Here is a 57,671-nt window from a genome sequence, read left to right as displayed (position 1 = left end):
CGGCGAGCTGCCCGTCAGGCGGGTGTGCGCCGCGACGAACTACGGAAACAGCGGTGGGACCCGTGTCGAGTCATACCTCCGATAAAGGAGACACGGTCGTGTTGCTTCGAAAACTCTCCGTCCCCTGGATAGGGGCGATGATGGCTGCCATGATGGTGGCTGCCGTCGGGGTGTCCGTCGTCATGACTGTCACCTCCGCGGCGGCCGCCACCACCGCGGGCTGCGGCAAGGCTCCAGGGCTGAACAGCGGCACCCACACCATCCAGAGCAGCGGCAAGAGCCGCAGCTTCATCCTTCGACTACCGGACAGCTACAACAACAACTATCCCCACCGGCTGGCCTTCGGGTTCCACTGGTGGGGCGGCACCGCCAACGACGTCGCGTCCGGCGGAAGCGACGGATACGCCTGGGCGTACTACGGCATGCTCTCGCAGTCGAACAACACCACGATCTTCGTCGCCCCGCAGGGCATCGGCAACGGCTGGGCCAATTCCAACGGTGAGGATGTCACCTTCACCGACGACATGATCCGCGTGATCGAGAACGCGCTGTGTGTCGACACGACACAACGGTTCTCCGTCGGGTTCAGCTACGGCGGGGCGATGAGCTACTCGCTGGCGTGCTCCCGGCCCACCATGTTCCGTGCGGTCGCCGCAATCGCGGCACCTGGACCGATCAGCGGATGCAGCGGCGGCACCCAGCCCGTGGCGTACATGGGGATCCACGGTATCAACGACAACATCCAAAGCGGACGGTCGTTGCGGGACAGGTTCGTCAGGAACAACGGCTGTGCCGCGCAGAACGCCCCCGAACCCGCGGCCGGCAGCCGGACCCACATCACCACCACCTACTCGTGCCGGGCCGGGTACCCGGTGGTCTGGGCCGCGTTCGACGGCGGCCACCAGCAAGGTCCGGTCGACGGGTGTGCCGGCTGTGAGAGCGGCGCGAGGAGCTGGGTCAAGCCGGAGGTGTGGCGGTTCTTCAGCCAGTTCGGGTCCACTCCGCCGCCGAGCAGCCCACCACCATCGAGCCCGCCGCCCGGCCAGCAGAACGTGATGATCGCCAGTGGCCAGGTCGGCCGTTGCGTCGACGTTCCCAACTCCAGCACCAGCAACGGCACCCGGGTACAGCTGTGGGACTGCCACGGTGGCACCAACCAGCGCTGGACCCACACCGCCAACCGCACACTGACCGTCTACGGCAACAAGTGCCTGGACGCCAGCGGCGCGGGCAGCGGCAACGGTACCGCTGTGATCATCTACGACTGCCACGGCGGAGCGAACCAGCAGTGGAACCTGAACTCCAACGGAACCATCACGGCGGTCCAGTCGGGACTGTGTCTTGACGCCGTCGGTGCCGGCACGACGAACGGGACACAACTTCACCTCTGGGCCTGCCACGGCGGCGCCAACCAGCAGTGGAGCCTGCGGAACTGACAGTATGCAACTGCTGAGAACCACCCGCCCGGGAATCGGTTTCCCGATGCGGCTGCGACGGGGCGATGGTCGTGCTCGCCTTGGCTGGCGGGAACACGGTGCCGGCCATCGCCCGCCTGTGCAGGCCGACGAGGACACGGTCCGGCTGGTCATCCACCGGTGCAACGAGATGGGGATGACCAGCCTCGACCCTCAGGGGGCGGGCGGCCGTTCACCCGCTGGAGCGTCCGCAAGCTCGCCGACCCCCTGAGCTCGCATGCTGTCCGCCGGGTCGACCCGCAGCGCGATGCCCAACTCGCCCGGATCGAGTACGTCAACGCCCACTTCCCAGTCAGCCAGGAACCCACCGCCAAATCACAGGCGCGCCCAGGTGCTCGCCGAACCGGACTCGCGGCGGCCGCTCAGCCATCAGCCCAGGCGCGCTGTCACCCGTCACCCGCATCAACATGCTGCTGGCCACTACACCTAGCGCCGCAGGCGGGTCGGCTCGCCCGGTCCGCTGCGGCGCACCACCCAGGCCTCGGTGATGTGGGTGAACATCGTCTCGGCGGCACCGGCTGGGTCGTGGGCGGCGATCCGCTCGTAGATGCGCCGGTGGCCGTGGTTGGACGCCACGCACAAGGCGCGCTCGGTGCGGCCCACGTAGCGGGCCGTGTTGATGACCTGGCTTTCCAGGGCGCGTACGACGGCGCGGGCGATGCGGTTTCCCGACGCCTGCATGACGGTGTCGTGGAACATCCGGTCGTGGTTGTGGTAGGAATCGGGGTCGTCGACGAGCTCGTCCATCTGGTCGACCAGTGCGCGCAGCCGTTCGACGGTCTCGTCGTCGGCCAGCCGGGCGGCGAGGTTCGCCATGTCGGACTCCAGCACGCGGCGGGTGACGACCAGGTCGTCGAGAATGGCGAGGCTCTCGTCCTCGGCGATGGTGGCGCCGAGGACGAGTTCGTCGAGCATGTTCCACATCGCCGGCGGGGTGACCATTGTGCCGGTGCCTTGGCGGACCTGCACCAGCCCCTTCTCCTGAAGGATCTTCACCGCCTCGCGCACGACGGTGCGGCTGACCGAGAAGGTCTGGCAGAGCACCGGCTCGGGTGGTAGCGGCGAACCCGACGGATGGATCCCGCGGACGATCCGCTGCACCAGTTCGGCCGTGACCGCGGTGGCGAGGTTGGCCGGTCGCCGAGTCCAGGCAGGGGGCCCGGCGACGCCCGTGGCCCACTTCGCTGCTGCCGTCATATCACCCTCCGAGACCCGTGGGCACATCACGAGCGCTCATCACTATACGCCAATGCGTTGACGTCATACGTCATACGAGTTACGTTCCCGTGTGATCCTCCGCCAACGGCCGGTCCCGGCCACCTCCGGAGAGGAAACAGCTATGAAGCAATGGGCACGGTGGTCGGTGGTCGTGGTTGCCGGGCTGGCCTTGGTCGGCTGTGGTAGTGCCTCAGAATCGGACTCCTCGTCCGGTGGTTCGGACGGCAAACTCGTCGTCTGGGACTGGAAGTCGGGTGACCCCTCTGCGGCCTCATACATTGAGAGGGCGAAGGCCGACTTCGCCAAAAAGCATCCGGGCGTGACGGTCGAGTTCGTCGCGCAGCCCTTCGAGCAGTACTACACCCTGCTCGGTGCCGCCATTCAGGCCGGCAAGGGACCGGACGTCATGCTCTTCAACGGCGGCGGACAGATCCGCGACCGGGTGGATTCGCTGGTGCCACTGGATGAATACGTCGGCGATGACAAGCAACGGCTGGCGGGGTGGGAGGCATTCACCAAGGACGGCAAAACCTACGCCGCCCCGGTGACCCTGCAGGGTCACCCGATCTACTACAACAAGTCGCTCTACCAGAAGGCTGGGCTGGACCCGGAGCGGCCGGCCGCCAACTGGAACGAGTTTGTCGCGAACTGTCAGGCCATCACCAGGGCCACCGGAGCGAAGTGCTTCGCGCAGGGCAACAAGGAAGGCATCGGCATCCAGTTCTTCCTTTCCGGCCTGGCCTCGGGCGTCCTCTCGCCGCAGGAGTACGACGACTGGATAGCCGGCAAGCGCAACTGGACTTCGCCGGGCGTCAAGCGGGTCTTCTCGCTGTGGAAAGAGGTCAACGACCAGGGCCTGAACAACGACGGGGCCAACTCGACGGCGATGTTCAACGACGCGTTCGCGGTGTTCCAGTCCGGCAAGGCCTCGCACGTGATCGGCCTGATGTCGGACATCGGGCACTGGAAGGACTTCGCCGAGTTCCTCGACGCCCGCAACGTCGGCGTCATGACGTCACCGGTCGTGACGGCCGGCACCACCCCGAGCCTTCCCTACGATGGCGGTATCGGCTACGCGGTCGCGAAATGGACCAAGGACCCGAAGGTCGCCGCCGACCTGGTGCGGTCGTTGACCTCGACCGACGCGCTGAAGGTGTTCTACGCCGAGGCGGGGGCGATCGCCTCGGACACCACGATCGACGTGTCCAGCGCCGGCCCGGCCGTCGCGACGATCGTGTCGGAGATCAAGGACGGTAAGCCGGCCCTGCACGTGGCCCTGTCATCCAAGACGCTGGACCTGATGGGACGGCTGTCGCAGCAGCTGCTGAGCGGATCGGTCACGGTGGACAAGGCGGTAGACGAGCTGGCCAAATCCGACCAGGCGGGTTGATCCGTGTCGCTTCGGAGCTCGTCGCCGCCGGCTCGCCCGGCTGACGCCGCGGGGGCCGACGGGCCACCCACCGGACACAGAGGGGCTCGTCGCGCGGCTGCGGCTCGCTCACGCCGTCCGTCCGGCGGCCGACGCACCGAACGTCTGGCACCCTATGTCCTGGTCGCTCCCGCCGTCCTGATCATCGTCGTACTGCGGCTGTGGCCGCTGCTGCTGGGCGTCAACTTCTCCTTCACCGGCGACGGTGAGCGCAACGGCACCACGGTCGGCCTCGACAACTACCGCGACCTGCTCGAGGATCCGCTGTTTCGCGGCGCACTGCGCAATGTGGGACTGCTGGTACTGCTGCTGCCGATCGCCGTCGCCATCCCGGGCCTGCTGGCCACGTTCATCTACCTCCGCGTACCGGGGCATCGGTTCTTCCGCGGCGTGTACTTCTTCCCGGCCGTACTCTCGCCGGTGATCGTCGGCGCGATCTTCAACCTGCTGCTGGCCTTCGATGGTCCGTTGAACGCCGTCCTCGGCGGTATCGGCATCGGACCGGTCGACTGGCTGGGCGACCCACGCGTGGCCATGGTCACGGTCGTGGCCGTGCACATCTGGGCGACCTTCGGCATGGCTCTGGTGGTGTTCCTGGCCGGTTTCGCCACCCTGGACGGCGCGCTGCTGGACGCCGCCCGGGTCGACGGGGCCTCGCTTGCGCAGACCATCCGGCACGTCATCATTCCCGGCCTGTCCCGGACCATCCAGTTCGTCTTCGTGACCACGATGATCGGGATGCTGACGTCGATGTTCGGTCTGCTCTACATCATGACCAGCGGCGGCCCGGAGGGGTCGACCTACCTGCCGGAGTACTACATCTGGATCCAGCAGGGCCAGATGAACCGCCCCGCACTGGCCTCGGCCGCCTCGACGGTCCTGTTCCTGATCATGCTCGTTGTCGGCCTGTTGCAGCTCAGCCTGCTGCGCCGGAGCGGAAGGACGGAGTGATGTCGCGGATCCGGTGGGGCAGGTGGCTGCTGGCCGTGCCGATGGCGGCGCTGGCCCTGGCAACGATGTATCCGCTGGTCTTCACCGCCAATGTGGCGATGAAGACCCGCCGCGAGTACATCCTCGACCGGTTCTCGCTGGCCAGCGCACTGCGGTGGGAGAACATCGCCGCGGCGTGGCACAGCGTGGGCATGGCCCGCTACCTCCTGAACTCGGTCGCCGTGGTGACCTGCTCCGTAGCGTTGCTGCTGCTGATCGGGTCGATGGCCGGATTCGCGCTGAGCCAGCTGCGCTTCCGCGGCTCCTCGACACTGTTTCTGGTCTGCCTCGTGGCGCTGTTCATCCCGTTCCAGGTGATCATGGTGCCGCTGGTGAGGATCATGGCCGAGGGCGGCCTGACGGACACCTATCCCGGACTCGTCCTTGCCTATGTCGCTCAGTTCCTGCCCTTCACGGTCTTCCTGATGACCAGCTACTACCGGGGCGTGCCGACCGAGATCGTGGACGCCGCGCGGATCGACGGAAACACACCGTACGGCGTCTACCGGCGGATCATGCTGCCGATGGGTGCCCCCGCGCTGCTGTCGGTGGGCATTCTCGACGCGTTGTTTTGCTGGAACGACGTGCTCATCTCCCTGCTGCTGATGCCGTCGGCCGATCATCGCACGCTGATGGTCGGCGTCACGTCGCTGCGCGGCCAGTACTCCGACGACATTCCCACCTTCGCAGCAGGTGTCCTCATCGCCGCGGTACCGGTGCTGGTCACGTACCTGTTCCTGCAGCGCCAGATTGCCGACGGGATGACGGCCGGCTCGACGAAAGGCTGACATGCGGATCACCGGATACCGGACCTTGATGACGGTGCAGAAGTGGGGTCGCGCGGTGGGCGACGCCAACGGCGTCTACCCCGACGGCGTCATGCCGGTGCCGATCATCATGGTGGAGACGGACGAGGGAATCACCGGAGTCGGCCTGGGAGCGCACGTGGAAGCCGATGCCGTCTTCGCCGCCATCGACGGCGAGGATCCCCGGGCGGTGACCGCGCTCTACGATCGCATGCTGCGTCAGACCTTCAAGGCCGGCCACGCCGGCGTCGTGTTCGGCACGATCGGCGCGTTCGACACCGCACTGTGGGACATCAAGGCACAGGTCGCCGGCGAGCCGCTGTGGAGGCTTCTCGGCGGCCGGGACCGGACCGTCCACGCCTACGCCTCCGGCCTGGACTTCGCCCTGACCGACGACGAGCTCGTCGCCACGTATGAGGCATACGGACGACGCGGGCTGCGTGCCGCGAAACTGAAGGGCGGCCTGGACATCGAGCGCGACCGGCACCGGTTGATGCTCGTGCGCGACGTGCTGACCGAGGCGGCGCGCGGGGTGCGGCCGGGGCTGATGCTGGACGCGAACGAGTCCTGGAGCCGCAAACAGGCGGTCCGCCATATCAGCGAGATCGAACGCACGCTGGACCTGACGTGGATCGAGGAGCCGGTCCGGCGCTGGGACGCCGACGGCCTCGCCGCGGTCAGCCGCGGCGTTCGCACGTCGGTCGCCAGCGGTGAGAACCTGACCGGGCTGGAGCAGTTCCGCCCGCTGGTCGCCGCCGGCAGCCTCGACATCGTCCAGACCGCCGCAGTCTGGGGAGTCACCCATTTCCTGCGCGTGTCCGCGCTGGCCCAGGCCCACGACCTGCCGGTCAGCCCGGTCGGCAACACGCCTGTCGCTCTGCTGCACGCGGCGACCTCGGTGCCCAACCACATCGCCAGCGAGCTGCAGGACCTTGAGCCGCCCGTCGGGCTGGACGTGGACGTGGACGTCGAAGACGGCGCTTTCATCCTGGGCGACTCGCCGGGCCTGGGAATCCGGGTGGACGAGGTCGCGATCACCGCCGCCGGTGGAGAAAGGAAATTCGTGCCCCGTGGGCCACAGGTACGACCGGAACAGGCCGGCCGGCGGCTGCTCGCGGTCACCGATCGTGGCGGGGCCACGCTCCTGCCGCCATCCGTCGATGGCCGCCCGGTCCTGGTCGCCGCCGAGACGCCGTGGGTCGACCGACGCTGACCTCCGCCGAGCTCGCCGCCGGGACCAGGCCAAGCCCCACAGGAAGGAAAGTCGCCGTGGCATCGCCCGCGACCGGAGTGTTCGGTCCTTGCGCAGGCTCCACGCACGCGCAGGCGTCAGAGGCGGTCGGACCAGCCGAAGCCCGGCCGGAGGCGTAGACCGGTCATGGCACAGGCTGCCGGCGCCGACGAGACGAGCTTGGTCACCGCCGCCCAGGCCGGCGACGGGCGTGCCCTCGACGAACTCTTCACGGCCTACCTGCCGGTGGTGTACACGATTGTCGGCAGGGCGATCGATAGCCGTCCGGACGTCGACGACGTCGTGCAGGACACCATGCTGCGTGTCCTTCGGGCGCTGCGCACCCTGCGCACTCCGGACAGCTTCGAGCCGTGGCTCATGGCGATCACCATGCGCCAGGTCAGCACCTACCTGCGGCGACGACAGGCGACCGCCGGACGGACCACCGATCTTGGCGAGGTGATCGACGCGGCGGACGCCGACACCGAGGGCCTGACCATGCTGCGCCTGGAACTGTCCGATCAGCGGCGGCAGGTGGTGCGGGCCAGCCGGTGGCTCGATCGTGACGACCGGCTGCTGCTGTCGCTGTGGTGGCTGGAGGCCGCAGGGCAGCTGACCAGGACCGAACTGGCGGCGGAACTGGGAACGAGCGTGGCCCACGCCGGGGTGCGAGTCCAGCGGATGCGCAACCGACTGGAGTTGAGCAGATCGCTCGTGGCGGCACTGGAGGCCTCGCCCATCTGTACCGGGTTGACCGCGGTGCTGGAGGGTTGGGACGGGGTACCTGGTCCGCTGTGGCGCAAGCGCGTCGTACGGCACACACGATCCTGTCAGCGCTGCCTCCGCGCCGCCGACCGGCTTCTCGCGCCGGAGAGCCTGCTGGTCGACCTCGCGCTTCCTCCCGCTTCGATGTCGCGCCGCCGTGGTGCTCGGCAAGGGCAGGCTCGTCGCAAGAGCGACGGTGACCGGCCCAGTGGCGGCCCTGGCCACCGCGCCCGCGTCCGGGTGGCGCAGGTAGGCGTCAAGGCTGAACTCCTCGGCCGACTCGCCCAGGTGATCGGGGCCTGCCCCGCGCAGCGGCGATCGGGCACGGTCCTCGTGGGCGCTCCGGTCACGGCGACGGCGGGGTACTCTGCCGCACTCCGTCGCATCGAGACCCGTCCGGAGCCCTTGCCCGGCACCGGCACCTGTGGGGTGTGACCGAGGCGATCAGCCCACGCTGGGGTCCAGCGCTGGTTCTCGCCGAAGCCGTGCGCAGCCGGCCTCTCGTCCAGAGTCTCGGGCCAGACGCCACACCGTGCCGTGACCTCCGGCACCGACACGCCCTGGGCGAACCATCCAACCGCTTTCCGCCCCGCGGAACGGGGCGACCATTGGCCACCGGGACCGATAACAGAAACCGATATGCCTTTTCCTGCCATCGTGACGACAATTCGGTGTCGACAAGGTGTTATTGATGGCGTACCTGGCAGGTCCGGGGTTCGGTCACCTGCGCCAGGGACGAGTCCAGGGGTTTGCCGGTGATGCGCCTCTTGAATAGTTGGAAACAATCTGGCAATATGATATCCGTCAATGTATGACGGATATTAATTTCCGTCCGCCGGAGCTAGGTGCAAGCGAGTCAGTGATGTCGATGCCGGTGCGGCGAGGTGGCCGGACTTCGAAAGGTTCTGACAATGAACGATCTCGTCCATTCGGCGAGTCCGCCCGAGCGGCGGTGCACAAGAGCAACACTGTCCCTGTTGCTGGTCGGCCTGCTTGGAGCCGGCATGTCGTTGATCTCCGCTGGTTCCGCCACCGCCGGCACCACGCTGGGCGCAGCGGCGGCGGAGAAGGGGCGGTACTTCGGCGCCGCCGTCGGGACGTACAAGTTCAATGACAACACGTACATGACGGTCCTCAACCGCGAGTTCAACAGCGTTGTCGCCGAGAACGAGATGAAGTGGGACGCGACCGAGCCGCAGCGGGGAGTGTTCAACTACAGCGGCGGCGACCGCATCGTCGGTCACGCCCGGTCCCGGGGCATGTCGGTGCGCGGCCATACCTTGCTGTGGCACACCCAGCAGCCCACATGGGCGCAGCGACTGTCCGGCACCGACCTGCGCAACGCCGCCATCAACCACGTCACCCAGGTGGCCACCCACTACCGGGGGCAGATCCACTCCTGGGACGTGGTCAACGAGGCGTTTGCCGACGGCGGCAGCGGCGGCCGGCGTGACTCGAACCTGCAACGCACCGGAAACGACTGGATCGAAGTGGCGTTCCGCGCCGCCCGCGCCGCCGACCCGGGCGCGAAGCTGTGCTACAACGACTACAACACCGACGGTATCAACGCGAAGTCGACCGGCATCTACAACATGGTCCGCGACTTCAAGGCCCGCGGTGTGCCGATCGACTGCGTCGGCTTCCAGTCCCACCTGGGCACCTCGATCCCCGGCGACTATCAGGCCAACCTCCAGCGCTTCGCGGACCTGGGCGTGGATGTGCAGATCACCGAGTTGGACGTCACTCAGGGAGCCAACCAGGCCAGCATCTACGCCACCGTCACGCGCGCCTGCCTGGCGGTCGCACGCTGCACCGGCATCACCGTGTGGGGCGTGCGGGACTGTGACTCGTGGCGTGGCGGCGAGAACGCGTTGCTGTTCGACTGCGCCGGCAACAAGAAGCCCGCCTACACCGCGGTCCTCGACACACTGAACGGCGCACCGAACCCCAATCCGACCACCCCGACGCCGGGGCCGAACGGTAACCGGCTGCGCGGTGAGGCCTCCGGCCGCTGTCTGGACATCAGCGGGGCTTCCTCGGCCAACGGCGCACAGGCACAGATCTGGGACTGCCACACCGGCGCGAACCAGCAGTTCACCCAGAACGCAGCCGCCCTGCAAACCATGGGCAAATGCCTGGACGTCGCATCCAACGCCCCCGCCGGCACCCGGGTGCAGATCTGGGACTGCCACGGCGGCGCCAACCAGCAGTGGACCCTCAACAGCAACGGCACGATCAGCAACACCCAAACCGGCCTGTGCCTGGACGTCAACAGCGGCGGCACCGCCAACGGCACCGCGGTCATCGTCTGGAACTGCCACGGCGGCACCAACCAACGCTGGACACGAGTCTGAGGCTCGCTTCCACACCAGCTCCGCCTGCTGGTCGCAGAGTCGGGAGCGCGGCTTCCAGGCCGCACGGCGGCGGCGACATGACGCCAACATGTTCGTCGCCCGCGACCTGGAAGGGCCGGCGTGGAGGGGGCAACCTCCGCGCCGGCCCGGCCCGTGACCGCAGCCACCAGCGCCCATCCTCTGCCTGCGTGCTGAGCGCTCCGACCGCTGCCCGACGGAGCGCATCAGCGCCGGGCCCGAGCCTGACAGTCCGCCCCCGCCGCACTGTTCGGAAGGATTCCGATGTCTGAAGTGACACGGAGGCAGCTTTTCACCGCCGGAGCCGCCGGGGCGGGAGCAGCCCTGCTCCCCGCGGGTTGGACCGCCGTAGCCCGCGCTGGCTCGGTGCCGCCGCCGCAGGTGCTCGCCGCCAACGACATGGCGCTCTGGTACGACGAACCGGCCGGCGCGGACTGGTTGCGGGCGCTGCCGATCGGCAACGGACGCCTCGGCGCGATGGTGTTCGGAAACATCGACACAGAACGACTTCAGCTCAACGAGGACACCATCTGGGCCGGCCGTCCCTACGACTCCGCCAACACCCGCGGCGCGGCCGCGCTGCCGGAGATCCGGCGGCTGGTCTTCGCTGACCAGTGGGGCCAGGCGCAGACGTTGATCGACCAGGCCATGCTCGGTCGGCCGGCCGGGCAGTTGGCCTATCAGCCGGTCGGAAACCTGCGGCTCGCCTTCGGTAGCGCCAATGGGGCGTCGCAGTACATCCGGACGCTCGATCTCACCACCGCGATCGTCACCACCACGTACGTGCACAACGGTGTGCGGTACCAGCGTGAGGTGTTCGCGTGTGCTCCGGATCAGGTGATCGTCGTGCGTCTCACCGCCGACCGGGCCAACTCGATCACGTTCAACGCCACCTTCGACAGCCCTCAGCGAACCACCGTGTCCAGTCCGGACGCGGCGACGATCGGCCTCGACGGAGTCTCCGGAAACATGGAAGGCATCAACGGGTCGGTCCGGTTTCTCGCCCTCGCCAACGCCGTCGCCACCGGCGGCACGGTCAGCAGCTCCGGCGGCACCCTGCGGGTTGCCGGAGCCACCAGCGTCACCCTGCTGGTCTCGATCGGCTCCAGCTACGTCAACTACCGCATCGTCAACGGCGACTACCAGGGCATCGCGCGCACCCGCCTCAGCGCGGCCCGCAGCCTCGGCTACGAGCAGCTGCGCAGCAGGCACCTGGCCGACTACCAGGCGCTGTTCAACCGCGTCTCGATCAACCTGGGCCGCACCGCGGCGGCCGACCAGCCGACCGACGTGCGGATCGCCCAACACGCGAGCGCCAACGACCCGCAGTTCTCCGCGCTGCTGTTCCAGTTCGGCCGATACCTGCTGATCTCCTCGTCGCGTCCCGGCACCCAGCCGGCCAACCTACAGGGCATCTGGAACGAGTCGATGGCTCCGCCCTGGGACTCGAAATACACGATCAACGCCAACCTGCCGATGAACTACTGGCCCGCCGACACGACGAACCTCTCGGAGTGCTTCCTGCCGGTCTTCGACATGATCAGGGAGCTGGCCGTGACGGGTGCCCGCACCGCCCAGGCCCAGTACGGCGCCGGCGGGTGGGTCACCCACCACAACACCGACGGGTGGCGGGGCTCCTCGGTCGTGGACGGGGCGCTGTGGGGCATGTGGCAGACCGGCGGCGCCTGGCTGGCCACCCTGGTCTGGGACCACTTCCTGTTCAGCGGGGACATCGAGTTTCTTCGCGCCAACTACCCGGCGATGAAGGGTGCTGCCCAGTTCTTCCTGGACACCCTGGTCACGCATCCGACGCTTGGATACCTGGTCACCAACCCGTCGAACTCGCCGGAGCTGCCCCACCACTCCGGCGTCAGCGTCTGTGCCGGCCCCACCATGGACAACCAGATCCTGCGCGACCTGTTCGAGGGCGTGGCTCGGGCCAGCGAGACGCTCGGCGTGGACATCCCCTTGCGGCCCCAGCTCCGGGCGGCCAGGGACCGGCTGCCACCGATGCGCGTCGGTTCCCGCGGCAACATCCAGGAGTGGCTGGCCGACTGGATCGAGACCGAGCGCAACCACCGGCACATCTCCCATCTGTACGGGCTGCATCCCAGCAACCAGATCACCAGGCGCGGCACCCCGCAGCTGTACGAGGCCGCGCGGCGAACCCTGGAGTTGCGCGGCGACGACGGGACGGGCTGGTCACTCGCCTGGAAAATCAACTACTGGGCGCGGATGGAGGACGGCGCGCGTGCGTACAAACTCATCCGCGACCTGGTCCGGACCGACCGGCTGGCGCCGAACATGTTCGACCTGCATCCGCCGTTCCAGATCGATGGCAACTTCGGCGCCACCGCCGGCATCGCCGAGATGCTCCTGCACAGCCACAACGGCGAGCTGCACCTGCTGCCGGCGCTACCGTCGGTCTGGCCGACCGGGCAGGTGGCGGGTCTGCGGGGGCGCGGTGGATACACCGCCGGCATGTCGTGGACCGGTGGCCAGGCCGACGAGTTCCTCGTCCGGGCCGCCCGCGACGGCACCGTCAAGCTGCGCGCCCGACTGTTCACCGGAAGCTACACAATCGTCGACGTCATCGACGGCAGCACACCCGCCACGACCCGGCCCGAGACCGACGTCGTCCAGCTCGCCGTCCGGGCCGGTCACACCTACCGTGTCGCGCGGCCAGGGGTGACGCCGTCGCCGACGCTGAGCGCCACCCCGACCGTGAGCCCGACCGCCTCGCCCTCGCCGACGGTGAGCCCGAGCAGTACACCGCCGCCGTCCGGGGCGCGTGCGGCGTACGCGGTGACGAGTTCCTGGCCGGGCGGCTTCCAGGCCGAGGTGACGGTGACCGCCGGCGACTCGCCAATCCGGGGGTGGACCGTTTCCTGGACCTTTCCCAATGGACAGGTCATCAACCAGATGTGGGGCGGCTCCTACACGCAGAGCGGGGCGAACGTGACGGTGACCAACGCCGCCTACAACGGCGCGCTGCCGGCTGGCGGTTCCGCGAGCTTCGGTTTCATCGCCACCGTGACCGGAGCCAACAACCCACCGAACGAACTGGACTGCACGACGACCTGAGCCGCATGGTGGCCGGCTCGATCACCCTGGTCCGAGCCGGCCACCAGACGCCGGTACCGTGCTGCCGCAGATCGTCAGGACTGGGCGAACGCGGCGTCGAACGCCGCAGCCGGCGGCTCGAACGCCAACTGCCGGACGAAGCGCAGTGCTTCCGGAGCGCCGATCAGCCGGTCCATGCCGGCATCCTCCCACTCGATCGAGATCGGCCCGTCGTACCCGATCGCGTTGAGCGCCCGGAAGCAGTCTTCCCACGGCACATCGCCGTGCCCGGTCGACACGAAATCCCAGCCGCGCCGCAGATCGGCCCACGGCAGATGCGACGACAGCCGTCCCCGCCGGCCGTCACCGGTGCGGACCTTCGCGTCCTTGCAGTCGACGTGATAGATACGGTCGGCGAAGTCCAGGATGAAGGCGGCTGGGTCGAGTTCCTGCCACACGAAGTGGGACGGATCCCAGTTGAGCCCGAAGGCCGGCCGCCGTCCGACCGCCTCCAGCGTGCGCACGGTGGTGTAGTAGTCGTAGGCGATCTCGCTCGGATGGACTTCGTGCGCGAAGCGCACACCCACCTCGTCGAAGACGTCGAGGATCGGGTTCCAACGGTCGGCGAAGTCACGGTACCCGGCGTCGATCATCGTCGGCGGTGCCGGCGGGAACATCGCCACGGTGTGCCAGATCGACGAGCCGGTGAACCCCACGACGGTACGGACGCCGAGCTTGGCCGCCGCCCGCGCGGTGTCCTTCATCTCCTCGGCAGCCGCCTGCCGGACCTGCTCGGGGTCACCGGAGCCCCAGATACGCGCCGGCAGGATCGCCTTGTGCCGTTCGTCGATCGGGTGGTCGCACACCGCCTGCCCGGCCAGGTGGTTGGAGATCGTCCAGACGCCGAGGTTGTACTTGGCGAGTGTCTCGCGCTTGCGGTCGACGTACGAGTCGTCGGCCAGCGCACGGTCGACCTCGAAGTGGTCGCCCCAGCAGGCGATCTCCAGACCGTCGTATCCCCAGTCGGCTGCCAGCCGGCACACCTCCTCGAACGGCAGATCGGCCCACTGCCCGGTGAACAGGGTGATCGGTCGCGCCATCGGTACTCCTTGTCATTCCTTCTCGACGTGGGTCCATGCGCCCTCCGCGGCGGCGCTGCGCTCGACCGCGTCGAGCACGAGTTGAACACCGAGGCCGTCGCTGAACGAGGGCTGCGGATCGGTGCCGGTCGCGATCGCCTCGAGCAGGTCGCGGGCCTGGTGGGTGAACGAGTGCTCGTATCCGATGAGGTGGCCGGGCGGCCACCAGGCCGCCATGTACGGGTGCTGCGGCTCGGTGACCAGGATCCGGGTGAAGCCCTGTTCCTCGGCCGGTCGGCTGGCGTCGTAGAACTCCAGTTCGGACAGGCGTTCCAGGTCGAACGCGAGCGACCCGGCCGAGCCGTTGATCTCGATCCGCATGCCGTTCTTGCGACCGGTGGCGAACCGGGTCGCCTCGTACGTGGCGATCGCGCCGCCGGACAGCCGCGCCAGGAACAGGGCGGCGTCGTCGACGGTCACCGGACCGGTGGTCGCGCCGGAGGCCGCCGCGGACAGGCCACTCGACGCAGCGGGTAGTGGGCGTTCCTTGACGAACGTCTCGGTGAGCCCGGACACCCCGGTGATCCGCTGCCCGGTCACGTACTGAGTGATGTCGATGATGTGCGCGCCGATGTCGCCCAGCGCACCCGAGCCGGCCGTCTCCCGGCGCAGCCGCCAGACCAGCGGGAACTGCGGGTCGACGATCCAGTCCTGCAGGTACGCCGCACGGACGTGGCGGATCTCGCCGACCCGGCCGGCGGCGACGAGATCGCGCATCAGGGCGAGCGCGGGCACCCGGCGGTAGTTGAAGCCGCACATCGACCGGACCCCCGACCTGCGTGCCGCGTCGGCGGCCGCGACCATCGCGCGGGCCTCGTCCACGGTGTTGGCCAGCGGCTTCTCACACAGGACGTGCTTGCCTGCGGAGAGCGCCGCGAGGGCGATCTCGGCGTGCAGGTCTCCCGGCACACATATGTCGACCAGGTCGATGTCGTCCCGCTCGACCATGGCCCGCCAGTCGGTCTCCGACCGTTCCCAGCCGAGCCGGTCCGCGGCCGCGCCGACCGCCGTCGCGTCGCGGCCGCAGACGGCCACCATGCGCGCCCGCAGTGGGAGATCGAAGGCCCGGTTCACGGTGCGCCATGCCTGCGAGTGGGCGCTACCCATGAAGGCATAGCCCACCATGCCGACCCGTACGTCGCTGCGATTCATTGTCGACCTCCGTCAGGACTTGAAACCAAGCGGCCGGTACCGCTCCACGTTCTCCTTGGTCACCGTCTCGGACTGCAGCACGATGAGCTTCGGTACCTGGAGTTCGACGAGGTCCTCCATGCCTTTGCCCTGGGCGGTGAGCCGGGCCAGCGAAATGGCCGAGGACGCCATCGTGGGCGGGTACGTGACCGTGGCCTCCAGCGGGCTGTCACCGGCTTTGATGTGATCCATGGCGTCCAGCGATCCGGCGCCGCCGACCATGAAGAACTCCTTGCGGCCAGCCTGGCGGATCGCCGCGAGCACGCCGACGCCCTGGTCGTCGTCGTGGTTCCAGATCGCATCGATCTTCGGGGCCGCCTGGAGCAGGTTTGCCGTCACCGCCTGGCCGGAGTCGACGGTGAACTGCGCGGCCACCCGATTGGTCACCCGCAGTCCGTACGTCGCCAGCGTGTCGGCGAAGCCCTTCGAGCGGTCCTTGGTGAGCTGGAGGGTGTCGATGCCGGCGATCTCGGCGATGACCGCGCCGGACCTGCCCTTGAGCTTCCTGCCGATGTAGTGCCCGGCGGATACCCCCATGCCGTAGTTGTCCCCTTTGATCAGCGTGAAGGCTGCGGCCGGATCGGCGAACTCCCGGTCGAGATTGACCACCGGGATGCCGGCGTCCGTGGCCTGCCGGGCGACGGCCGTGAGTTGGGCGCCGTCGTAGGGCAGCATCACGATGGCGTCCGGCTTCTGCTGGATCAACGACTGGATCGCGGCGATCTGGGCGGGCGCGTCCCTGCCCGGGTCGACCGCGAGCAGTTTGACGTCGGAGTACTTTCCGGCCTGCGCCTTGGCGTTGTTGGTGATCGCCGCTATCCAACCGTGGTCGGCGGCGGGGGCGGTGAATCCGATGGTCACCGTCTTTCCGGGGGCGGCATTGTTGCCACCGGACACCTTCGTCTGATCGTTGTCGTCGTTGCCCTTGGTTTCGTTGGACGTGCAGCCGGCGAGCAGCGCACCGGCTCCAAGGGCTGATCCGCCGAGCAACAATCTGCGGCGGGACGTGGACATGGCTCCTCCTGAAAAAGGGTGCGAGGTGCCGGGCGACCCCGGGTCGGGGTCGCCGGCTGGGCGAGAAGGTCAGGTCGGGGTACGGCCGCGCCGGGTCCACGCGAACGCGGGAACGCGAAGCCGTCCCATCTGGAGTTGCTGGACAAGGACGGCGCAAACGATGATCGCGCCGTTGACGATGCGTTGGGTCTCGGTGGGCAGGTTGTTGACGGTGAACAGGTTGGCGATCTGGCTGAAGATGAGTACCCCGAACAGGGAGCCCATGATCGTGCCCCGGCCGCCGGTCAGCGCCGTACCGCCGATGATCGCGGCGGCGATCGCGTTCAGTTCGTACAGGTCGCCGTTGGTGTTGGAGCCCGATGTGGTCTGGGCGACCACGATCAGCGCGGCGATACCACAGCACAGCCCGGACAGTGCGTACAGCGCCAACGTGTGGCGCTTGACGTTGATGCCGGCCAGCCGGGCGGCTTCGGCATTGCCGCCGATCGCGACCGTACGCCGGCCGAAGGTGGTGCGGTTGAGCAGGATCCAACCGAGCACGACCACGACGGCAAAGATCACGACGATGTACGGGATGCCGAGGACCTTGCCACTGGCCAGATCGTTCACGAACGCGACCCGGTTGATCTGGGTTTGCGACCCGGATATCTTCTGCGCCAGCCCACGGGCCGCCACCATCATCGCGAGTGTGGCGATGAACGGGACCAGCCGTCCGTACGAGATGAGCAGCCCATTGACGATGCCGGCGCCGGTGCCCACCGCGAGAGCCGCGAAGATGACGCCGGTGACGCCGAAGCTCTGCGTGGCGACCGTCGTGCACCAGACGCTCGCCAGGGCGAGTAGGGCACCCACCGACAGGTCGATTCCGCCGCCGATCATCACGAACGTCATGCCGATCGTGATCACTCCGATCGCCGACGCGAGGCTGAGTACGGTCAGCTCGTTCGACCACAGCTTCGCGGGGTCGAGGAAGATGTCCGGCCGGGTGACTGCGCCGACGACGAGCAGCGCCAGCAGTACGGCGGCGAGGGTGGCCGTCCGTTTGACCGATTCCAGCGACAACATCCGGCGGCCCGGCTCCCGCACAGCCTCCGGTTCCGCCGTCGTGACGCGGGTGCTTACCGTCACGTCGGGCTCCCTTCCAACAGCGACCCCGCCATGACGAGATCGAGTACGGTGTCCTCGTCGAGCTCTTCGGCCGGAGCCTGGTGGATCAGCCGGCCCTCGCGCATCACCAGCACCCGGTCGGACAGACCGAGCACCTCCGGCACCTCGCTGGAGACCAGCAGGACGCCGACGCCGCTGTCCGCCAGGCGCCGGATCATCTGGTACAGCTCGGCTCGTGCCCCGACGTCGACGCCGCGGGTGGGCTCGTCGAGCAGCAGCAGGCGGGTGCCGCCGAGCAGCCACCGCCCGACGACGACCTTCTGCTGGTTACCGCCGGACAGCGTCCGGACCGGCCGCTGGACGTCGCGTGGGCGCAGTTCGAGGTCGTCGGCGATGCGGGTGGCCGCCTCCCGCTCGGCACCGGTCCGGGTGAAGCCCACGGTGGCGAAGCGGCGGAGGCGCGCCAGGGTGATGTTGCGGTAGACCGGTTCGCCCATCAGCAGTGCCTGCTGCTTGCGTTCCTCCGGCGCCATCCCGAGACCGGCCCGGACGGCCGCGCCGACGTCGGCCGGGTGCAGCGGTCGGCCGTCGACGAGAACGCGGCCGGTGTCCGGTCGGCGGGCGCCGTACACCGTTTCCAGCAACTCGGAGCGGCCGGAGCCGACCAGGCCGGCGATGCCCACGACCTCTCCCCGGTGGACGGCGAAGGAGACGTCTGAGAACTCGCCCTGCCGCCCGAGGCCCTCGACGGCCAGTAGCGGCTCGGTGTGCGAGGCCGCACGGCGCTCGGGGAACACGTACTCGATGCTCCGGCCGGTCATTCGGCGCACCAGTTCCCGGGTGGGCGTGGTCTTCGCGTCCAGGTTGACCGCCGAGGTGCGCCCATCCCGCAGGACCGTGACCCGGTCACCGATCTCGCGGATCTCCTCCAGCCGGTGGGATATGTAGATGACCGCGATGCCCTCGGCGGTGAGGTCGCGGATGACCCGGAACAGATTCTGTACTTCGCCGTGAGCCAGGACGGCGGTCGGCTCGTCCATGATCATGAGCTTGGCCCGGCGGGACAGCGCCCGGCCCATGCTGACGATCTGCTTGGCGGCGGCCGGCAGTGCGCCGACCTCGGCGCCGACCGGGATCTCCGGGTGTCCCAGCTGGCTGAGTACCCGCTGGGCGGCGTGGCGCATCGCGCCGCGCCGCACGAAGCCGAGGCGCCGCGGTTCCTGGCCGATCGCGAGGTTCTCCGCGACCGACAGCTCGTCGATGAGGTCCAGCTCCTGGTAGATCGTGGCGATGCCGGCCTTGAGCGCGGCGTGCGGGCTGCTGAACGACACCTGCTCGCCCTGCCAGACGATCTCTCCCGCGTCCGGCCGGTGGGCTCCGGACAACACCTTTATCAGGGTGGACTTGCCGGCCCCGTTCTGGCCGAGGAGGCAGTGCACCTCGCCCGCGCGGACCTCCAGCCCGACGCCGTCCAGCGCGCGTACGCCGGGGAAGCTCTTGACCACGCCGGCCAGCCGGAGCACCACCTCGGACGTCATGACGGCTGCCCGTACGCCAGCTCGCTGGCGAGCACCGCGGCTCCGACAACGCCTGCGCGGGGGCCCAGTTCGGAGAGCACCACCGGCAGGTTTCCGGTGGCGAGGGGGAGCGAGCGCCGGTACAGTACGCTGCGGATCTGGGCGAGCAGGATATGTCCGAGCCCGGCCAGGCCACCGCCGATCACGATCATCGACGGGTTGATGAAACTGACCAGTCCGGCAAGCACCGTGCCGATGCGGCATCCGCCGTCCCGGACGAGCTCGATACAGGTGACGTCACCCTCCGCCAGGCCCCGCGCCACGTCCCGCGCGGTCACCGTCCCGGTCGCGGCGAGCCGGTCGGCCAGCACCGGCGAGGCACCGTTGCGGGCGGCGGCGGTTGCGCTGCGGGCCAGCGCGGCGCCGCTGAACAGGGCCTCGAGGCAGCCGACGTTTCCGCACGAACAGACCGGACCGTTGCGGTCGAGCTGGATGTGGCCGATGTCGCCGGCGCAGCCGTCCGGGCCCCGGTACACCTCACCGTGCAGGTAGATGCCGCAGCCGATGCCGGTACCGACCTTCACGAACAGCAGGTCGTCGACGGAACGCGCGACGCCGCCGTAGCGCTCGCCGATGGCCATGATGTTCACGTCGTTGTCGACGACCACCGGGCACGCGTGTTCGCGGCTGAGTATCTCGCGAACGGGGTACTGGTGCCAACCGGGCATGATGGGCGGTGAGACCGGGACACCGTCCCGGAAGCTCACCGGGCCCGGCACGCCGATGCCGATGGCGTGCAGGCGCTGGAACGCTCCGTCGATCGCGAATTTGGCGAGGATCTCGCTGAGCCGGTTCAGGATGACCTTCGGGCCGGAGCGGATGTCGGCCGGCTCCGCGTAGGCGACGACCGGCTCCAGCTGCCCGTCGATGATCTCGATGTCGATCGAGGTGGCACCGAGGTCGACCGCCGCGAACCGGAGATCGGGGTTCAGTTCGACAAGCGTCGACCGCCGGCCGCCGCGGGAGGCGGCCGGACCGGCTTCCCGTACCAGGCCGGTGTTGAGTAGCGCGTCCAGCTCGGCGAGCAGCCGCGGCCGGGGGGTCGCGAGCCGGTCCGCCAGCTCGGCGCGGGACAGCGCACCGCTGTCGCGCAGCAGGCAGAGCAGACGGGATCGGATTGGTCGCTGGGCAGTCGCGAGCGGGGTCACTTCGCGCCTCCGTCATCCACGGGTCCGAGGTCAGTGCCTCGTCACGTTGGCGTTCCAGTAGGTGCAGGCAGGGCAACCGACCGTGTCGGCCGTGTGACGACAGTACGGGCTTCCATCTATGTGGTCCAGACCTTCTGCAGAGATCGCATCGACTTTTGTCGAGGTCAGCAGAAGTTCCCGATCGTTGGGTGCTGATGAGCCCGTCCGGGTGGCCTGGTGGGATTGACAACCGTCGACTGATCCTAAGAGTATGACTCTGCACCGAGAGTATGACTCTGCACCGCCTGATGTGTCTGCAACAGTCAGCCCTTGTGGCGCTCTGGACCGGTACAGGAAGGCCCCAGTGATGTCCTCGAACTCGCGCCGGCGTGCCCCTCCGGGGCGGTGCGCGACCAGGCTGGCACGGACCTGCCCGCAACGAATCCACCCTCCGGGCTCGCCATGAGTACGACTCTTGGCTGGTACCGATAGCAGTCTCCGACCGCTTGGCACAGCCCGGCGCCTACCTCGCCGACCAGGGCATTCCCTCGTGCGTGGCGTTGGTTGACTGCCCGGTGCCCGTCCCGACCTGTTACCGATGAGCGGACCAACAGGGGACGGTCACCGGGTTCGATCGGCGGGCAGGGCCGAGACGCCGACCGGCCCTGCCCGCCAGCCCTGTCCGACCCGTCCACCGACCCGTGGCGGCGTCGTCGCCGCCGACTTCGTCGTCGTCACGGTTGGGTTGACCTCGGTGGCGGGCGGACGGGGCCCGGTGGCCCGCGCGCTGGGCGTCCTCGCCATCGGCCTGACGGGACGGGCGTGGCACTGGCCGCACCGGCAGGGCGCGGACGAATCGACGGGCGACGCCGCGGATCCGAAGGAGGCGTTATGGAATCGGACGCACGTCGTGTCGCACGGGACGTCGTGGCCGACGACGGCTGGCTCGCCGACGCGGAAAGGCGTGTGGCTCGCGACCCGGCCAGCATCGTTCGCTTGTTCGCCAGCGCCGGCCGCCACTGCGGCCGGGCGTCGTTGCCACAGGTCGAGGGCTGGACCGCCGACGAGGCGGCCCGCGCGCGACTGTTGCTCGCCCTGCCCGTCGCGGCCGTGCCGCGGCGGGTCGAGGATCTCTACCGGTACGGTGACGCTGACGAAAAGCGTGCCGTGCTCAAGGCGCTGCCCCTGCTTCCACTCGACGGCGGGGCAGTGCCGTTGCTGCACGACGCCATCCGCACGAACGACACCCGCCTGCTCGCCGCCGCGCTCGGTCCGTACGCACGGCACCTCGATCAGGCCAGCTGGCGCCAGGCCGTCCTGAAATGCGTCTTCATGGGCGTGCCGCTGTCGGCGGTACACGGCCTGACGGAGCGTGCCGACGCCGAACTGGCGACGATGATCGCCGACCTCCGTGACGAGCGCGATGCCGCCGGACGCCACCTGCCCGACGACGCCCTCGCACTGCTGAAGCAGCTCACCTGACGGCCGGAGGTTCGATGCGCATCTTCGATCCGCACATCCACATGACCTCACGAACCACCGACGACTACGGGCGGATGGCGGCGGCGGGCGTGCGCGCCGTGGTGGAGCCGGCGTTCTGGCTCGGGCAGCCACGCACGAACGCCGGCTCGTTCGCTGACTACTTCGCCTCGCTCGTCGGCTGGGAGCCATTCCGGGCCACCCAGTTCGGCATCCGCCACCACGCCGCCATCGCCCTTAACCCCAAAGAGGCCAACGACCCGCGTTGCCGTGAGGCTCTGGAGCTGGTGCCCCGCTACCTGGCCAAGGATTCGGTGGTGGCAGTCGGAGAGATCGGCTACGACGCGATGACACCGGAGGAGGACGACGTCTTCGCCGCGCAGCTGGCCATGGCCATCGAGTACGAGCTGCCCGCGCTCGTGCACACCCCGCATCGCGACAAGATTCGAGGGGTTGCCCGCAGTCTCGAGGTCGTGAGGAACTCCACCATCGATCCCGGCCGGGTCGTCGTCGACCACCTCAACGAGGTCACGGTCGGCGCGGTCCACGACTCCGGCTGCTGGATGGGCTTTTCCGTATACCCGGACACGAAGATGTCACCGGAACGCATGGTGGAAATCCTGCGCGTGCACGGCCTGGAACGGATGCTCGTCAACTCCGCCGCGGACTGGGGCCGCTCCGACCCGCTGCTGACCCGGCGCACCGGCGAGGCGATGCTCGCCGCGGGGTTCACCGACGACGACGTCGACACGGTGCTGTGGCACAACCCGGTCACGTTCTTCGGCCAGTCGGGACGCCTCGATCTCACCGACCTGCGCGGCGGCGATCCCACGTACGAAGGCAACTCGATCCTGAGAGGCGGCAGCTGATGCGCCTGTGCCATCCCGGTGGCCACCTGGCGCGAGTGAGCTGTTGCGCGAGCGAGCCGGTGGCCGCCGGCCTATCCACCGACGCCGGCGCTCGGCGGCGACGGTGTACCGGCCCCGATGCTCGTGGTCCGGGAGCGGTCACCAGGAACGGCTTCCCGTGCCGCGGCGGTAGATGGCTGCCGGTCGGCGGCGGAGAAGATCCGCTGCTGGATCTCCCGGCGGTAGTCGTCCAACGTGTTGTCGATGTGGATGGCTGCGGCCGCTGTGGCGGCCTCCGCATCGCCGGCGCGGATGGCCTGACAGATGGCTTCGTGTTCCTCGACCGCCTTGGCGGCGTGTCCGCCCACCGAGCCGCGCAGTCCGATCAGGTTGGACTGCGCCTGCAGCCGGCGGGCCTCGCGGACCGCGACCTGCAGGAACACGTTGTGCGAAGCGACGGCGATGCTGGTGTGGAAGGCGTCGTCGCCTTCGTTGAACAGGTCGTCGCGCCCGGTGTCGAATCCCTGCCTGCACGCGGCGGCGGCTTTCTCGATGGCCTGGACCTCCGCCGGGGTGGCGCGGCCGGCGGCCAACCGGCTCGTCGCCATCTCCTGTGTCCGGCGGAACTCGAAGAGCATGTAAACGTGGTCCAGGTCAGTGGGCAGGAAGAACGACGCCCAACGGCCGCTGCCGAGCATCCCCTGGTCGTCCGCGACGTACAGGCCGCGGCCCCGCTGAGCCCGTACGCGGCCCAACGCCGAGAGGATCTTGACTGCCTCGCGGACCACGGTGCGACTCGTACCGAGCTGCCGGGCCAGTTCGTACTCGGTGGGCATCCGGTCGCCGGGGCGCAGGCCGAGCCGGGCTATCAGCTCCAGCACCTGCTCCGCTACCACCTCGTAGCCCGGGCGGTACCCGCCTCCGGTGCGCTCGCCGTCGATCACCGCCGTCCCTTCCCGATCGCCGGTAAGAGTACGGACCTGTGGTCCGCCTGGGCCAGGCCGGATCCCGCCCCGGTTCAGCCGGCCGTTACCTCAGAGAGGAAGCACGCACATGAACGACCCCCCGTTCACGCCCCCTCCATCGATGGCATCAGAACAAGTCCCGTCGTCCGTCGCGGCGAACGCCGCGTTACTCCAACGTCACCTGTCAGCGAGTCCCGTCACCTCATCGAGTTGATCCACACCATGCGGTGCCGCCCTCGGCGGGCGCGCCGTGCCCCAACGCACCGGTCTTCGGCGAGCCGATGCGACATTCCGTGTTGTCCCCGACCAACGAAGGAGCTCCTTCGTGCCAGCAGATCGCCGAAGCCGCGGCACCAGCCGCTCGGCCAAACGCCTGCTTCTCGCTGTCGCCACCACCCTCCTCGCCGCTGCGTCCGCGCTGGTCGCCGGGGTGCCACCCGCCCCGGCGTCGTCCCGGCCGGTGAGTCAGGCGGCCGCGGCGGAGCCGTTCTCCATTCTGGTCTTCTCCAAGACGGCGGGCTTCCGCCACGACTCGATCCCGGCCGGCATCGCGGCGATCGAGCAGCTCGGCACGGAGAACGGCTTCACCGTCGACGCGACCGAGGACGCCGGCGCGTTCACCGACGCCAACCTGGCCAGGTACGCGGCGGTGGTCTGGCTTTCGACCACCGGCGACGTGCTCGACGCCGGCCAGCAGGCGGCGTTCGAGCGGTACATCCGCGCCGGGGGCGGGTACGCGGGTATCCACGCCGCCTCGGACACCGAGTACAGCTGGGCCTGGTACGGCGACCTGGTCGGCGCGTACTTCGCCTCGCACCCGGCGAACCAGACCGCCACCATCAAGGTCGAGGACCCGGCGCACCCGTCCACGGCGTCGCTACCGGCGAAGTGGACCCGCTTCGACGAGTGGTACAACTTCCGAACCAACCCGCGCGCGGACGTACACGTGCTGGCCAGCCTCGACGAGCGCAGCTACACACCGGGAGCGGGCGCGATGGGCGCCGACCACCCGCACGCGTGGTGCCACGATTTCGACGGCGGCCGGTCCTGGTACACCGCCGGCGGGCACACGGCCGAGTCGTACACCGAGCCCAGCTTCCTGGCTCACCTGCTCGGCGGCGTCCGGACCGCGGCCGGCGCGGTGGACGCCGACTGTGCCGCGTCGCGGACGAACAGCTTCGAGAAGGTGACGCTGGACAGCAACACCAGCAACCCGATGGAGCTGGACGTCGCGCCGGACGGTCGGGTCTTCTACATCGAGCGCGACGGCCGGGTGCAGATCGTCAAGCCGGACACCGGTACCACCGTCACCGCCATCGACCTGGACGTCTTCGCCGGCAACGAGGACGGGCTCATCGGCATCCGGCTCGACCCGGACTTCGCCGCCAACGGTTGGGTGTACCTCTACTACGCGCCGAACGGCGGCGCCGCCCGCAACCGGCTGGCCCGGTTCACCGTACAAGGTGACTCGATCCTGGCCGGCAGCGAGAAAACGGTGCTGGAGGTGACCACCCAGCGCAACACCTGCTGCCACGCCGGCGGCAGCATGGTCTTCGACAGCCGGGGCAACCTCTACCTGGCGACCGGCGACAACACGAACCCGTTCGAGTCGAGCTCGTTCACGCCGATCGACGAGCGGCCGGGGCGGCAGGACTACGACGCGCAGCGCACCGCCGGCAACACCAACGACCTGCGCGGCAAGGTGCTGCGGATCCACCCCGAGGACGACGGCACGTACACGATCCCGTCCGGCAACCTCTTCCCGCCGGGCACCGCCCGGACCCGGTCGGAGATCTACGCGATGGGCTTCCGCAACCCGTTCCGGATCGGCATCGACCCGAAGACCGACACCCTGTACGCCGCCGACTACGGCCCCGACGCCCCGGCCACCGATCCCAACCGCGGCCCCGAGGGCACGGTCGAGTGGAACGTCGTCACGCCCGGCAACTACGGCTGGCCGTACTGCCACGGCGCGAACTACGCGTACAACGACTACACGTTCCCGTCCGGCCCGAGCGGCGCGAAGTTCGACTGCTCGGCACCGGTGAACAACTCACCCAACAACACCGGCCTGACCAACCTGCCTCCGGCGATTTCCGCCGCGGTGGACTACGACTACAGCGGCAACCCGCTGTTTCCCGAGATCGGCCGCGGTGGCGCGCCGATGGGCGGCCCGCTCTACCGGTACGACGCCGGGCTCAACTCGACCCGCAAGTGGCCGGCGTACTTCGACGGCAAGGCGCTCCTGGGCGAGTGGAACCAGAACAAGATGTACACGCTCCAGCTGGACCGGGATGCCACGTCCCTCGTGGACATCAACGAGGTGCTCGCCGGGATGACGTTCGTGCGGCCGATGGACTTCGAGTTCGGCCCGGACGGCGCGCTGTACCTGATCGAGTGGGGCACCGGCTTCGGTGGCAACAACGACAACTCCGGCGTCTACCGGATCGACTACATCGCCGCCGACCGCGCCCCGATCGCGGTCGCCTCCGGCGAACCCACCTCTGGCCAGCCGCCGTTGGCCGTGCGGTTCTCCAGCACAGGGTCGCGCGACCCGGACGGTGGCGCGCTCACCTACGCGTGGACGTTCGGCGACGGCGGCACCTCGGGCGAGGCGAACCCGACGCACACCTACACGGCGGCCGGCAGGTACACCGCCCAGCTCACCGTGACCAACCCCAAGGGGCGTACCGCGGTCGCCAACGTGCCGATCACGGTCGGAAACACCGCGCCGACGGTGACCATCGAGTTCCCGCCGGACGGCGGCTTCTTCGACTGGGGTGACCAGGTCAAGTACACCGTCAAGGTGACCGATCCGGAAGAAACCACGATCGACTGCGCCAAGGTGAAGCTGCAGTACTACCTCGGGCACGACGAGCACGCCCACCCGCTGCAGTCGTACACCGGCTGCACGGGCACCGTGCAGACCTCGCTCGCCTCCGGGCACGGCGCCGAGGCGAACGTCTTCGGGGTCTTCGAAGCCACGTACACCGACACAGGCGGATCGGGCGGAGCCAACCCACTGACCGGACGGGCGATCGAACAGCTACAACCCAAGCGGAAGCAGGCCGAGTACTACTCGGCCACCGGCAGGGCGCCGGAGGGCGTGGGTACCGGCGACCCCGGCGTACAGAAGGAGACCACCGGCGACGCCGCGGGCGGCTTCCAGAACATCGGGTTCATCGAGGACGGCGACTGGTGGACGTTCGCGCCCACCAACCTCACCGGCATCGACACCCTGCGCTTCCGGGTCGCCTCCGGCAGCGGCGGCGGCGTGATCCAGGTACGCGCCGGTGCGGCCGACGGCCCGCTGCTGGCCGCCGCGACGGTGCCGGCGACCGGGGCGTGGCAGACGTACACCGACGTCTCCGTCGACCTCGCCGCGCCGCACACGACAAGCGGGCCGCTCTACTTCGTCGCCCGCAACAAGCCCGGTGGCACCGAGGGCGGCAACCTGTTCAACGTGAACTGGGTGGACTTCCTCGGCAGGGGTGTGACCGACAACGCGCCGCCGGTGGTGAGCGCGTCGGCGAGCCCGAACAAAGGCACCCTGCCACTCGCCGTGACATTCACCGGCACCGCCACCGACGCGGAGGGCGACACGCCGCTCGCGTACGCGTGGGACTTCGGCGACGGCGGCACGGCGAACACGCTGAACGCCACACACACGTACACCGCGCCGGGCACGTTCACCGCCACCCTGACGGTGACCGACAGCCGGGGCGCCAAGGCGTACGCGACCACCACGGTCAGGGTGGACGCGCCGAACACGTCCTGCTTCGGGGCGCGCTCGGACGACTTCCTCGGTACCACGCTGGCGAAGACCCGCTGGTCGACGGTGGTCAGGGAAAACCAGTCCTACTCCGTACGAGGTGGCTCGCTGCTCCTGCCGACCGCGGCGGGTGACCTTTACGGCGGTCGCAACGACGCGACCAACCTCGTGCTCCAGCCGGCACCGGGCGGCGCCTGGCAGGCCACGACCAAGGTGACGCTCGCGACCACCGCCAACTACCAGCAGGCCGGGCTCATCGTGTACGGCGACGACGACAACTACGCCAAGCTTGATCTGCTCCACTCGGGCGGTCGACGGGTCGAGTTCCTCCGCGAGACGGCCGGAAGCCCGCGCAACGAGGCCGCCGACAGCGCCGACGCGCCGACCGGTACGGACACGATCTACCTGCGGCTGAACAGTGACGGCAGCAACCTCACCGCGGCGTTCTCCACCGACGGCCAGACCTTCACCCCGGTGGGCCGGGTGGCCGCGCTGGCCGGCATCACCACCCCGAGGGTGGGACTCTTCGCCTTGAACGGTGGCACGACGGCGCCGGTGGTCGACGCGGCGTTCGACTGGTTCCAGGTCTCGCCGGACGAGCCGGCTGAGCCGGTCGCGCCGTCCGACGAGTTCGACGACGCTCTGCTCGACAAGTGCCGGTGGGACGCGATCGTCCGTGAGGATCCGGCCGCGTACCGGGTGCAGGGCGGAGCGCTGCACGTCGATGTCCCGAACGGCGACATCTACACCACACCCAACACCGGGCCGACGAACTTCATCCTGCAGAACGCGCCGTCCGGCGACTGGACCGTGGAGACGAAGATCGACGGCAGTCTGCTGGACGAGCAGTACCAGCAGGCCGGCCTTCTCGTGTACGCCGATGACGACAACTACCTGAAGCTCGACTACGTCGTGGACAACGTGGCCGGGCAGCCGGTATCGCGGCGCATCGAGTTCCGCGGTGAGACCGCCGGCGCGTTGCAGAGTCCGCAACCCAACGCCAGCAACCTCACGTCCGCGGTCTGGCACCTGCGCCTCGCCCGCACCGGCAACGTGTACACCGCCTCGTACTCGGCGGACGGACAGGACTGGACGGCGTTCGAGCCGCTGACCAACGCGGCGGTTGGCGCGACGCCCAAGGTGGGTCTGTTCTCGCTCGGCGGTGCGCAGACCGCTCGCAAGACCGTATCGTTCGACTACTTCCGGCTCAGCACGGAGGCAGTGGACGACACCGCTCCGGTGACGACGGCCACGGTGGACGGCCCGGCGGTCGGGGGCTGGTACACCGGCCCGGCGACGGTCACACTGGCCGCCACCGACGAGGACGGCGGCAGCGGCGTGGCTCGCACCGAGTACCAGCTCGATGGCGCCACCGCCTGGGCCGCCTACACCGGGCCGGTCCTGGTCGCCGGTGACGGGACGCACGAGGTGCGGTTCCGCTCCGTCGACCAGGCGGGGAACGTCGAGACGACCAGGTCGGTACCCGTGAAGATCGACGCGACCGCGCCGGTGACCACGGCGATGTTCGCGCCGGCGAACGACAACGGTTGGCACGCCGGGGCGATCCCGGTGACGCTCGCCGCGACGGACGCGGGATCGGGCGTGGCCGCGGTGGAGTGGTCGCTCGACGGCGGGCCATGGGCCCCGTACACCGAACCGGTCGACGTGACCGGTGACGGGAACCACGAGCTGCTCTACCGTGCCAGGGACAAGGCCGGCAACGTGGAGACGCTCAAGTCGGCGGTGCTGCGGATCGACGGCACCAAGCCGACGGTCCTCGTCTCCGGCCTCGCCGACGGCCAGCTCTACGGCGACAGCCAGGATGTGCGGGTCACCTTCCAGGCGGTCGACCCGACATCCGGCATCCAGTCGGTGGTCGGCAAGCTGGACGGCAAGCCGTACCAGTCCGGGACGCTGCAGGTCATGTACGACCTGACGCTCGGCATGCACGAGTTGGTCGTGACCGCCACCGACAGGGCCGGCAACGAGACGACGGCGAACGTGCGGTTCTTCGTCACCACCTCGCTGCGCGACATGCAGGCACTGGTCGACCGGTTCAAGACGACCCGGCAACTGTCGACCGTGGCGCACGGGAAGCTGTCGAAGCAACTGGACGCGGTGCGGCTGGCCGAAGCCACCGGGAACGACCGGGTGGCGATCCAGAGGCTGCGGATGTTCGTCGGGCTGGCGTCGAACCGGGCGCTGGTGACCGACGCGGACGTCCGGAGCGTGTTGGTTCGGGACGCCGAAGCCATGCTCGTCCGACTGGGTGGGCGGGCGTCGACGGCCGGCACCAAGGCCAACGGTGGCGCGTCGCTGGCCGGCACCGGTCGCCTCGACGGGGACGCCACCCGCGTACCCGAGGGCGGCAATCTGTAACTCCACTCGCCGTGGGGCCGGCCGCCGCCGGCCGGCCCCACATCCCAGAAGGCTTCTCCGGATGAGCAACCGAAAGAAGATCCGCCAGGCTCCGTCTTCGGCGCCCACCACGCGGCAGATCGTGCCGATCGTCATCGCGTTCGCGCTTGGCGCGCTGCTCGCCGGGCCGGTCGGCGCCGTCACGGCCGGGGCTGACGACCCGACCGACGACCGGGTCGCGGCGCTGCGGGCTGAGGAGAACAAGCGGGACGCGGCCCAGGTCGTCGAGTTGACCGCACGCGCCCGCCAGGTCCAGGAAAGCCTGCTACCCGTGCTCGACGGGCTGGCCACCGCGGTGCCGGTGGCCGAGGCGCCCGGCCCTGCCGCCAGTAGACCGGAGGTGGAACGGTGGCAGGCGGCCACCGGCAAGGCGGTCGAGGACTTCGCGAACCCGCCTTCCGGAGGTACCGGCGTCAACATCGCGCGCTCCGGCCTCGCCGCGGCGGTACAGACGCTCGACGCCGCGGTGGACACGTACGCCGCCGCGCTCGCCCAGCCGCCGGCCGGCCGGACCAGCCTGTTCGAGCTCACCGGCCGTCAGCGGGACGCCGCCGTCGCCATCTGGGGGAGTGCCGCCACCCAGCTCGACGTGCTCAATGTCGACGCTGGCAACGGTCACGCCCACGTGTTCCTGCCCGCGGTACCGGGGCAGGGGGCGCTGACCGCCGACGGCGCACCGGAAGGGAAGTGACCATGCGACGTACGATCATGGCGGCGGTACTCCTCCTCGCGCTCTGGCCCACGGCGCCAGCGGCGGCGCACGGCGGCCCGGTGGTGCTCGACGTGGCCGGTGACGGCGCGACCGGCGTGACCGTGCGGGCCACCTACAAGGACGGTCACCCGGTGGAGGATCGCGTACTGCGGCTGGTGCTCCACGCCACCGGCGACGGCGGCCGGAAGATCGGCCCGTTGCAGCTCAACCCGGCGAACGAGGGGCAGGGCTTCTACGCCAGCGGCGCGGTGCTCACCCCCGGCAGGTGGACGGTGGCCGTCACGTCCCCCGAGCCCAACCCCGGCAAGGCGCAGGCAACGGTGCAGGCCCGTGCCCCGCAGAGCGCCCCACCCCGGCAGGCGACGGCACCCCGGCCCGATGAGGCCGGCGGCGGCGGTACCGGGCGCTGGTGGCTGGTCGGCGGAGCACTGCTGTTGGGTGCGGTGGCCGCGCTGGCGCTGACCGCTCGCCGTGGCAAAGCCACCGCAGGGCGTCGGGGGTAGGAGCGCGGGCGTCTGTACCGTCGCGGCGTCGCGCGCCGTGCGTCCGGCCGTTCGGATCCGTTGCCGGGTAGATGCGGGGGAATCGTCCGTCGTGTGCCTGATGGAGGCACACCGGACTCTCGGGGCACAGCAGGGATAACACATTTCTCAGCGAAGCCACAAAGGCCGGCCCTCCATGGCAGGCGCGCCATGGAGGGCCGGTGGCAGGGCCGCCCGGGCCGGGTCGGGTGCCGGGGTGGGGTTGGTCAGGTGCGGAGGCTCCATCGCTGGTTCGCGCCGCCGTTGCACGACCAAAGGATGATCTTGGTGCCGTTGGCGCTGGCGGCACCGTTCGCATCCATGCACAGTCCGGACTGTGCGTTCGTGATGGTGCCGTTGGCGTTGACGTTCCACTGCTGGTTGAGTCCGCCGTGGCAGTCCCAGATGATGACCGTGGTGCCGTTGGTCGTGCCTCCGCCGTTCGCGTCCAGGCACTTGTTGCCGAACACGGTCAGCTGCCGGCTGGCGGTGTGGGTCCACCGCTGGTTCGTGCCGCCGGAGCAGTCCCACAACTGCACCTGGGTGCCGTTGGTGGTGCTGGAATTGGGCACGTCGACGCACCGGCCGGACTGGCCGCCCACGATCTGACCGTTCTGCTGACTCCCGCCGCTCTGCTGCCTGACGATCGACCTGGACTCGGGTGACCGACTGCCTTGGGCGTCGAGGACGTAGAGCCGGTACTCGCCCGGCGTCGTTGGAACAGCTATCGACGTGGCGGTGCCGTCCGCCCTGGTCATCGTCGGACCGGGGACGAAGGTGGTGGTACCGGAGGGGGCCAGCCAGATCGTCCTGGTCTGGTCGCCGGTGCTGCGGACCGGAATCGATGACGTCCCGCTGCTGACGAACGTGCTGGCCGGTAGCACGTGGTCCGGCAAGGAGAGATTGCTCTGCGGGATGATGTCCTGATATGCGCTCTCAAGTCCCGAGTTCACGGCGATACCATATGCCGCCGCCGGCCAGACATAGTCGGAGGAGACGAGAATATCCTGGACGGTGCTGTTCGGCAGATTCTTGTTGGAAACCTTGTTGATCGGGCCGTAGGTTTGCGTGATGTTCAGGTCGTGCTTGCGTCCGAAGTCGTCGGAGTTGATGAGCCACGTGACATTCTTGTCCACGCTCAGGACGTTGTCGCGGAAGGTGATGTACGCCGAACCCTCGTCCGGGTGCAGCCCGTACTTGTGGCCGGCCGGGACGCCTTGGAGATAGTTGTTGTGGATGGTGGTCCCAGGCTGGCTGCCCAGCGTGTATATGGGAGCGGTGTCGCTGAGTCGCTGCACCGTGTCGATGATGTGGTTGTAGCTGATGTTGTTGTTCTTCGCCGTCGTGGTCGGCCGGTTGGGCGCGATCGAACCGGATGACCCGTCGAAGTTCCACCACCCCCATCCGAGCGTGATGCCCGACCACGGAGTCTTCTCGATCCTGTTGCGCTGAATCGTGAGGGTGTCGGCGAAGTACGCCGAGATGGGACTGTGTCCGTTGAACAGTACGGCACTGTCATAGATGTAGTTGTTCTTGATCTCGATGTTCTTGGGCAGTCCCTCCACCTGAGGGGAGTACTTTTCGCGATTGGTCGACGTGTGGTCGCCGATATAGACGTGTTGCGGGTGACCGACGGTGATCGCGGACCCGGCAATGTCGTTGGTGTGGTTGCCGGTCAACTGCGTGTTCTGCACATCGTTGACCATGGTGATCCCGTCGGCACCGGTGTGCTGGATCCGGTTGCGCTGCAGGATCAGGCCGTCGGCGTTCTGGATCTGGATCATGCCGGGAGTGACGTCGACGTTGCGATAGTAGTAGACGTGGAAGTTTCCCTTGGCGTATGCCTGGGCGCCCAGGTTGCCCTGCTGGGCTTGCTTGAACGCGGAGCCGGCCACATTGAACAGGTTCCAGTCGGAGTGCTGTACCGTGAGCCCAGAGAGCGTGATGTTACGGGCGTGGACGCTGGTCGAGGTCCCTGCGACCCGCAGCACGGTGGACACGTTGTTCGGCGCGAAGACCGACGCGGTCGTCATGTTCTCCGAGCTGGCCTTGTAGTAGTACAGCGTGCGGCTGGTCTTGTCGAAGTAGAACTCGCCCGGCGTGTCCAGGAACTCGTAGGCGTTCATGACCTTGTGGCTGCCGCCGACCTGGGCGTTGCCGTTGAACGCGCCCTGGGCGATGGCCGCGCCGGGCTGCTGGAACAGCGCGACCCGGTTGGCGCCGTCGGCTGTCGTGGTCACCTGGCGGACTCCCACGATGGCCGTGGTCCAGGTGGTCGCCGTTTCGATCTCGATATCGTCGTGGTTGCGGGCGATGGCGGGAAAGTCGGACAGGCTGTATCTGGCGCCGTCGCACTGTGAGCCCGATTCCCAGGCCCATGCGGCTTGCCCGGCGGTGATGTTGTACGTCCCGTGGCATCCCGCCGAGTTGATCGTCTTCGAGGCCATGTACGCCCGCTTGTCGTTGACATAGAGCGTACGCAGCTTGTTGGCGCGGTCGAGCGGCGCTTTCCAGATGTTGCCGCTGTGCTGGGTCCACCCGGTCACCTGGACCCCGGCATCCAGGACCGGGGTCTCGTTCGGGTAGGCGGAATATATGACCCGGTGACCGTTGGTGCCGGAGTCGCTCGGCCCAAACTCGATCGTGTTGCTCACCGGATAGCTTCCGCCGCGGAGATAGACGTAGATGTCGCCTGTCATGTTCGCGTTTATCGTGCGAACGGCGTCCCGCGCGCGCTGTACGGTCCTGAATGGTGACGTGATCGTTCCGGTGTTGGTGTCGTTGCCGTCGGGGGCGACATAGTAGGTTGCCTGGGTCGCGGCCGAAGCCGGCATTTGATCTGTCACCACGGCTGTCGACGCGGCGGCGGCGAACACCGCGACTGCCAGCAGCGACCTGCCAATGATGGAAACGGCTGACTTCACGTACTGTTCCTTTCAGGTCCGGATGCTGAGCCGCGAGGATGTGGGCCATCATGGGCCCGGAGGAACTGCCGACCGCGATCCGGGCCGGGGCCAGGTTGTCCCGAGTCCTGCCGCACCCGCGATCTCGAGCGCCGCGACCGCCATGGCCGGCCACCGTGTCACTGCCTCATGACTGCTCACTCTCGACGTGGAGATGATGAGATCGGCTGCTCCCAGCGCTGCGACCGCAATGTACGTGGAACATAGGTCGTGTGATGTATGATGTCAACAAGCTTCAATGTCTTATGGTTAGAGGTGTCGGCGCCAGGAGCGGGTCGAAACGCTGGCGCGGGTCCGCCTGTTGTCGTCGGTGATCTCGACAGGGGTTGGGCCAACTGTCCGCGGGCGCGACCGAGCGCTGATGGGCGTGTGCCCGCGCCGCCACGGAGTCGGCCGCTGCGGCGGTCGCTGGCGCCGGCGGGAGGGTTGCGACGTGATACCGGATCGGTCGGGGCTGACGAGGTCGAGCCTGGGCGGGGCTCGGCGGGTTTCGACGCACTTTCCGAAACATTGCCGAAACATCTTGACGCGGCTCGCTGTTGTCGTTCACAGTCCATCGCATGGTGCGGTGAGTCACACCACCCAGTGGCAACTTGTCGCCACGTCCCTACACCCTTCTGCCTCGGGCCACGACGGAGAGAGTGCTCTGTTAGCGCTAACAGCCAGTGATGTCGATGCCTGGGCCGCTGCTCGCACACGGGCGTCGTCGGTGCCCGCACCGACGTGGCGCGCTTCATGTCGGCGGTTCAGATGATCGAAAGGAGAGATGCTATGCCGGTTGGGTCTGCGCGCACCGTGAGGTGGCGTCGGTGGCGGTCGGGGTTGGCCGCCTCGGTTGCCGCGCTCGTCGTCGGCAGCGCGCTCGTCGCGGTTTCCGCGACGTCGGCGTCGGCGGCCACGGTGGACACCAACGCGTGGTACGTGCTGGTGAATCGAAACAGTGGCAAGGCATTGGACGTGTACAACCTGTCCACCAGCGACGGCGCGCGGATCACGCAGTGGTCGCGCAACAACGGGAACCAACAGCAGTGGCAGTTCGTGGACTCCGGCGGTGGTTACTACCGGATCAAGTCCCGTCACTCCGGCAAGGTCCTGGACGTCTCCGGCCGCTCCACCGCCAACGGCGCCGCCATCGTCCAGTGGGCCGATGTGAACGGCACCAACCAGCAGTGGCGACTGGCCGACTCCGACGGCGGCTACGTCCGGTTCATCAGCCGCCACAGCAACAAGGCCATCGACGTCGCCGGTGCCTCCACCGCGGACGGCGCCAACATCCAGCAGTACGACGACTGGAACGGCACCAACCAGCAGTGGCAGCTTGTTCGCGTGGACGGCGGAACGCCCCCCACCACGCCACCGCCGACGACGCCGCCGCCCGGTACGTGCAACCTTCCGTCGTCATACCGCTGGAGCTCGACCGGCCCGCTGGCGCAACCGCGGTCGGGGTGGGTTTCGCTCAAGGACTTCACCCACGCCCCCTACAACGGCCGGCAGCTGGTCTACGCGACGACGCACGACCACGGAACGAGCTGGGGCTCGATGAATTTCGGCCTCTTCACGAACTGGTCCGACATGGCCTCGGCCAGCCAGAACCAGATGCCGTTCTCCGCTGTCGCGCCTTCGCTGTTCTACTTCGCCCCGAAGAACATCTGGGTGCTCGCCTACCAGTGGGGTGGCCCCGCGTTCTCCTACCGGACCTCGACCGACCCCACCAACGTCAATTCATGGTCGCCGCACCAGACGCTCTTCACCGGGAGCATCTCCGGCTCCGACACCGGCCCGATCGACCAGGCGCTCATCGGTGACGACACGAACATGTACCTCTTCTTCGCCGGGGACAACGGCAAGATCTACCGGGCGAGCATGCCCATCGGCAACTTCCCGGGCAGCTTCGGCTCCAACTACACGACGATCATGAGCGACACGAAGAACAACCTGTTCGAGGCGGTTCAGGTCTACAAGCTCCAGGGCCAGAGCCGGTACCTCATGATCGTTGAGGCGATCGGCGCGCAGGGTCGCTACTTCCGCTCGTTCACGGCCACCAGCCTGGGCGGTTCGTGGACGCCACAGGCCGCAACCGAGGGCAATCCCTTCGCCGGCAAGGCCAACAGCGGCGCCACCTGGACCAACGACATCAGCCACGGCGAACTGATCCGTACCAACGCTGATCAGACCATGACCGTTGACCCCTGCAACCTGCAGTTGCTGTACCAGGGGCGCGACCCCCGCTCCGGTGGCGACTACGGCCGCCTGCCCTACCGGCCGGGTCTGCTGACCCTGCAACGCTAGCGGCTCGGTTTCCGACCAGGATCACGTGGGACTGCAACGGCGGGCTCGGTGCAAGACCGAGCCCGCCGCTGCAGTCCCGCCGCATTTGATCCGCCTCATCGGCATTCTACGAATGCTCCACACTCTCCAACGCAAAGCCGCCGGATGCGCCACGTCGGACCGCCTCCGCGAGCAGCGTCCGCACTCCCTCGGCCAGGTCGGCGCTTTTCGTGATCCGACGGGCGAACGGTAGTCGGACGTCGGTGTGCCGGTCCGGTGTCTCCGCGCGCAGCACGATACCGTCGGCGTCGACAGCGACCGGTACGACCCGGGCGGGCATGGTCGTCAACGCCGGAACGAGCAGCGTGGCGACCTGGCCGAGAACATCGCCATGCTGCTGCGTGAGGTGTCGCAGGTGTTCGGCTTCGTCGTCGGCGAGCGGGTCGGGGCGTGCGGTGCGATAGGCGCTGATGCTCACCGTGGTATCGCCGCTGTCGCGACCAAGGCCGACCTCGACCGGTTCGAGCGCCCAGAGCGCGACGGGCGGCAGGTCGAGCAGGGACATGATGCTGTCGCCGTCGCACGAGTCCAGAGCCGCCGGGTCGAGCCGGCGTACCGTGCCCAGCATCCGCACTCTGGCCCGCACCCGGGACCGTACGGCGACCGGGACGAGCTGCGTGACGTCGAGGCGTACCGCGCCCGGCCGACCGCGCGTGGCGACCAGCAGGCCGCCGGTCTGGGTCATCGCGTCAACCGCGAGAACCACCGTGCCGTCGGGCAGGACGGCGTGCGAGTCGATGAGGTCGACGGTGGCGTCGCCGAGCCGGAGCCGCAGCGACGGCGTGGCGGAGAGGACTGAGCGTGCCATCGCGGCGTCGGCATCAGTCAGCGTGGCGTGCGCGCCCGCCACTGACGGCTCCGCTGTCGCGGCGGCGTCAGTGGCGGGCAGGGCCAGTTCCGCTGGTCGCCTGGCTGGATGCAACGCCATGTCAGTCCCCTCGGCCACGAAGTGAAGGTGTGATCGGCCTAGGGCTATGACGTTAGTAGGTAAGGCTTACCTTTGCCAAGGCGGTGTCGTGCAAGCCCTGGCTGGTGCCACCACGTCCGCTAGCCGGCGAACGGGCGGATCGTGCGCTTCGAAGCCCGTCAGGCGGGCTGGTAGGTGAGGCAGTCGCTGGCGGTGGCACCGGGCCCGACGGTGATGGACGTGGCGGTGCAGGCGAGGTTGGTGTTGTGGACACACTCCGAACGCGCGCAGGCACCCACGGCACCGGTGACCTCCGCGATCCCACCCTGAAGCGGAGACTCGACGAATGTCGCGCAGGACGCGGCATCACCCGTCGACGCCACGGTGATGGCCGGAGCGTGGCAGCCGTTGGCGTTGAAACTGCACGCAGTGGCGGCGCATTCACGCACCGGGGGTGTCTGCAGCAGAGTTTTCACGGTGCCTCCATGTTGTTTCGGGATCGCGGGCAGAGGAATGCGTCGGCCCGCGTACTCGTATGTCAGTCCGTAGGTGCCGCGCACGTGGAAGGTGAAACCGCGGACGCGTGCCTTTCGGATCGGACTGTAGCAGCGCAACGCCGCTCACAGAAGGTTGGCCGCCATTCCCACCACGCGTCGGCGATGAATAAAGCTAGCCTTTCTTTTGGTAAGGCAAGGCTGGCTTTATCGGCATCAGGGCGGCCGGCTGCCCCCGATTCAGCGGGGAATACATTACTGCGGCGATTCGGCCCGGAGCCGCCATGTTCAGGGTCACGACCGGGACGGTCGAGCCGCCCAGCCGGCGGCCATCCGATCCGGATCACCGGTACGGAACTCCGGCGGGTCGTGCAGCAGGAAATCGCGATGGCTGATGTTCCAGGCGTACGCGCCGGCCATGGCGAAGAGCAACACGTCGCCCACACCGATCGGTCCCACCGTGCTCGACCGGGACAGGACGTCCTTGGGGGTGCACAGCTGCCCGACCACGGTGACCGGTCCGCCGTCGGTGCAGGGGCCCGGGCCCCCGCCGTATCGCCGCCGGTACACCGTGAACGGCTGCGGATGCCCCTTGGCCGCCGGTGTGCGCAGGTGGTGCGTGCCGCCCGCCACCACCACGAACCATTCGCCGTGCGAGCGCTTCACGTCGATGACCTCGGTCAGGTACGCCCCGCAGTAGGCGGTGACCGACCGGCCCGGCTCGACGCGCAGCCGCAGCCCCGGGTACGCGTCGAGGACGTCCGCCAGCGCCCGGCCGTAGCCCACCCAGTCGAACCGCGCGGCCGGGTCGGCGTAGTCGACGGCCATGCCGCCGCCCACGTCGACCTCCCCGGCGCCGACCTCGGCGACCGACCAGCGGACCACGGCGGCGGCGACCGCGCCGGCGAGCGCGGCGTCCAGCCCGCTGGCCAGGTGGGCGTGTACGCCCCGCACCTCGACGCCGGGGGGTGGGTGGCGGACGCATTCCAGCGCGTCGGTCGGGTCCATGCCGAACGGACTGGGCCGCCCGCCCATGATCAGGCTCGCCCCGGGGGCCTCCACCGGGAGATTCACCCGGAGCAGCACCCGGGCCGGCGTGCCGGCCGCGACGGCCAGTGCGCCGAGGCGTCGCAGCTCGGCCGGCGACTCGACGTGGATGCGGTCCACCCCGGCGGTGAGGGCGGCGGCGAGGTCCTCGTCGGTCTTACCCGGGCCGGCGTACGCGGCCGGGGCCCGTCCGGGCAGGACCTCGGCCATCCGGCGCAGTTCGCCGCGACTGGCGGTCTCGAACCCGTCGACGATGGGGGCGAGGGTCCGCAGCACGTCCGGGTCCGGGTTCGCCTTGACGGCGTACAGCAGTTCGACCTGCCGGGGCAACGCCGCCCGGATGGCGCGGGCATGCGTGGCCAGGCCGTCGAGGTCGTGCACGTAGACCGGTCGGCTCACCGCGGCGCTCCGATCGGGTTCGGCACCGGCACGAACGGCGCGGCGCGGTCGGCGTCGCGTCGCCACCGCACCAGGAGGTTGGCCTTGGCCACCAAGGGTTCGCCGCGCAGCAGCGCGTGCAGTTCCGGAGGGTCGTCGAGGTCGGCGGCGACCGCCGCGAGGACCGCGCCGAGCTCCCGCCACAGCTGGGGCTCGATGCCGGGCCGCGCGTCGGCGAGCGCGCCGCAGATGCCGGCCAGGTGGTTGACGAACAGGCAGTAGATGATCCGGCGGTGGGCGTCCCGGGGCCCGTACGCGGCCTGTGACGGGACGCCCGGTGGCCAGGTGGCCCACCGGCTGGTGTCGAGCTTCGCCCCTTCCAGGTCCCGCAGCAGTAGTCGCACCGGGCGGCGCTCGGAGTCGAGCACCACGACCACGTTCTGCAGGTGCGCCTCGTACACGACGCCATGACGCAGCCAGCTGTGCAGCACCGCCGGGACGAGCAACCCGACGTACGACCGCCACCAGGCCACCGGATCCACCGCCGGCAGGGGTGCGGCGGCGAGCGCCGCCGCGAGCAGCGGCGTCTCTCCGGGGCCCAGGTGCGGGCGCAGGCCGGTGCGCAGGATCGTGCCGTACGCCTCGTCCGCGCCCGGCGCGTCGACCGTGCGGTAGGCGGGCTCGGTGAGCAGTGCGACGCCGGCCGGCATCGGCACCCGGGAGAGCAGATCGGTCAGGGCGACCGCGCCGGTGAGTTCGTACCGGGCGTTCTTGCGCAGGCAGTTGGTGATCCGCACGTGCAGGCTGGTCTTGAGGAACAGATCGGCCTCGGGGGCGTAGAGGGTGCGCACGCTCGCCGTGGGGCGCACCGGGACGCCGGCCGGGCCCAGCCGACGCAGCCGGGGATGCGTGGGCGGGACCAGCGCCAACTGCCAGGGATGCACGGGCAGCACCCGGTGCCCGGCCGGCGGACGCGGGGGATCGAGGGCCGCCACCAGCGGATCGAACGGCCCCGCGCCCGCGACCAGGTCGTCCGGGACCGCGAGCCAGTGCAGCCGGAACGCGCGGCGCAGCTCCGGCGCGTACGCCCGCCAGCTGTCCGCGTCGCCGCTACGCCACTTCGGGGCAGGGTGGTGCGGATGGCCGAGGAGCAACGACTGTTCGGACGCCACGTACGCGTCGATGGCCGGTTCCCCGGTGGGGGTGGGATCCCGCTCCGGCCGTTCGGCCAGCAGCCGGGTCACCGCGTCCCGGCTGGCCCGCACCTGCCCGGCGAACTCGTCGTTCGTCCGGCCGGTGCGGGCGGTGAGTTCCGCGGCGACCAGCTCGGCCAGCCGGGGAGCGTCCAGATCCGTCCACCGGTCGCCGTCGAGCCGCAGCTGCACCGGGCCGGCGTAGCGGTGTGCGCCGACCGGTGAGATCCGCGCGACGGCGCAGCGCAGCGCCACGTCGAGGTGCCGTAGCCGGAGCACCGCCGCACCCCCACCCACGGTCATGTCGCCGTCGGGCAGGGCGATCTCGCGTACCAGGCAGCCGAAGAGAGCGTGCGCGGCGGCCAGGTCGGCGTGCCGGTCGGCGTCGAGGCGTTGCCGAGGTCGCGACAGCGTGTCCGTCAAGGTGTCTCCCGCAGATAGTTCGGGCCGGTACGCCGGTAGTACTTGTTGACGTCGGCGCAGCCGAGCCGCTGCTTCGGCAGCAGGGTGCCGGCGGTGAGCATCGCCTTGACCGGTAGTCGGGCGGCGCGCAGGACCCGCTCGGTGAAGAACCGCGCCGTGGGCCCGTCGCCCCAGCGGTCACGAGCCGCTGCCAACCTCGGTGCCAGCGCGGCGGCCGGCGACGGTAGGCGTACCCCCCGGGCGGTGAGGGCGAGCAGCGGCGCCGCCGCGGCCAGGTGCAGGGTGATGGTGATGAACACGTCGGCCAACTCCTGCGGATCGCGTGCCCACATCCGGTCGTCCCGCAGCGCGACCCCACCGGGTGCGCGATGGCGCGGGTCCAGCCGCGCACCGTCGTTGTCCTTGTAGAGCAGGCCGACCGTCCCGTCCGGATGCACCAGCAGGTGGATGTTCTGCGGGTGGGCCTCGAGGGCCACCCCGTACCGCAGCCATAGGCAGACGTGCCAGTCGAGCAGCAGGTCGAGGTAGGACTCCACCAGCTCCGCGGGGTGCGCGGCGATCCGTTCCAACACGGTGCCCGCCACCGGGTCGGGCGCGGCGAGGGCCGCGACCGGCACCACCTGGACCCCGGCCAGGTCGCGTGGGAAGCGGCGGATCAGGAAGCTGAGCCGGTCGTCGTCGCCGGCGTGCCCGTAGACGCTCTCGTCGGCGTGCCGGATCCGGCCGGCGAAGGCCGGTTCCGCGCTCGCGATCCGGTCGAGCAGCCCGGCGACCGCCGCGCCGTCGGCGAGGGTGTCGGGATGCAGGGCCCGCCGGTTCCGGGCGCCGAGGGTCGCGGTCGGCAGCGGCAGTTTCAGATGGGTGTACGGGTCGTGTGCGAGCGCCACCGTCCGCATGGACAGGGTGGGCCGTACGGTGAACGCCGGCTGGTCGGTGACCGGCAGTCCGTGGCGCTGCGCGGTGAGTGGATGCACCGGCATCAGGAACCGGTCGGTCCGGGGCGCCCGCGGCCACCAGTCGGGAAGGTCACCGGTGAGCCGTACCGCCTCGGCGCGGGCGGCGTACCAGCGCAGGGCGAAGCGGGGCGCGTGCTCGGGGGAGTACCGGCGCAGGTCGTCGTCGTCGAGTCCGTGCCGGCACCGGTCGGTGGGATAGACCGGATGGCCGGCGTACGCGGCGAGCACGTCGTCGAACAGTGCTGCCGGCATGCCGGTGGGGGCGGTCGTGCGTTCGGCCACGACCTCGGCGAGCACCCGCCGCCGGGCCGCCACGGCGAGCCGGCGGGCCAGCAGGTCGTCCTGGCACTCGGTGGTGAAGGCATGCCAACCGGCCTCGGCCTCCGGGTCGTCCTGCGGAGCGAGCACCGCCAGCAGACCATCCACGGTGGTGACGTCGCGGGCGTCTCCGTCGTGGGCGTCTCCGTCGTGGGCGACGACGTGCAGCACGGGTGCGGCGATGCGCAGGGCCTGCTGGAAGCCGTCCGCACGGACCGGGATCCGCAGCAGCCCGGCCCGGTGCGGCACCGCCCACCAGCCGAGGCCGTCGGGCCGGCCGCGGCTGAGCAGACCGAGGTGGTCCTCGCGCAGCAGGGCGTCGAGCACCCGGCCGAACACCTCCCGCTCGCTGTCGTCGATCATCCGACGATTGTCCATCGCAGGCCGCGTCGGAAGGCGGCCAGCGCGGCCCGGACGGTGTCCCGGTCGGGGCCGACGGCGTGCAGCGCCGCGAGGTAGTCGCGGTTGGTGCCGCTCCGGTCGGCGACCCTGCCCACCGCGCGCATCGGCCGGCAGGCCAGTCGGACGCCGTCCTGGACGGTGTCGAGCCGGCCGGGAGCCGCGACGAGCCGGCCGGACCGGTCGGCGCAGACGTACTCGACGCGGGCGTGCCGGGCGACGGTGGACGGGGCGGGCAGGTCGAGAGCGGTCAGCTGCTCACCGAGGTGCAGCCGGATGACGTGCTCGAACAGCGGCACACCGAGCAGGTCGGCGAGGATCAGGTCCATCCGGTCGCCGATCAGGCGGTAGTTCACCTCGATCAGCCGCACCCGGCCGTCCTGCACGACGTACTCGGTGTGGCAGGCGCCGAAGCGCACGCCGAGCGCGTCGAGCCGCGCCCGGAGCGCGAGGTCGTCCCGCTCGGGCGGGGGTGACCAGTCGAGGCTGGTCTCGGTGAACGTCGGTGGCGGGCCGAGGCCGGTGTGCCACCCGCCGAGGACGGCGAGGCCGGCCGCGTCGCCGAGGGTGTCGTAGGTGCGTAGTTCGCCGGCGAGGTACTCCTCGACCACCAGCGCGACCTCGGGCCGGCGGCGGCGGATCTCGGTGATCCGGGCGGCCAGGTCACCGGGGTCGGTCACCAGGTAGGCGTCCTCGCTGGCAACGCCGTCGCGCGGCTTGACCACGGCGGGAAACATCCCGTCCGGCACCGCGGGCGCCGTACCGGGGTTCACGGCGACGGTGCGGACCAGGTCGAGCCCGGCGGCGGCGACGGCCCGGCGGGCCGCGGCCTTGTCCTTGCAGAGCCGGGCGGCGTCGGGGTCCTTGCCCGGCAGGCCGAGCCGGCGGGCGGCGATCGCGGTCACTTCCTGGAGGTGGTCGCTGTTGGACAACAACGCCGCCGGCCGGACCGCCGCCGTGACGACGGCCGAGGCGTCGCGGACGGCGCATCCGGCGACCGGTGTCCCGGCGGGCCACTGCTCCGGCCGGTCGGTCAGCACCGTGACCGGCAGTCCGAGCGAGGCCGCCGCCGGTAGGAATCCTTCCAGGACGGCGTCGGTGGGGTTGAGCGCGGTGAGGTACAGCCGCATCCCGCCTCCGTCGACTGGTTGATCATTCTGGTTGCCCACCCTAGTCGGGCATGCCGGCGCGTCCCGACGGCGCGGTTGCTGCCGGGTGTGCGTCGACTGTAGGGCGCAGTGGCCCACCTGTCGCTACCGACGACTATAAGGGTAGCCTCACCTAAGAAATGCCGTTTGATGTGCGCAGGAGTCGCGGTGCCCGGCGTCGGCAGGGGACCGCCTGTCGGAGGAGGCCACCCGGGTGGAACGTCGTGGATTGTTGGAAGACGACCGGAAGCTCGTCAGTCGTTACTACTCCGGTCGGTTGACCGGCGCCGCCGACCCGCTCCGGCTGGCCACCGAGCTGGCCAGGACGATGCCCGGCCCGTATGTCCTCTACGAGAACAGCGGCACGTGGTCGGTGGCGTCAGGATCGGCGTACGAACTGGTGCTGTACGCCGACGAGCTGCACGTCCGGGACGCCGACGGCTGGTCGACCAGGCCGTCCGGCCCAGAACCGCTGCAGGCCGTGGCGGACGCGCTCGCCCGCTGCCCGGTCGAGGGCGCGCGGGCGTACGGCTGGGCCGGATTCGGCCTCAGCCACCTGCTGCACGGCGATCCCGCGGCGGCCCGTGGACCGTTGCTGCACCTGGTGGTCCCGACCCGCGAGGTGCGGATCTCCACCGACGCCGTCGACGTCCGGGCGGTCGACACCGCGGACCTGCTGCCGCTCACGTCCCAGGTGGCCGCCGCAGCGGCGGTCGTCACCGCCGCCGGCACACCGCTGCCCTCACCGGACCCCGACCACGACGCCGAGTTCTACCGCACCGCGGTGTCCCGTGCCGTCGCGGAGATTCGGGCCCGGCGGTACCAGAAGGTGATCCTGTCCCGTCTCGTACCGGTCCACGGCGACGTCGACCTGTTCGCCACCTACGAGGCGGGACGCCGGGCCAACACCCCGGCCCGGTCGTACCTGCTGGACCTCGGCGGCGTGCGGTGCGCCGGCTTCAGCCCCGAGACGGTCGTCGAGGTGACGGCCACCGGCCGGGTGTCCACCCAGCCGTTGGCCGGTACCCGGGCCCGGCACGGCGACCCGATGCTCGACGGTGCGCTCCGCACCGACCTGCAGGCCGACGCGAAGGAGATATTCGAGCACGCCATCAGCGTGAAACTCGCCTTCGACGAGCTGACCGCCCTCGCCGTGCCGGGCAGCGTGCAGGTCGACGACTTCATGGACGTCAAGGAGCGCGGCAGCGTGCAGCACCTCGCGTCGCGGGTCAGCGCCACCCTGAGCGGCGGACGCAACGCCTGGCACGCGCTCGCCGTCCTGTTCCCGGCGATCACCGCGTCCGGGGTGCCGAAGGCCGCCGCGTGCGAGGCCATCGACCGCCTCGAGAACGCGCCGCGTGGCCTGTACAGCGGGGCCGTGCTCACCGTCGACGCGGACGGCTCGATGGACGCGGCACTGGTGCTGCGGTCGATCTTCCAGCAGGAGGGCCGGACCTGGCTGCGCGCGGGCGCCGGCATCGTCGGACAGTCCACCCCGGAGCGTGAGCTGGAGGAGACCGCCGAGAAGCTGCGCAGCATCAGCCGCTACCTGCACCGCTGATCCGCACCACGGGCCCGGTGACCGCGCACGGTCACCGGGCCCGCCGGCTCAGCCCGCCGCGCGGACGGTGAGCAACTCGGCCAGGGCCGCCGCCGTCGGGCGGGCGAAGAAGTCGACAATGCCCAGATGGGTGCCCGTGGCGTCGCGTACCCGTTCGCGCAGCTGCACCAAGAGCAACGAGTGCCCGCCCAGATCGAAGAAGCTGTCGTCCGCCCCGACCTCCGGCACGTCGAGCAGCTCGGCGAAGAGGCCGCAGAGCAGCGCCTCGGCGGCGGTCTCCGGGCGACGCCCGGGCCGCCGGTCGTCGGCTGCCGGCGCCGGCAGCGCCCGCCGGTCCAGCTTGCCGTGCTCCGTCAGCGGCAGCTCGTCCAGCGCGACGAACGCCGCCGGGATCATGTAGTCGGGCAACATCCGGCCCAGGCGCGCGCGCAGCGCCACCGGGTCGAGCGCGGCGCCGTCGGCCAGGACGCAGTAGGCCACGATCCGCTTGCCGGCGGGCGGATCGTCCCGGACCACGGCCGCGGCCCGGGCCACGGCCGGATCAGCGGCCAGCGCGGCGGTGATCTCGCCCAATTCGATGCGGAACCCGCGGATCTTGACCTGCTCGTCGGCGCGGCCCAGGAAGTCGATCGCGCCGTCCGGCATCCAGCGCACCAGATCACCGGTGCGGTACATCCGGCTCCCGGGCGGTCCGTACGGGTCCGCGACGAACCGCTCGGCAGTGACCCCCGGCTGGTTCAGGTAGCCGCGGGCCAGACCGGCACCGGCCAGGTACAGCTCGCCGACGACGCCGGTGGGCACCGGTCGCAGCGTCCGGTCCAGCACGTACGCCCGGGTGTTGGCGGTGGGCCGCCCGACCAGGGGGCGCTCGCTGTCGGCGACGCGGGCGGCGAGGGCGTCGACCGTGGCCTCCGTCGGGCCGTAGAGGTTGTAGCCCGTGGTGCTCGGCAGGTCCCGTAGCTGCCGCCAGAGCGGCGTGGGCACGGCCTCACCGCCCACGCCCCAGGCGAGCAGCGGCGACCGTCCGTCGCGGATCAGCCCGGCGCCGGCCAGTTGCAGTGCGTGCGACGGGGTGACCTCGATGAAGTCGATGCGGTGCCGGTCGACGAAATCGACGAGCAGCGCCGGGTCGCGCAGCGTGTCCTCGGTGACCAGGTGCAGGGCGTGGCCGTCGAGCAGCCACAGCTGAGGCTGCCAGGACGCGTCGAACGCGAACGACCAGCCGTGTGCGACCCGCAGCGCCCGGCCGCCGGCCGCGGCGACCGTGGGCCGGTACAGCAGTTCCCGGTGGCTGTGGAACAGGTTGGCGATGCTGCGGTGTTCCACCACCACGCCCTTGGGTAACCCGGTCGAGCCGGACGTGTAGATGACGTACGCCGGATGTTCGGGCCGCGGCCGGGGCAGGTCACCGGCGCCCGGGTGGGCCAGCCGCCGCTGCACCCGCGGCGCGTCGAGCAGGAGGACCGGTGCGCCGGCCAGTGGGGCGAGCCGCTCGGTCGTGACGGTGAGCAGCGGACCGGCGTCGGTCAGGACGTGCGCGATGCGCCCCGGCGGGTACGCCGGGTCGATCGGCAGGTACGCCGCCCCGGCCCGCAGCACGGCGAGCAGCGCCACGACGGTGTCGGCGGTGCGGGGCAGCAGCAGCGCCACCACCGTGTCCGGACCGGCGCCGTGCTCGACGAGCAGGCGTGCCAGCTCGGCGCTGCGGGCGTCCAGCTGGGCGAACGTGTACGCGATGTCGCCGCACACCAGCGCCGGGGCGTCCGGTGTGCGGGCCACCTGGTCCTCGAACAGCTCGACGAGGGTGCGCCGCGGTGTGTCGACCACCGGCCCGGCACCCTGCGCGAGCACCCGCTCGTACTCGTCGGCGCTGAGCAGTTCCAGGCTGCCGACGGGGCGTTCCGGTTCCCGGGTGACGGCGTCGAGCAGCCGGACGAGGCCGGTCGCCAGGCTGTGTGCGGTGGTGGCGTCGAACAGGTCGGTGCTGTACTCGACGCCCACCATCATCCCGGCCCGGCCCGGCTCCTCCACGACCTCGAACGCCAGGTCGAACTTGGCGGTCGCGGTGTCCACCTTCTCCTGCACCACCCGGCACTCGCCGAGCCGCAGCCGCAGGTCCGGCCGGACCTGGTGGCTCAGCATCACCTGGAACAGCGGGTGCCGCGCCATCGACCGGGCCGGGTTGAGTACCTCCACGAGGCGCTCGAACGGCACGTCCTGGTGGGCGTACGCGGCCAGGTCGGTCTCTCGGACCCGCGCCAGCAGGGTGCGGAACGTCGGGTCGCCGCTCGTGTCGGTCCGCAGCACCAGCGTGTTGGCGAAGAAGCCGACCACGTCGTCGACGGCGTCGTCGGTGCGTCCCGCGATCGGCGTGCCGACCGGGATGTCGGTGCCGGCGCCCAGCCGGGTCAGCAGGGCCCCGAGCGCCGCGTGCAGCACCATGAAGACGCTGGCGTCGCACCGCCGCGCGAGCGCCCGGACCGCCCGGTGCACCCCGGCCGGGACGGTGACCTCCACACCGGCCCCGCGCAGGCTCGGCACCGCGCGGCGCGGGCGGTCGGTGGGCAGGGTCAGCTCCTCCGGCAGCCCGTCGAGTGCCTTGCGCCAGTACCCGAGCTGGCGGGCGGCCAGCGAGTCCGGGTCGTCGTCGTCGCGGAGCAGCTCCCGCTGCCAGATCGCGTGGTCGGCGTACTGCACCGGTAGGGGGGACCAGCCGGGCTCGTGCCCGCCGGTGCGGGCGGTGTAGGCCGTGGCGAGGTCGCGCAGCAGTGGCAGGGCCGACCACCCGTCCGCCGCGACGTGGTGCACCGTCAGCAGCAGCACGTGTTCGTCCGGGCCCAGTTCGAACAGCTCGGCCGCGAACGGCGGCTCGGCGTCGATCCGGAACGGCCGGCGGGCGGCCGCCGCCAGCAGGCCCGCCAGCTCACCGTCGGTCGCGGCGGTCACCGGCAGCGCCGGCCGGGCCGCGGCGGCGGGCAGGATGACCTGACGGGGGGCACCCGCCTCGTCCGCCAGCACCGTGCGCAGTGCCTCGTGTCGGTCGGCCAGGTCACCGAGCGCCGCGCGCAGCGCCGCGACGTCCAGGTCGCCGGTGATGCGCGCGGCGAAGGCCATGGTGTACGCGGGGTTGGGGCCGTCGAGCCGGTACAGGAACCACATCCGGGCCTGGGCGTACGACAGCGGCAACAGGTCGGGTCGGACCCCGGCCCGCAGCACCGGCCGGGTGTCCCGCGCGTCGAGCCGGGTCGCCAGCGCGGCCACCGTGGGCTCGTCGAACACGGTACGCAGCGCCAGCTCCGCCCCGAACACCGTGCGGACGCGGCTGGCCAGGCGGGTGGCGAGCAGTGAGTGGCCGCCCAGTGCGAAGAAGTCGTCGTCGATGCCGACCGTCTCCACCCCGAGCACCTCGGCGAACAACTCGCAGAGCAGCTCCTCGGCGGGAGTCCGCGGCCGGCGTGACGCGTCGGCCGGCTGCCGCGTCGGCGCGGGAAGCGCGGCCCGGTCCAGTTTGCCGCTCGGCGTCGCGGGCAGGGCGTCGAGCACCACGACGGTGGCCGGTACGAGGTGTGCGGGCAGTGTCGTGGCCAGGTCCTGCCGTACGCCGGCCGGGTCGAGTGCCTCGCCGACGACGTAACCGACCAGCCCGAGCTCCGGTCGGGCGACGACCGCCGCCGCGCGGACGCCGGGCAGCCCCAGCAGGGCCGCCTCGACCTCGCCCGGCTCCACCCGGAACCCGCGGATCTTGACCTGGGTGTCGGTGCGGCCGAGATACTCGACGACGCCGTCGGCGGTGCGGCGAACCAGGTCACCGGTGCGGTACATGCGCGTGCCGGGTGGGCCGAACGGGTCGGCGACGAAGCGTTCCGCGGTCAGCGCCGGGCGGCCGAGGTACCCGTCGGCGAGCTGCCGGCCCGCCAGGTACAGCTCGCCGGGCGTCCCGGCGGGGACCGGCCGCAGCGCCGCGTCGAGCACGTACAGGGCGGTGTTCCACACCGGCCGGCCGATCGGCACGGCGGCGGCACCGGGCGGGCACGGCCACGCGGTGACGTCCACGGCGGCCTCGGTGGGCCCGTACAGGTTGTGCAGCTCGACGCCGCCGCCGTACCGCTCGTGGAAGGCCTCGGCGAGGTCGACGCTCAGGGCCTCGCCGCTGCACAGCACCCGGGTCAGGCCGGTACACGCTGCCGCCTGCGGCTCGGCCAGGAAGGCCCGCAGCATCGACGGCACGAAGTGCACGGTGGTGACCCGTTCCCGCTGAACGAGGCCGGCCAGGTAGCGCGGGTCGCGATGGCCTCCGGGCCGGGCCACGACCAGCGTGGCGCCGACGATCAGCGGCCAGAAGAACTCCCACACCGAGACGTCGAAGCTCGACGGGGTCTTCTGCAGCACCCGGTCGTGCGGGGTGAGCCCGTACTCGCCCTGCGTCCAGAGCAGCCGGTTGACGATTGCCCGGTGGGACACGACCACGCCCTTCGGGCGGCCGGTGGAGCCGGAGGTGTAGATGACGTACGCCGGGTCCGACGGCTGTACGCCCGGGCCGCCGGGCGCGGCCTCCGGCAGGACGGCGCTGTCGAGCGCCAGCACCGCGGTCGCGTCGACCGGCAGGGCGGCGCGGGTCGCGGTGTCGGTGAGCAGCGCGGCGGGCCTGGCGTCGGCGACCATGAGGGCGAGCCGGTCGGCGGGGTAGTCGGGATCGAGCGGCAGGTACGCGGCGCCGGCGCGCAGCACCGCGACCAGCGCCACGACCAGGTCGGCCGAGCGGGGCAGGGCCACCCCGACCACACCGCCGGGACCGACGCCGTGCGCGGCCAGCAGGGCGGCCACCCGCCCGGCGCGGTCGTGCAGCTGGGCGTAGGTGAGCCGGACGCCGTCGGCGACCACCGCGGTGGCGTCCGGCGTGCGGGCGGCCTGTTCGGCGAGCAGCGTGGTCACCGTCGTGTCCGGTACGGCGGCGGCGGTGCCGACCAGCGGCTCCACCTCTGCGACGTCGAGCACCTCGACGCGGCCCAGCGGCACGGTGGGCGCGGTCGCGAACGCGGTCAGTGCCCGGATGAGGCGCTCGGCCACCCGTCGCGCCTGCGGCTCGGTGACGGCGTCGGGGCGGTGTCCCACCTCCAGCCGGAGCCGCTCGCCGGGCAGGACCGTGACGGCGAGCGGATAGTGCACGCCCTCCTCGCCGGAGAACCCGGCCAGCCGCAGGCCGGGGGCGAGGTCGGCGAGACGGTCCGGGTCGAAGGGGTAGTTCTCCACCGTGACCAGGGTGTCGAACAGCTCGCGCCCGCCGGCGACGCGCTGGATGTCGGCCAGCCCCAGGTGCTGGTGCGCCACCAGCTCCGACTGCTGGTCCTGCAGGCGGCGCAGGGCGGTGGCGTACGGCTCGGCCGGCGGCAGACCGACCCGCACCGGGACGGTGTTGACGAACGCGCCGATCATCGACTCGGCGCCGGGCAGGTCGGCCGGGCGGCCGGACACCACGGTGCCGAACACCACGTCGTCGCGGCCGAGGGTCCGGCCGAGGGTGAGGGCCCACGCCCCCTGGACGACCGTGCCGAGGGTCAGGCCGTGCGCCCTCGCGGTCGCGGTCAGTTGCGTGGTGGTGGCGGCGTCGAGGTGTACGACGACACGCTGCGGGTGCTCCCGCACGCCGCTGTCGGCGCCCGGCGACACGAGCGTCGGGGCGTCGAGTCCGGACAGTGCTTCCCGCCACGCCGTCTCGGCGGCGGCGCGGTCCTGCCCGGCGAGCCACTCGAGGTAGCGTCGCGGTGCCGCTGCCGCCGGTGGCGGGTCGCCGGCGTACCGGGCGAACAGCTCCCGTACCAGCAGGGGCTGTGACCATCCGTCGAGGACGATGTGGTGGGCGGCGAGGACGAACCGGTGCAGGTCGTCGGCGAGCCGGATCAGCGCGAACCGCACCAGCGGCGGGCGACCCAGGTCGAACCGCCGCCGGCGGTCCTGCTCGGCGAGCCGTCGCTCGGCGGCGTCCCGTTCACCACTGGGCAGCGCGCCGAGGTCGGCGTACTCCCACGGCACGGGGACGTGCCGGGCCACCAGCGCGGCGGCCCGTCCCTGTCGGTTACGGCGGAACGCGCTGCGCAGCGCGGGGTGGGCGTCGAGCAACCCCTGTGCGGCGGCGCGCAGCCGGTCGGCGTCCACCGGGCCGCGCAGGGTGAGCACGAGCCGTCCCGCGTACACGTCCGGGCCTTCGGCGTCCAGCTCGGCGCGGAAGAGCAGACCCTCCTGCAGCGGGGTCGGCGGGAGAATGTCGTCGAGCGCGGGACGGCCGGTCACGAGAGGCTCCAATCGGTGACGAAGTCGTCGATCTCGTCCTGGCTGATCGCCATCAGGGAGACATCGGAGGGGGTGAGACCACCGGCGGCCGGGTCTGCGGCGTGTGTGGCGAGAGCGGTCAGGTAGGCGGCCCAGTGGTCGGCGAGGGTGTGCACGTCGGCCGGGTCGAGGGCGGCACCGGCCCAGGACCAGGTGGCGTGCAGTGCCGCGCCACCGGGGCCTGGCCGGATCCAGGCGTCGATCTCCAACTGGTGGGCGAGCGGCAGCGCCGGGTCGACGTGGTGGAACAGCCCGTCGTCCGTCGGCTCCCAGAAAGCGTCGCCACCGCCGACGAGGCGACCCAGATAGTTGACGCAGACAGCCGGTACGGGCAGCCGCGCCAACCGCGGGGCCGCCTGCGGGTTCAGGTGCCGCAGGGCCCCGTAGCCGAGGCCACCGTCGGGTACGGCGCGTACCTGTTCCTTGACGGCCTTGAGGACACGACCGATCTCCACGCCGCCGGCCCGGGCCGCGGCGAGATCGACCGGCCCCGGGTCGAGGCGGACGGGGTACAGGGCGGTGAACCAACCGACGGTGCCGGCCAGGTCGGTGCCCGGGGCGATCGCTACCTCCCGGCCGTGGCCCTCCAACGCCACGGTGAGGGCCGTGTCGGATCCGCTGCCGTGGCGGGACTCGGCGACGGCGAGCGCCAGGGCGGTCAGCAGGGCGTCGGCCGGGTCGGCCCGGAACGCGGTGGGTAGCCGCGTCAGCAGCGCTTGCGTGACGTCCGCGGTAAGGGTGACGACCCGGCGCTGCTGCGTGCCGGTGATGTCCCGGGCCGGGTCGAGCTGGCCTTGACCGAATGGTCCCGGCGCGGCCAGGGCGCTCGTCCACTGTGCCGCCTGTTCGCGGGTGGCCGGCCGATCGGCGTACTCGCGCAGCCGCGCGGACCAGGCCCGCAGCGAGGTGCCCGCCGGCGACAGCGCGGTACCACGCCATGCGGCGGCCAGATCGGCGCAGAGGATCCGCCACGACACCCCGTCCACCACGAGGTGGTGCGCCACCAGCACCAGCTGCTCGCGCGCGGGCAGCCAGACCGCCTGCAGCAGCACGCCGTCCGCCGGTCGCAGTCGTTGCGCGGCGGCCCGTGCCTCGTCGGCCGGGGCGCCGTCGCCGACGCGCAGCAGGTCACCGGCGCGCACCGCGCCGGGAGGCGCGGCCACCAGATCCCAGCGACCTTTCGCCGTGGTCACGAGCCTGGCGCGCAGTGCCGGGTGCCGGTCGAGGACCTGCTGGAGCAGACCGGTCAGCTGGTCGACGGTCAGCCCGGCCGGGGCGCGTAGCGCCATGCCCTGGCTGTAGCTGTCGGCCGCCGCGGGCTGGCCGGCTGCGGCCAGTTCGCGCAGCCACCCGACGATGGGCGTCTCGGCGATGGCGCCGACGCCGTCGTCCGCCGGTGGGGTGGTCGGGCCGGGGACCGCCCGGGCGACGGTGGCGAGGGCGGCCGGTGTCTGGTGGCGGAAGACGTCGCGCGGCTCGATCGTCCACCCGGCCGCCCGGGCCCGGCTGACCAGCTGCAGGGCGACGATGCTGTCCCCACCCAGTTCGAAGAAGTTCGCGTCGGCGGCGACCCGGTCGTGGTCGAGCAGCGCCGCGAACAGGTCGCAGAACAGGGTCTCGCCGGCGTCGACGGGGGGCCGTCCGCTGTCCGCGGCGGGCACCTGCGGCACCGGGAGGGCCGCGCGGTCGAGCTTGCGGTTCGTGGTCTCCGGCAGCCGGTCGAGGGCCATCCACAGCGACGGCACCATGTGGTCGGGCAGCGCCGCGGCGGCGTGCGCCCGCCAGCCGTCCGGGTCGGCCGGGTGGCCGGGTGCGGGCACCACGTAGGCGACGAGCCGGCGGGAGCCCGGCAGGTCGTCGCGGGCGACGACGGCGACGTCGGCGACGCCCGGGTGTCGGCTGAGGACGGCCTCGATTTCGCGGGGTTCGATCCGGAACCCGCGGATCTTCACCTGGTCGTCGGCGCGGCCGAGGCACTCCAGGTCGCCGTCGACCCAGCGGGCCAGGTCGCCGGTGCGGTACATGCGGGTGCCGGGTGGCCCGAACGGGTCGGCGACGAACCGCTCGGCGGTGAGCGCCGGGCGCCGCAGGTAACCGCGCGCCAGGCCGGCGCCGGCCAGGTACAGCTCGCCGGTGACACCGGGTGGTACCGGTCGCAGCCGGGCGTCGAGCACGTACGCGGTCATGCCGGCGATGGGCCGGCCGATACGCGGGGCACCCTCGCCGGTGACCGGGGCGACGACGGCGTCGACGGTGCACTCGGTCGGCCCGTAGAAGTTCCACGCGTGCAGGCCGGGCCGCGCACCGAGGTCGCGCCACAGCGCGTCGGGCATGGCGTCGGCGCCCGGTCCGAGCAGTGCCGGCCGGTGGCGGCCCGGGGCGAACAGGCCGTGCTGGATGAGCTGCTGCAGGTGGGTCGGGGTCAGGTCGAGGTAGTCGATGCGCTCGTCGGCCACGTACGCGGTGACGGCTGCCGGGTCGGGGTAGCTCGCCTCGTCGAGGACGTGCAGTTCGTGACCGCCCACCATGAGGACCACCGGGTCGAGGGCGGCGTCGAACGCGAACGACGCCACGTGGCCGACCCGGATCCGTCGCCCGCCGACCGCGGCCACCTCGGGCGGAAAGAGCGCCGAGGTGTGGGCGGCGAACAGGTTCGCCAGGCTGGCGTGGCTGACCACCACACCCTTCGGGATGCCGGTGGAGCCGGAGGTGTAGATCACGTACGCCGCGCTGTCGGGGGCCGGCGGGCGCGGATCGCACGCCGTCGCGGGCGGCGGGTCGTCGTCGAGGTACACCATCGGCAGGCCCGGCGGGTGCGGCAGGGTCGCCGCGAGGGTCCGGGTGGTGAGCAGGCAGACCGGCTGGGCGTCGGCGAGCATCGCCGCCAGACGGTCCTGCGGGTACGCGGGGTCCAGCGGCAGGAAGGCGGCACCGGCGCGCAGCGTGCCCAGCATCGCGGGCACCACGTCGCGGCGCGCCAGCGCAAGTGCCACCACTCGGTCGGGTCCGGCGTCGTGTGCCGTGACCAACCGCGCGATCCGGTCCACCTCCGTGGCCAGGTCGGCGTAGGTCAGCCGCGACAGCTCGCCGGAGGCGGCGCGTACGACCAGGGCGACGGCGTCCGGGGTACGGGTGACCTGCCGGGCGAACGCGTCCGGCAGCGGCGGCGCGGCGGGGGCCGGCACGGGCGGCGCCACCAGCGCCGAGCGTTCGGCGGCGAACAGCAGCTCGTGGTCGTCGATCGGCCGGTCCGGTGCGGCGACGGCGGCGGTGAGCAGCTGCACCAGCCGCGCCGTCAGGGCCTCCACGGTGCCGGGGTCGAACAGGTCGGCGCTGTACTCGGCGAACCCGCCGACCGTTCCCGGTGCCTCGGGGTCGAAGTCCTCGATGAAGGTGAGGCTCAGGTCGAAGGTGGCGGTCTGCGTGGCGACGACGTACGGGCGGCTGACCAGCCCCGCAACGGGCAGCCGCGAAGCGGTGCCGCTCTGGTGCACCACCATCACCTGGAACAGCGGGTGTCGGGCGGTGGACCGCGGCGGGTTGAGAATCTCGACGAGCCGCTCGAAGGGCAGGTCCTGGTGGTCGTAGGCGTCCAGGTTGCTTCGCCGGATGCGGTGCAGCAGCTGGGTGAGGGTCGGTGAGCCGGACGTGTCGGTGCGCAGCACCAGTGTGTTGACGAAGAAGCCGACCAGGTCGTCGAGGGGTGCGACGCCGCGACCGGCGACGGGTGTGCCGAGCGGGATGTCGTCACCGGCGCCGAGCCGGGTGAGCAGTGCCGCCACGGCGGCCTGGTACACCATGAACGGGGTGACCCCGAGCCGGGCGGCCAGCTCACGGACGGCCTGCGCCTGCCCGGCGTCGATGGTGAACCGGGTGAGCCCGCCGGCGTACGACGACTCGGCCGGCCGGGGCCGGTCGGTGGGCAGGCGCAGTTCGGCCGGCGCGCCGTCCAGGGTCTGCCGCCAGTAGGCCGCCTGCCGGGCGGCGCGGCTGCCGGTGTCGTCGGTGTGCCCGAGGGCCTTGCGCTGCCAGACGGCGTAGTCGGCGTACTGCACGGGTAGCGGGGTCCACGTGGGCGCCGCGCCGGCGCGCCGGGCCGTGTAGGCCGAGGCGAGGTCGCGGACCAGCACGGGCAGCGACCGCCCGTCGCCGGCGATGTGGTGCAGCAGTAGCAGCAGGACGTGCCGGTCGGGTGCGAGTCGGAACAGCGTGACGCGCAGCGGGGTTTCCCGAGCGAGGTCGAACACCTGCGCGGCGGCTGACGAGACCTCGGCGTCGAGCGTCGCCGGGGTGACGTCTCGGACGGCCAGGCGTCCTCCGGCCGGTAGGACGACCTGCTGGGGTGTCCCGTCGCGCTCGGGGAAGACGGTGCGCAGGATCTCGTGCCGCGCGACGACGTCCCGCAGTGCGGCATCGAGCAGGCCGGCGTCCAGCGGTCCGTCCAGGGCCAGCCCGAGCGGGATGTGGTACGCCGCGCCGGCGTCCTCGAGGCGGTGCAGGACCCACAGCCGAAGCTGTGCGAACGACAGCGGGGCCGGGCCGTCGTCGCCGCGCGGCGCCAGCGGCGGCAGGTCCTCGGCGGGTGCCGCGGCCGGGGCCAGCGTGCGGGCCAGCGCGGCGGGCGAGGGGCCGTCGAACAGCGACCGCAGGAGGGGACGCACGCCCAGTTCGGCCTGCACCCGGGTGATCAGCCGGGCGGCCAGCATCGAGTGGCCGCCGAGGGCGAAGAAGTCGTCGTCGGGCCCCACGGCGGGCACGTCGAGGACGTCCGCGTACAGCGCGCACAGCCGCGCCTCCAACGCCGAGGCGGGCGCCCGTCCGGTCGCGGCGGAGTAGACCGGCGCGGGCAGGGCCCGGCGGTCGAGCTTGCCGTTGCTGGTCAACGGCAGCCGGTCCAGCACGACGACCGCGGCCGGAACGAGATGCGCGGGCAGCGCGCGGGCCAGGCCGTCGCGCAGCTGTTGGGGTGACGGGTCCGTCCCGGTGACGTAGGCGACCAGCCGCACGTCGCCGGGCGTGTCCTCGCGGGGCACGACGGCGGCCTGCGCGACGGTGGGATGGGCGCGCAGCAGCTGCTCCACCTCGCCCGGTTCCACCCGGAAGCCGCGGATCTTGACCTGATGGTCGACCCTGCCGAGGTACTCCAGCACGCCGTGCGCGCTCCAGCGGGCCAGGTCGCCGGTGCGGTACATCCGGCTGCCCGGCGGACCGTACGGGTCGGCGACGAAGCGGGTGGCGGTGAGAGCCGGCCGGTCGTGGTATCCGCGGGCGAGGCCGTCGCCGGCCACGTACAGTTCACCGGCGGCGCCGGGCGGGACCGGGTGCAGCCGTTCGTCGAGCAGCCGGACGGCGGTGTTGTGCACCGGCCCCCCGATCGGCACCACCGGCCCGGAGTGCTCCGGCGTACACGCCCACAGGGTGGCGTCCACCGTGGTCTCGGTGGGCCCGTACGAGTTGAACATGCGGCAGGTCGCCGCCCAGCGCCGCATCAGTTCGGGCGGGCACGCCTCGCCGGCCACGATCAGGGTGACGCCGGCCGGGAGCGCGTGCTCGTCCGGCAGGGAGGCGAGCACCCCCGGTGGCAGCGTCAGGTGGGTGATGCCGTGGCGGGCGCAGAAGTCCGCCAGCGGGGGGCCGAGGCGCTGCTCCGCCGGCACGACCACCAGCGTGGCGCCGGTGAGGAGGCCCATCGTCCATTCCCACACCGACGTGTCGAAGCTCATCGACGCGAACTGCAGCACCCGGTGCCCGGGTCCGACGCCCAGCTCGTCGACCATCGTCGAGACGAGGCTGGGGATGCCCTCGTGGGTGACCACGACACCCTTGGGGCGGCCGGTCGATCCGGAGGTGTAGATGACGTAGGCGGCCTGCTCCGGCCCGGCTGGGCACGGCTTGGGGACGCACCCGGCGGTGGTGTCCTGGTCGATGAGGAACGCCGGCGGCGCGGCGGCCGGCAGCGCCGGCACGGTCGCGGTGTCACTCACCAGCAGGATGGGTCGGGCGTCGTCCA

Annotated in this window: 32 protein-coding genes (1 of these 32 only partly in view); 15 read left to right on the top strand and 17 right to left on the bottom strand. The window is 70.7% G+C overall.

Annotated features, from left to right (window positions below):
• Window positions 1-182 precede the first annotated feature (182 nt).
• Window positions 183-1,436, top strand: coding sequence for a ricin-type beta-trefoil lectin domain protein (locus E1166_RS00595; protein ID WP_243710050.1), 1,254 nt, complete (start codon window positions 183-185; stop codon window positions 1,434-1,436).
• A gap of 465 nt (window positions 1,437-1,901) precedes the next feature.
• Here the strand turns inward: E1166_RS00595 and E1166_RS00585 are convergent, their stop codons facing one another.
• A complete protein-coding gene (locus E1166_RS00585; protein ID WP_132334722.1) occupies window positions 1,902-2,672 on the bottom strand; it encodes a FadR/GntR family transcriptional regulator in 771 nt (256 codons plus the stop codon).
• A gap of 142 nt (window positions 2,673-2,814) precedes the next feature.
• On the opposite strand from E1166_RS00585, the gene E1166_RS00580 reads away from it, so the two are divergent.
• The 7 genes from E1166_RS00580 to E1166_RS00550 all read left to right on the top strand — a co-directional run bounded on the left by E1166_RS00580 (window position 2,815) and on the right by E1166_RS00550 (window position 13,370).
• A complete protein-coding gene (locus E1166_RS00580) occupies window positions 2,815-4,083 on the top strand; it encodes an extracellular solute-binding protein (RefSeq protein WP_132334720.1) in 1,269 nt (422 codons plus the stop codon).
• Window positions 4,084-4,086: 3 nt separating this feature from the next.
• The gene (locus E1166_RS00575) at window positions 4,087-5,073 is read left to right on the top strand and encodes a sugar ABC transporter permease (protein ID WP_132334718.1); all 987 of its coding nucleotides are present in this window, start codon (window positions 4,087-4,089) and stop codon (window positions 5,071-5,073) included.
• Window positions 5,074-5,114: 41 nt separating this feature from the next.
• Entirely contained in the window at window positions 5,115-5,900 is a 786-nt protein-coding gene (locus tag E1166_RS00570) for a carbohydrate ABC transporter permease (RefSeq protein ID WP_243710057.1), read from the top strand.
• Window positions 5,901-5,928: 28 nt separating this feature from the next.
• The gene (locus E1166_RS00565) at window positions 5,929-7,131 is read left to right on the top strand and encodes a mandelate racemase/muconate lactonizing enzyme family protein (protein ID WP_243710049.1); all 1,203 of its coding nucleotides are present in this window, start codon (window positions 5,929-5,931) and stop codon (window positions 7,129-7,131) included.
• A gap of 165 nt (window positions 7,132-7,296) precedes the next feature.
• Entirely contained in the window at window positions 7,297-8,349 is a 1,053-nt protein-coding gene (locus E1166_RS00560; protein WP_132334712.1) for a sigma-70 family RNA polymerase sigma factor, read from the top strand.
• Window positions 8,350-8,918: 569 nt separating this feature from the next.
• Window positions 8,919-10,268 carry an endo-1,4-beta-xylanase gene (locus tag E1166_RS00555; protein WP_243710048.1) on the top strand — a complete coding sequence of 450 codons (1,350 nt, stop codon included), beginning with the start codon at window positions 8,919-8,921 and terminating at the stop codon, window positions 10,266-10,268.
• A gap of 282 nt (window positions 10,269-10,550) precedes the next feature.
• Window positions 10,551-13,370 (top strand): glycoside hydrolase N-terminal domain-containing protein, encoded by a 2,820-nt coding sequence (locus E1166_RS00550; protein WP_132334708.1) that lies wholly within the window; start codon window positions 10,551-10,553, stop codon window positions 13,368-13,370.
• A 74-nt stretch (window positions 13,371-13,444) separates the two neighbouring features.
• Here the strand turns inward: E1166_RS00550 and E1166_RS00545 are convergent, their stop codons facing one another.
• From E1166_RS00545 to E1166_RS00520, 6 genes are all read right to left on the bottom strand, one after another.
• Complete coding sequence (locus E1166_RS00545) at window positions 13,445-14,449, bottom strand: sugar phosphate isomerase/epimerase family protein (protein ID WP_132260700.1); 1,005 nt, start codon at window positions 14,447-14,449, stop codon at window positions 13,445-13,447.
• A gap of 12 nt (window positions 14,450-14,461) precedes the next feature.
• A complete protein-coding gene (locus E1166_RS00540; protein ID WP_132334706.1) occupies window positions 14,462-15,640 on the bottom strand; it encodes a Gfo/Idh/MocA family oxidoreductase in 1,179 nt (392 codons plus the stop codon).
• Window positions 15,641-15,652: 12 nt separating this feature from the next.
• Window positions 15,653-16,693 (bottom strand): substrate-binding domain-containing protein, encoded by a 1,041-nt coding sequence (locus tag E1166_RS00535; RefSeq protein ID WP_132334704.1) that lies wholly within the window; start codon window positions 16,691-16,693, stop codon window positions 15,653-15,655.
• A gap of 69 nt (window positions 16,694-16,762) precedes the next feature.
• A complete protein-coding gene (locus tag E1166_RS00530; protein WP_132260733.1) occupies window positions 16,763-17,758 on the bottom strand; it encodes an ABC transporter permease in 996 nt (331 codons plus the stop codon).
• A gap of 59 nt (window positions 17,759-17,817) precedes the next feature.
• Window positions 17,818-19,338 carry a sugar ABC transporter ATP-binding protein gene (locus E1166_RS00525; protein ID WP_132334702.1) on the bottom strand — a complete coding sequence of 507 codons (1,521 nt, stop codon included), beginning with the start codon at window positions 19,336-19,338 and terminating at the stop codon, window positions 17,818-17,820.
• Window positions 19,335-20,525, bottom strand: coding sequence for an ROK family transcriptional regulator (locus E1166_RS00520; protein ID WP_132334700.1), 1,191 nt, complete (start codon window positions 20,523-20,525; stop codon window positions 19,335-19,337). The genes E1166_RS00525 and E1166_RS00520 overlap by 4 nt, the downstream gene beginning before the upstream one ends.
• 870 nt (window positions 20,526-21,395) lie before the next feature.
• Here E1166_RS00520 and E1166_RS00515 point away from each other — a divergent pair.
• Together E1166_RS00515 and E1166_RS00510 are read left to right on the top strand one after the other, a co-directional pair.
• Window positions 21,396-21,986 carry an EboA domain-containing protein gene (locus tag E1166_RS00515; RefSeq protein ID WP_132334760.1) on the top strand — a complete coding sequence of 197 codons (591 nt, stop codon included), beginning with the start codon at window positions 21,396-21,398 and terminating at the stop codon, window positions 21,984-21,986.
• Window positions 21,987-22,000: 14 nt separating this feature from the next.
• Window positions 22,001-22,852, top strand: a complete 852-nt coding sequence (locus E1166_RS00510) for a TatD family hydrolase (protein ID WP_132334698.1) — start codon at window positions 22,001-22,003, stop codon at window positions 22,850-22,852.
• 71 nt (window positions 22,853-22,923) lie between these two features.
• Here the strand turns inward: E1166_RS00510 and E1166_RS00505 are convergent, their stop codons facing one another.
• On the bottom strand, window positions 22,924-23,775 hold the full coding sequence (locus tag E1166_RS00505; protein WP_243710047.1) for an FCD domain-containing protein: 852 nt from the start codon (window positions 23,773-23,775) through the stop codon (window positions 22,924-22,926).
• A 346-nt stretch (window positions 23,776-24,121) separates the two neighbouring features.
• On the opposite strand from E1166_RS00505, the gene E1166_RS00500 reads away from it, so the two are divergent.
• The 3 genes from E1166_RS00500 (at window position 24,122) to E1166_RS00490 (ending at window position 31,201) form a co-directional block, all read left to right on the top strand.
• A complete protein-coding gene (locus E1166_RS00500; protein ID WP_132334696.1) occupies window positions 24,122-29,947 on the top strand; it encodes a ThuA domain-containing protein in 5,826 nt (1,941 codons plus the stop codon).
• A gap of 61 nt (window positions 29,948-30,008) precedes the next feature.
• On the top strand, window positions 30,009-30,677 hold the full coding sequence (locus E1166_RS00495) for a hypothetical protein (RefSeq protein WP_132334694.1): 669 nt from the start codon (window positions 30,009-30,011) through the stop codon (window positions 30,675-30,677).
• 2 nt (window positions 30,678-30,679) lie between these two features.
• Complete coding sequence (locus tag E1166_RS00490; protein ID WP_243710046.1) at window positions 30,680-31,201, top strand: hypothetical protein; 522 nt, start codon at window positions 30,680-30,682, stop codon at window positions 31,199-31,201.
• 245 nt (window positions 31,202-31,446) lie between these two features.
• Here the strand turns inward: E1166_RS00490 and E1166_RS00485 are convergent, their stop codons facing one another.
• Window positions 31,447-34,143, bottom strand: coding sequence for an RICIN domain-containing protein (locus E1166_RS00485; protein ID WP_132334690.1), 2,697 nt, complete (start codon window positions 34,141-34,143; stop codon window positions 31,447-31,449).
• Window positions 34,144-34,953: 810 nt separating this feature from the next.
• Between E1166_RS00485 and E1166_RS00480 the strand changes: the two genes are divergently transcribed.
• Window positions 34,954-36,471: a non-reducing end alpha-L-arabinofuranosidase family hydrolase gene (locus tag E1166_RS00480; RefSeq protein ID WP_132334688.1), complete on the top strand. Its 1,518-nt coding sequence runs from the start codon at window positions 34,954-34,956 to the stop codon at window positions 36,469-36,471.
• Between the two features lie 106 nt (window positions 36,472-36,577).
• Here E1166_RS00480 and E1166_RS00475 read toward each other — a convergent pair whose 3' ends face one another.
• The 6 genes from E1166_RS00475 to E1166_RS00450 form a co-directional block, all read right to left on the bottom strand.
• Complete coding sequence (locus E1166_RS00475; protein WP_243710056.1) at window positions 36,578-37,318, bottom strand: DUF2470 domain-containing protein; 741 nt, start codon at window positions 37,316-37,318, stop codon at window positions 36,578-36,580.
• 278 nt (window positions 37,319-37,596) lie between these two features.
• Window positions 37,597-37,893, bottom strand: coding sequence for a DUF1540 domain-containing protein (locus tag E1166_RS00470; RefSeq protein WP_132334756.1), 297 nt, complete (start codon window positions 37,891-37,893; stop codon window positions 37,597-37,599).
• A 312-nt stretch (window positions 37,894-38,205) separates the two neighbouring features.
• Entirely contained in the window at window positions 38,206-39,357 is a 1,152-nt protein-coding gene (locus E1166_RS00465; protein WP_132334684.1) for an alanine racemase, read from the bottom strand.
• A complete protein-coding gene (locus E1166_RS00460) occupies window positions 39,354-40,952 on the bottom strand; it encodes an IucA/IucC family protein (RefSeq protein WP_243710045.1) in 1,599 nt (532 codons plus the stop codon). The genes E1166_RS00465 and E1166_RS00460 overlap by 4 nt, the downstream gene beginning before the upstream one ends.
• Complete coding sequence (locus E1166_RS00455) at window positions 40,949-42,589, bottom strand: IucA/IucC family protein (protein WP_132334682.1); 1,641 nt, start codon at window positions 42,587-42,589, stop codon at window positions 40,949-40,951. Before E1166_RS00455 ends, E1166_RS00460 begins: the two co-directional genes overlap by 4 nt.
• The gene (locus E1166_RS00450) at window positions 42,586-43,755 is read right to left on the bottom strand and encodes a siderophore biosynthesis protein (RefSeq protein WP_132334680.1); all 1,170 of its coding nucleotides are present in this window, start codon (window positions 43,753-43,755) and stop codon (window positions 42,586-42,588) included. The genes E1166_RS00455 and E1166_RS00450 overlap by 4 nt, the downstream gene beginning before the upstream one ends.
• 232 nt (window positions 43,756-43,987) lie before the next feature.
• Between E1166_RS00450 and E1166_RS00445 the strand changes: the two genes are divergently transcribed.
• Window positions 43,988-45,334: a salicylate synthase gene (locus E1166_RS00445; protein ID WP_207913852.1), complete on the top strand. Its 1,347-nt coding sequence runs from the start codon at window positions 43,988-43,990 to the stop codon at window positions 45,332-45,334.
• A 48-nt stretch (window positions 45,335-45,382) separates the two neighbouring features.
• Here the strand turns inward: E1166_RS00445 and E1166_RS00440 are convergent, their stop codons facing one another.
• Window positions 45,383-51,622 carry a non-ribosomal peptide synthetase gene (locus E1166_RS00440; protein ID WP_165944193.1) on the bottom strand — a complete coding sequence of 2,080 codons (6,240 nt, stop codon included), beginning with the start codon at window positions 51,620-51,622 and terminating at the stop codon, window positions 45,383-45,385.
• Window positions 51,619-57,671: the 3' portion of a non-ribosomal peptide synthetase gene (locus E1166_RS00435; RefSeq protein WP_243710055.1), read on the bottom strand. 1,768 nt of this gene lie beyond the right edge of the window; the window shows 6,053 of its 7,821 coding nt (coding positions 1,769-7,821); the start codon falls outside the window, past its right edge; its stop codon occupies window positions 51,619-51,621. Before E1166_RS00435 ends, E1166_RS00440 begins: the two co-directional genes overlap by 4 nt.

The organism is Micromonospora sp. KC213, assembly GCF_004348325.1.
Taxonomy (GTDB): domain Bacteria; phylum Actinomycetota; class Actinomycetes; order Mycobacteriales; family Micromonosporaceae; genus Micromonospora.
This window is presented reverse-complemented; position numbering and strand designations above follow the sequence as displayed.

Bases quoted from the DNA above. Each gene is read 5' to 3' on its own strand.
- E1166_RS00540 (WP_132334706.1), bottom strand. From the start codon at position 15,640: ATGAATCGCAGCGACGTACGGGTCGGCATGGTGGGCTATGCCTTCATG.
- E1166_RS00475 (WP_243710056.1), bottom strand. From the start codon at position 37,318: ATGGCACGCTCAGTCCTCTCCGCCACGCCGTCGCTGCGGCTCCGGCTC.
- E1166_RS00515 (WP_132334760.1), top strand. From the start codon at position 21,396: ATGGAATCGGACGCACGTCGTGTCGCACGGGACGTCGTGGCCGACGAC.
- E1166_RS00490 (WP_243710046.1), top strand. From the start codon at position 30,680: ATGCGACGTACGATCATGGCGGCGGTACTCCTCCTCGCGCTCTGGCCC.
- E1166_RS00585 (WP_132334722.1), bottom strand. From the start codon at position 2,672: ATGACGGCAGCAGCGAAGTGGGCCACGGGCGTCGCCGGGCCCCCTGCC.
- E1166_RS00555 (WP_243710048.1), top strand. From the start codon at position 8,919: ATGTCGTTGATCTCCGCTGGTTCCGCCACCGCCGGCACCACGCTGGGC.
- E1166_RS00545 (WP_132260700.1), bottom strand. From the start codon at position 14,449: ATGGCGCGACCGATCACCCTGTTCACCGGGCAGTGGGCCGATCTGCCG.
- E1166_RS00480 (WP_132334688.1), top strand. From the start codon at position 34,954: ATGCCGGTTGGGTCTGCGCGCACCGTGAGGTGGCGTCGGTGGCGGTCG.
- E1166_RS00570 (WP_243710057.1), top strand. From the start codon at position 5,115: ATGGCGGCGCTGGCCCTGGCAACGATGTATCCGCTGGTCTTCACCGCC.
- E1166_RS00580 (WP_132334720.1), top strand. From the start codon at position 2,815: ATGAAGCAATGGGCACGGTGGTCGGTGGTCGTGGTTGCCGGGCTGGCC.
- E1166_RS00495 (WP_132334694.1), top strand. From the start codon at position 30,009: ATGAGCAACCGAAAGAAGATCCGCCAGGCTCCGTCTTCGGCGCCCACC.
- E1166_RS00510 (WP_132334698.1), top strand. From the start codon at position 22,001: ATGCGCATCTTCGATCCGCACATCCACATGACCTCACGAACCACCGAC.
- E1166_RS00565 (WP_243710049.1), top strand. From the start codon at position 5,929: ATGACGGTGCAGAAGTGGGGTCGCGCGGTGGGCGACGCCAACGGCGTC.
- E1166_RS00535 (WP_132334704.1), bottom strand. From the start codon at position 16,693: ATGTCCACGTCCCGCCGCAGATTGTTGCTCGGCGGATCAGCCCTTGGA.
- E1166_RS00450 (WP_132334680.1), bottom strand. From the start codon at position 43,755: ATGCGGCTGTACCTCACCGCGCTCAACCCCACCGACGCCGTCCTGGAA.
- E1166_RS00560 (WP_132334712.1), top strand. From the start codon at position 7,297: ATGGCACAGGCTGCCGGCGCCGACGAGACGAGCTTGGTCACCGCCGCC.
- E1166_RS00550 (WP_132334708.1), top strand. From the start codon at position 10,551: ATGTCTGAAGTGACACGGAGGCAGCTTTTCACCGCCGGAGCCGCCGGG.
- E1166_RS00595 (WP_243710050.1), top strand. From the start codon at position 183: ATGACTGTCACCTCCGCGGCGGCCGCCACCACCGCGGGCTGCGGCAAG.
- E1166_RS00455 (WP_132334682.1), bottom strand. From the start codon at position 42,589: ATGATCGACGACAGCGAGCGGGAGGTGTTCGGCCGGGTGCTCGACGCC.
- E1166_RS00525 (WP_132334702.1), bottom strand. From the start codon at position 19,338: ATGACGTCCGAGGTGGTGCTCCGGCTGGCCGGCGTGGTCAAGAGCTTC.
- E1166_RS00530 (WP_132260733.1), bottom strand. From the start codon at position 17,758: ATGTTGTCGCTGGAATCGGTCAAACGGACGGCCACCCTCGCCGCCGTA.